Source organism: Rhizobacter sp. P5_C2 (genome assembly GCF_054049715.1).
Window position 1 is genome coordinate 1 of sequence record NZ_JBFULV010000053.1, and the last position, 47,575, is coordinate 47,575.

General features: G+C 69.4%; 42 protein-coding genes and 1 pseudogene. 22 read left to right on the forward strand and 21 right to left on the reverse strand.

The window, feature by feature from the left end; all coding sequences use genetic code 11:
* The 3 genes and pseudogenes from ACXJLU_RS19540 to ACXJLU_RS19550 form a co-directional block, all read right to left on the reverse strand.
* Positions 1–273 (reverse strand): annotated as a pseudogene (locus ACXJLU_RS19540) (efflux transporter outer membrane subunit); the annotation flags it as partial.
* Positions 270–1,502: an efflux RND transporter periplasmic adaptor subunit gene (locus ACXJLU_RS19545; RefSeq protein WP_457333791.1), complete on the reverse strand. Its 1,233-nt coding sequence runs from the start codon at positions 1,500–1,502 to the stop codon at positions 270–272. The pseudogene ACXJLU_RS19540 and the gene ACXJLU_RS19545, both read right to left, overlap by 4 nt.
* Positions 1,503–1,505: 3 nt before the next feature.
* Entirely contained in the window at positions 1,506–4,769 is a 3,264-nt protein-coding gene (locus ACXJLU_RS19550; protein ID WP_457333793.1) for an efflux RND transporter permease subunit, read from the reverse strand.
* A 188-nt stretch (positions 4,770–4,957) separates the two neighbouring features.
* Between ACXJLU_RS19550 and ACXJLU_RS19555 the strand changes: the two genes are divergently transcribed.
* The gene (locus ACXJLU_RS19555; RefSeq protein WP_457333795.1) at positions 4,958–5,392 is read left to right on the forward strand and encodes a hypothetical protein; all 435 of its coding nucleotides are present in this window, start codon (positions 4,958–4,960) and stop codon (positions 5,390–5,392) included.
* Here ACXJLU_RS19555 and ACXJLU_RS19560 read toward each other — a convergent pair whose 3' ends face one another.
* The 3 genes from ACXJLU_RS19560 to ACXJLU_RS19570 all read right to left on the reverse strand — a co-directional run bounded on the left by ACXJLU_RS19560 (position 5,393) and on the right by ACXJLU_RS19570 (position 6,987).
* Positions 5,393–5,767: a translation initiation factor Sui1 gene (locus tag ACXJLU_RS19560; RefSeq protein ID WP_457333797.1), complete on the reverse strand. Its 375-nt coding sequence runs from the start codon at positions 5,765–5,767 to the stop codon at positions 5,393–5,395.
* Positions 5,767–5,940 (reverse strand): hypothetical protein, encoded by a 174-nt coding sequence (locus ACXJLU_RS19565; protein ID WP_457333798.1) that lies wholly within the window; start codon positions 5,938–5,940, stop codon positions 5,767–5,769. Before ACXJLU_RS19565 ends, ACXJLU_RS19560 begins: the two co-directional genes overlap by 1 nt.
* 114 nt (positions 5,941–6,054) lie before the next feature.
* Positions 6,055–6,987, reverse strand: a complete 933-nt coding sequence (locus ACXJLU_RS19570) for a hypothetical protein (RefSeq protein ID WP_457333800.1) — start codon at positions 6,985–6,987, stop codon at positions 6,055–6,057.
* A gap of 200 nt (positions 6,988–7,187) precedes the next feature.
* Here ACXJLU_RS19570 and ACXJLU_RS19575 point away from each other — a divergent pair, with 200 nt between their 5' ends.
* A complete protein-coding gene (locus ACXJLU_RS19575; RefSeq protein ID WP_457333802.1) occupies positions 7,188–7,781 on the forward strand; it encodes a peroxidase-related enzyme in 594 nt (197 codons plus the stop codon).
* Here ACXJLU_RS19575 and ACXJLU_RS19580 read toward each other — a convergent pair.
* The 4 genes from ACXJLU_RS19580 to ACXJLU_RS19595 all read right to left on the reverse strand — a co-directional run bounded on the left by ACXJLU_RS19580 (position 7,778) and on the right by ACXJLU_RS19595 (position 11,007).
* Entirely contained in the window at positions 7,778–8,560 is a 783-nt protein-coding gene (locus tag ACXJLU_RS19580) for an HvfC/BufC family peptide modification chaperone (protein WP_457333804.1), read from the reverse strand. The genes ACXJLU_RS19575 and ACXJLU_RS19580 overlap by 4 nt on opposite strands.
* The gene (gene bufB, locus ACXJLU_RS19585; RefSeq protein ID WP_457333806.1) at positions 8,557–9,405 is read right to left on the reverse strand and encodes an MNIO family bufferin maturase; all 849 of its coding nucleotides are present in this window, start codon (positions 9,403–9,405) and stop codon (positions 8,557–8,559) included. Before bufB ends, ACXJLU_RS19580 begins: the two co-directional genes overlap by 4 nt.
* A gap of 26 nt (positions 9,406–9,431) precedes the next feature.
* On the reverse strand, positions 9,432–9,689 hold the full coding sequence (gene bufA2 / locus ACXJLU_RS19590; protein ID WP_073462774.1) for a BufA2 family periplasmic bufferin-type metallophore: 258 nt from the start codon (positions 9,687–9,689) through the stop codon (positions 9,432–9,434).
* 124 nt (positions 9,690–9,813) lie between these two features.
* On the reverse strand, positions 9,814–11,007 hold the full coding sequence (locus tag ACXJLU_RS19595; protein WP_457333808.1) for an amino acid aminotransferase: 1,194 nt from the start codon (positions 11,005–11,007) through the stop codon (positions 9,814–9,816).
* Positions 11,008–11,172: 165 nt separating this feature from the next.
* Here ACXJLU_RS19595 and ACXJLU_RS19600 point away from each other — a divergent pair, with 165 nt between their 5' ends.
* Positions 11,173–13,311 carry a sensor domain-containing diguanylate cyclase gene (locus tag ACXJLU_RS19600; RefSeq protein WP_457333810.1) on the forward strand — a complete coding sequence of 713 codons (2,139 nt, stop codon included), beginning with the start codon at positions 11,173–11,175 and terminating at the stop codon, positions 13,309–13,311.
* Here ACXJLU_RS19600 and ACXJLU_RS19605 read toward each other — a convergent pair.
* From ACXJLU_RS19605 to ACXJLU_RS19615, 3 genes are all read right to left on the reverse strand, one after another.
* Positions 13,248–13,733, reverse strand: a complete 486-nt coding sequence (locus ACXJLU_RS19605; protein ID WP_457333812.1) for a glutathione peroxidase — start codon at positions 13,731–13,733, stop codon at positions 13,248–13,250. The two genes, ACXJLU_RS19600 and ACXJLU_RS19605, sit on opposite strands and share 64 nt — an antisense overlap.
* An 11-nt stretch (positions 13,734–13,744) precedes the next feature.
* On the reverse strand, positions 13,745–14,932 hold the full coding sequence (locus ACXJLU_RS19610; protein WP_073462549.1) for an acyl-CoA dehydrogenase: 1,188 nt from the start codon (positions 14,930–14,932) through the stop codon (positions 13,745–13,747).
* A gap of 61 nt (positions 14,933–14,993) precedes the next feature.
* Positions 14,994–16,559 (reverse strand): 3-hydroxyacyl-CoA dehydrogenase, encoded by a 1,566-nt coding sequence (locus tag ACXJLU_RS19615; RefSeq protein WP_457333814.1) that lies wholly within the window; start codon positions 16,557–16,559, stop codon positions 14,994–14,996.
* A gap of 87 nt (positions 16,560–16,646) precedes the next feature.
* Between ACXJLU_RS19615 and ACXJLU_RS19620 the strand changes: the two genes are divergently transcribed.
* The 6 genes from ACXJLU_RS19620 to ACXJLU_RS19645 all read left to right on the forward strand — a co-directional run bounded on the left by ACXJLU_RS19620 (position 16,647) and on the right by ACXJLU_RS19645 (position 23,473).
* Positions 16,647–17,450 (forward strand): IclR family transcriptional regulator, encoded by an 804-nt coding sequence (locus tag ACXJLU_RS19620; RefSeq protein WP_457333816.1) that lies wholly within the window; start codon positions 16,647–16,649, stop codon positions 17,448–17,450.
* A gap of 120 nt (positions 17,451–17,570) precedes the next feature.
* The gene (locus ACXJLU_RS19625) at positions 17,571–19,280 is read left to right on the forward strand and encodes a long-chain fatty acid--CoA ligase (protein WP_457333818.1); all 1,710 of its coding nucleotides are present in this window, start codon (positions 17,571–17,573) and stop codon (positions 19,278–19,280) included.
* Positions 19,277–20,263: a tripartite tricarboxylate transporter substrate binding protein gene (locus ACXJLU_RS19630; RefSeq protein ID WP_457333820.1), complete on the forward strand. Its 987-nt coding sequence runs from the start codon at positions 19,277–19,279 to the stop codon at positions 20,261–20,263. Before ACXJLU_RS19625 ends, ACXJLU_RS19630 begins: the two co-directional genes overlap by 4 nt.
* 25 nt (positions 20,264–20,288) lie before the next feature.
* Positions 20,289–21,215: a 2-hydroxyacid dehydrogenase gene (locus ACXJLU_RS19635; protein WP_457333822.1), complete on the forward strand. Its 927-nt coding sequence runs from the start codon at positions 20,289–20,291 to the stop codon at positions 21,213–21,215.
* Positions 21,216–21,217: 2 nt separating this feature from the next.
* Positions 21,218–22,723 (forward strand): class I adenylate-forming enzyme family protein, encoded by a 1,506-nt coding sequence (locus tag ACXJLU_RS19640; protein WP_457333824.1) that lies wholly within the window; start codon positions 21,218–21,220, stop codon positions 22,721–22,723.
* A 183-nt stretch (positions 22,724–22,906) separates the two neighbouring features.
* Complete coding sequence (locus ACXJLU_RS19645) at positions 22,907–23,473, forward strand: porin family protein (protein WP_457333826.1); 567 nt, start codon at positions 22,907–22,909, stop codon at positions 23,471–23,473.
* Positions 23,474–23,524: 51 nt separating this feature from the next.
* On the opposite strand, the gene ACXJLU_RS19650 is transcribed toward ACXJLU_RS19645, so the two are convergent.
* Positions 23,525–23,875, reverse strand: coding sequence for a hypothetical protein (locus ACXJLU_RS19650; protein ID WP_457333828.1), 351 nt, complete (start codon positions 23,873–23,875; stop codon positions 23,525–23,527).
* Between the two features lie 264 nt (positions 23,876–24,139).
* Here ACXJLU_RS19650 and ACXJLU_RS19655 point away from each other — a divergent pair, with 264 nt between their 5' ends.
* The 7 genes from ACXJLU_RS19655 (at position 24,140) to ACXJLU_RS19685 (ending at position 32,701) form a co-directional block, all read left to right on the forward strand.
* On the forward strand, positions 24,140–25,666 hold the full coding sequence (locus ACXJLU_RS19655) for a DUF4331 domain-containing protein (RefSeq protein WP_457333830.1): 1,527 nt from the start codon (positions 24,140–24,142) through the stop codon (positions 25,664–25,666).
* Between the two features lie 10 nt (positions 25,667–25,676).
* On the forward strand, positions 25,677–25,940 hold the full coding sequence (locus ACXJLU_RS19660) for a hypothetical protein (protein ID WP_457333832.1): 264 nt from the start codon (positions 25,677–25,679) through the stop codon (positions 25,938–25,940).
* Positions 25,941–26,000: 60 nt separating this feature from the next.
* The gene (locus ACXJLU_RS19665; RefSeq protein WP_457333834.1) at positions 26,001–27,200 is read left to right on the forward strand and encodes a hypothetical protein; all 1,200 of its coding nucleotides are present in this window, start codon (positions 26,001–26,003) and stop codon (positions 27,198–27,200) included.
* Positions 27,197–28,369 (forward strand): HupE/UreJ family protein, encoded by a 1,173-nt coding sequence (locus ACXJLU_RS19670; RefSeq protein ID WP_457333836.1) that lies wholly within the window; start codon positions 27,197–27,199, stop codon positions 28,367–28,369. Before ACXJLU_RS19665 ends, ACXJLU_RS19670 begins: the two co-directional genes overlap by 4 nt.
* Positions 28,366–29,187 (forward strand): transporter, encoded by an 822-nt coding sequence (locus ACXJLU_RS19675; protein WP_457333838.1) that lies wholly within the window; start codon positions 28,366–28,368, stop codon positions 29,185–29,187. The genes ACXJLU_RS19670 and ACXJLU_RS19675 overlap by 4 nt, the downstream gene beginning before the upstream one ends.
* Before the next feature lie 311 nt (positions 29,188–29,498).
* A complete protein-coding gene (locus ACXJLU_RS19680; RefSeq protein WP_457333840.1) occupies positions 29,499–30,146 on the forward strand; it encodes a hypothetical protein in 648 nt (215 codons plus the stop codon).
* A 122-nt stretch (positions 30,147–30,268) separates the two neighbouring features.
* Positions 30,269–32,701, forward strand: coding sequence for a DUF3772 domain-containing protein (locus ACXJLU_RS19685; RefSeq protein ID WP_457333842.1), 2,433 nt, complete (start codon positions 30,269–30,271; stop codon positions 32,699–32,701).
* An 84-nt stretch (positions 32,702–32,785) separates the two neighbouring features.
* Here the strand turns inward: ACXJLU_RS19685 and ACXJLU_RS19690 are convergent, their stop codons facing one another.
* Genes ACXJLU_RS19690 through mdeB form a run of 3 tightly spaced genes read right to left on the reverse strand, consistent with a single transcriptional unit; the run spans position 32,786 to position 37,738 of the window.
* Positions 32,786–33,658 (reverse strand): HNH endonuclease family protein, encoded by an 873-nt coding sequence (locus tag ACXJLU_RS19690; protein ID WP_457333844.1) that lies wholly within the window; start codon positions 33,656–33,658, stop codon positions 32,786–32,788.
* Between the two features lie 8 nt (positions 33,659–33,666).
* Positions 33,667–35,010 carry an AAA family ATPase gene (locus ACXJLU_RS19695; RefSeq protein ID WP_457333845.1) on the reverse strand — a complete coding sequence of 448 codons (1,344 nt, stop codon included), beginning with the start codon at positions 35,008–35,010 and terminating at the stop codon, positions 33,667–33,669.
* Positions 35,011–35,044: 34 nt separating this feature from the next.
* Positions 35,045–37,738, reverse strand: coding sequence for an alpha-ketoglutarate dehydrogenase (gene mdeB, locus ACXJLU_RS19700; protein ID WP_457333847.1), 2,694 nt, complete (start codon positions 37,736–37,738; stop codon positions 35,045–35,047).
* A gap of 145 nt (positions 37,739–37,883) precedes the next feature.
* On the opposite strand from mdeB, the gene ACXJLU_RS19705 reads away from it, so the two are divergent.
* The 4 genes from ACXJLU_RS19705 (at position 37,884) to ACXJLU_RS19720 (ending at position 43,093) form a co-directional block, all read left to right on the forward strand.
* On the forward strand, positions 37,884–40,346 hold the full coding sequence (locus ACXJLU_RS19705) for a penicillin-binding protein 1A (protein ID WP_457333849.1): 2,463 nt from the start codon (positions 37,884–37,886) through the stop codon (positions 40,344–40,346).
* Between the two features lie 34 nt (positions 40,347–40,380).
* Positions 40,381–42,222, forward strand: coding sequence for a DUF885 domain-containing protein (locus ACXJLU_RS19710; protein ID WP_457333851.1), 1,842 nt, complete (start codon positions 40,381–40,383; stop codon positions 42,220–42,222).
* A 21-nt stretch (positions 42,223–42,243) separates the two neighbouring features.
* Positions 42,244–42,834, forward strand: a complete 591-nt coding sequence (locus ACXJLU_RS19715; protein WP_457333853.1) for a hypothetical protein — start codon at positions 42,244–42,246, stop codon at positions 42,832–42,834.
* Positions 42,835–42,913: 79 nt separating this feature from the next.
* Entirely contained in the window at positions 42,914–43,093 is a 180-nt protein-coding gene (locus tag ACXJLU_RS19720; RefSeq protein ID WP_457333855.1) for a hypothetical protein, read from the forward strand.
* Between the two features lie 40 nt (positions 43,094–43,133).
* Here the strand turns inward: ACXJLU_RS19720 and infA are convergent, their stop codons facing one another.
* Positions 43,134–43,376 carry a translation initiation factor IF-1 gene (gene infA, locus ACXJLU_RS19725; RefSeq protein WP_047501667.1) on the reverse strand — a complete coding sequence of 81 codons (243 nt, stop codon included), beginning with the start codon at positions 43,374–43,376 and terminating at the stop codon, positions 43,134–43,136.
* A 582-nt stretch (positions 43,377–43,958) separates the two neighbouring features.
* Between infA and ACXJLU_RS19730 the strand changes: the two genes are divergently transcribed.
* Positions 43,959–44,270, forward strand: coding sequence for a type II toxin-antitoxin system RelE/ParE family toxin (locus ACXJLU_RS19730; RefSeq protein WP_457333857.1), 312 nt, complete (start codon positions 43,959–43,961; stop codon positions 44,268–44,270).
* A 6-nt stretch (positions 44,271–44,276) separates the two neighbouring features.
* Positions 44,277–44,594: an addiction module antidote protein gene (locus ACXJLU_RS19735; RefSeq protein WP_457333859.1), complete on the forward strand. Its 318-nt coding sequence runs from the start codon at positions 44,277–44,279 to the stop codon at positions 44,592–44,594.
* 2 nt (positions 44,595–44,596) lie between these two features.
* Here ACXJLU_RS19735 and ACXJLU_RS19740 read toward each other — a convergent pair whose 3' ends face one another.
* The 3 genes from ACXJLU_RS19740 to ACXJLU_RS19750 form a co-directional block, all read right to left on the reverse strand.
* Complete coding sequence (locus ACXJLU_RS19740; RefSeq protein ID WP_457333861.1) at positions 44,597–45,610, reverse strand: LacI family DNA-binding transcriptional regulator; 1,014 nt, start codon at positions 45,608–45,610, stop codon at positions 44,597–44,599.
* A 111-nt stretch (positions 45,611–45,721) separates the two neighbouring features.
* Positions 45,722–46,954 (reverse strand): alginate lyase family protein, encoded by a 1,233-nt coding sequence (locus tag ACXJLU_RS19745; RefSeq protein ID WP_457333863.1) that lies wholly within the window; start codon positions 46,952–46,954, stop codon positions 45,722–45,724.
* Positions 46,955–46,968: 14 nt separating this feature from the next.
* A partial coding sequence (locus ACXJLU_RS19750) for a chitosanase (RefSeq protein ID WP_457333865.1) occupies positions 46,969–47,575 on the reverse strand: 607 nt, incomplete at its 5' end.

Sequence of the window (47,575 nt, forward strand, 5' to 3'; positions counted from 1 at the left end):
GGCTTGCGCGAGCCGCGCCGCGGCGGCGGCGAGCGTCGGGCTGCCGGCCAGCGCCTGCTGCGCCAGCGCGTCGAGCTGCGGGTCGCCGAAACGCTGCCACCATGGGCCCTTCAACGCCGCATCGCCCGGCGTCGCCTCGCGCCACGGCGCGTCGAGCTGCCAGCTGACCGGCAGGTCGAGCGCCGGCTTCTGGTAGTCCGGGCCCGCAGCGCACGCCGCCAGGCCCAGCACCCACACCAGTGCCAGCGCGCGCGGCACCCGGCGCAGCGTCACAGCGCCCCCTTCGGTGCCGATGCCGCCGCGGCCACCGCCACCTGGTCGCCATCGGCCAGCGAATCGGACGGATTCAGCACCAGCCGCTGGTCGGCGCCAAGGCCGTCGAGCACCTCGACCGTCTCGCCGTAGTTGCGGCCCAGCGTCACCGCCTTCAGCGTGACGCGCCCGTTGCCGTCGACCACCGCGACGCGCGCGCCCTCGGCGCGGAACAGCAGCGCATTGGTCGGCACCAGCATCGCCTGGCTGGCCGACAGCGGCAGCGCCACCTGCACGTAGGCGCCCGGCAGCAGCGTGCCGTCCGGGTTCGGCAGCGCGATCTCGACCTGCATCGTGCGCGTGCCGGTGTCGATCGACGCCGCGGTGCGCGCCACCGTGCCCTTGAAGCTCCGGCCGCGCAGCTCGCCCTGAGTGACGACCACCGGCTGCCCGGCCTTCACCAGCTGCGCATACGACTGCGGCACGTTCACGTAGACGCGCAGCGGATCGGTCTGCGACAGCGTGAAGAGCGGCTTGCCGCTGGTGTCGATCAGGTCGCCGACATCGACGTTGCGCCGCGTGATCACGCCGGCAAACGGCGCCACCACCCGCTTGAAGCCTTCGAGCTGGCGCAGCCGCTGCACGTTGGCATCGGCCGCGGCCAGGTTGGCGCGCGCCTGCGCGGCGCTGCTGCGGCGTTCGTCCAGGTCCTGCTGCGAGACCACGTCTTTCTTGCGCAGGCTCTCCCAGCGCTCGACGGTGCTGGTCGCGAGCTGCAGGCCGGACGCCGCCTGCTCGCGCGCCGCCACCGCCTGCGACAGCTGCTGGTCGAGTTCGGGCGATTCGATCTCGGCCAGCACCTCGCCCTTCTCGACGCGCGCACCGATGTCCTTGGTCCAGCGCCGCAGGTAGCCGGCCGCGCGCGCCGCGATCGGCGACTGCACGAAGCCCTGCAGCGTGCCCGGCAGCGCGAGCGTCTGGCCGGCCTCGGCGGTCTTCGGCAGCGTGGTCTTCACGTACTGCTTCGCGCGTTCGGTGGTGCCGGCCTCCAGCGCCTTGGCATTGCCCATGCGGCTGATCACGGTGCGGCCGGCACCGAGTGCCAGCAGCACCAGCACGGCGATCGTCAGCAGCCGGACGCGGCGGGCGACCAGCTTGCGCTGCAGCGGATCGGCCAGGTGGATGGCGTCGGGCGATTCGTTCGGGTCGGCGGCGTGGATGCCCAGGGCCGCGTGGCGCTGCTCGGTCATGGCTCAGGTCTCCTGAAGGTTGGCAGCGGGCGGCAGGGCGGCATCACGGGTGTGGGCATGGGCCTCGCGGCGCTGCGCCAGCCGGCGGTGCACGCCGGCGTAGACCACCGGCACGAAGAAGAGGGTGGACACGGTGGCGAACAGCAGCCCACCGATCACCGCGCGGCCGAGCGGCGCGTTCTGCTCGGCGCCTTCGCCGAGGCCGAGCGCCATCGGGATCATGCCGATGACCATCGCCAGCGCCGTCATCAGCACCGGCCGGATCCGCGTCGCGCCGGCTTCGAGCGCGGCCGACAGCGCCGGCACGCCCTCTTGCAGGCGCTGCCGCGCGAACGACACCAGCAGGATGCTGTTGGCGGTGGCCACGCCCATCGTCATGATGGCGCCGGTGAGCGCCGGCACGCTCAGCGTGGTGCCGGTGATGAACAGCATCCACGCGATGCCGGCCAGTGCTGCCGGCAACGCGGCAATGATGATCAGCGCATCGATCCAGCTCTGGAAGTTGACGACGATCAGCAGGTAGACCAGCACGATCGCCATCGCGAGGCCGACGCCCAGCCCGATGAACGAGGCCTGCATGGTCTGCACCTGGCCGCGCAGCACCACCTGGCTGCCGCGCGGCAGCTTGGGCTGGACCTCGTCGACCAGCTTCTGCACCTGGCCGGCCACGTTCGCGAGGTCGGTGCCCTGCACGCTGACGTAGACGTCGATCGCCGGCAGGATGTTGTAGCGCGACGCGATCGCCAGCTGCCGCCCCGGCGCCGCCTCGACCAGGTTGCCGAGCAGCTGGGTGCTGCCGGCCGCGCCGGCGTTGGAGGCACCACCCGCACCCCCCGCGCCGACCGCACCCACCGGCATGTTCAGCAGCGCGTCCAGCGAATCGATCTTGTACTGCGGCGTCTGCACCGCGATGCTGTAGACCACGCCGTTCTGCGGGTTCAGCCAGAAGGCCGGCGCCGTCTGCGAGCTGCCCGACAGCGAGATCAGCACGTTCTGCCCGACGTTCGACGCAGTCAGCCCGAGCTGCTGCAGCCGCGAGCGGTCCATGTTCAGGTTGAGCGCCGGCAGGTCGTTGCGCTGGTGCACGTGGGCATCGACCGCGCCGGGAATCTGCCGGATCTTGCGCGTCAGCTCGGCGGCCAGCGCCGCGTTGGCCGCCAGGTTCTGGCCGGTGAACTGCACGTCGATCGCCGCCGGCAGGCCGAAGTTCAGGATCTGCGTGACGATGTCGGCCGGCTGGAAGAAGAACTCGGTGCCGGGGAAGCGCTTCGGCAGCTCGGCGCGCAGCAGGCTGACGAACTCGTCGGTCGGGCGGTGGCCTTCCTTCAGCGACAGCTGCAGCTCGCCGTCGAGCGTGCCGATGGTGCCGGCATTGCTGTACGACAGGTTGATGCCGCTGTTGGGCACGCCCAGGTTGTCGAGGATGGTCTCCAGCTGGTCGGCCGGGATCATCTCGCGGATGGCGGCCTCGACCTCGTCGGCCAGGCGCGCGGTCTCTTCGATGCGGGTGCCGGTGGGCGCGCGCAGGTGCAGCCGGATCTGGCCGGAATCGACGCTCGGGAAGAAGTCGCGGCCGAGGAACGGGATCAATGCGCACGACAGCAGGCAGAAGCCGGAGAACAGCAGCGCGAAGCGCTTGCGCTGCGCCAGCAGGCCCGACAGCGCCAGCGTGTAGACGCGGCGCACGCGCTCGAACTGGCGGTCGAAGGCGCGGTACAGGCGCTGCAGCGCGTTCGCCTTGGTCGTGCCGGCCGACGCGCCGGACGGCGCCGCATGCGACTTCGCCATCAGCAGCATCACCAGCGTCGGCACCAGCGTGCGCGACAGCAGGTACGACGCGATCATCGCGAACACCACCGCCTCGGCCATCGGCACGAACAGGAAGCGCGCGACGCCCGACAGGAAGAACATCGGCACGAACACGATGCAGATGCACAGCGTGGAGACGAAGGCCGGCACGCCGATCTCGCCGGCGCCGACCTCGATCGCCTCGAGCAGCGGCGTGCCCAGGTGCAGGTGGCGCTCGATGTTCTCGATCGTCACGATCGCCTGGTCGACCAGGATGCCCACCGAGAGTGCCAGCCCGCCGAGCGTCATCAGGTTCAGCGTCTCGCCGAGCATCTGCAGCACCAGGATGGACGCGAGGATCGACAGCGGGATCGTCGCCGCGATGATCAGCGTGCTGCGCCAGTTGCCGAGGAACAGCAGCACCATCGCGGCCGTCAGCAGCGCGGCGATCACCGCCTCGGCGATCACGCCCTTGACTGCTGCCTTGACGAACACCGACTGGTCGAACAGCGGCGTCACCTTGACGTCGGCCGGCAGCGTATGCGACGCGCGCGGCAGCAGCGCGCGCAGGTTGTCGACGATGTCGAGCGTCGACGCACCGCCGTTCTTCAGCACCGACAGCAGCACGCCGCGCGCGCCGTCCTGGCGCACGATGTTGGTCTGCGGCGAGAAGCCGTCGCGCACCGAGGCGACGTCGCGCAGGTAGGTGGTGGCACTGGTGTTGCCACTGAGACTGGTGCGCACCGGCAGGTCGCCCAGCCCGGCGATCGCGTCGGGCGAGCCGTTCATCTTGACGGTGTATTCGGTCGCGCCGAACTTGGCGGTGCCCGACGGCAGGATCAGGTTCTGCAGGTTCACCGCATTGACCACGTCGGCCGGCGACAGCCCGCGCGCCTGCAGCGCCGCGGTGTCGAGGTCGACCGAGATCAGCCGGTTCTTGCCGCCGTACGGGAACGGCACGGCCACGCCGGGGATCGTGATCAGCTGCGGGCGCAGCTGGTTGACGGCGGCGTCGAACACCGCCTGCTCCGGCAGCGTCGGGCTCGACAGCGCGAGCTGGATCACCGGGATGCTGGAGGCCGAGTACTTGATCACCAACGGCGGCGTGATGCCCGGCGGCAGCTGGCGCACCTGGGTCTGCATCGACGCGACCACCTGGGCGATCGCGGTCTGGATGTTGGCGGTCGGCTGGAAGAAGACCTTGATGACCGCGATGCCGGCCAGCGATTGCGACTCGATGTGCTCGATGTCGCTGACGGTGGTGGTGAGCCCGCGCTCGCTCTGGGCCGAGATGCGCTGGCCCATCTCTTGAGCCGACAGGCCGCCGTAGTTCCAGATGATGCTGATCACCGGAATGTTGATTTCCGGGAAAATGTCGGTCGCCATGTTGCGCAGCGCGAACGGCGTGGCCAGCACGATCAGCAAGGCCATCACGATGAACGTGTAGGGGCGACGCAGCGCCAGCTGGACCATGGACATCGACAGCAACTCCTGCGTGCGCCCCATTGCGCAACCCACGATGATATTCAGATCACGTTGCCGGCGTGTTGCTGATTCGGCGGATCGATCCTCGTTTCCGGTGCGGTTTCCGGTGCATCAACACCCTGCGCGCGGCGTGGCGGTCAGCGCGGCGTAAGCTGCCGGCCGCGACGGCACAAGGAGTGGCAATGGTGCGCGGGGCAGGCGGCAGCGGGCGAGCGATCACGGCACTGGCATGGGGCGCGTGCGCGATGGCGGTGCAGGCCGCCGAGGCGCCATTGCCCGCACCGGGCAACGTGGCCGGATTGCCGAGCTGCGTGAGCGCCGACTGGATCCAGTTCGGGCGCGACGAGCAGAGCGCGCTGCTCGACGACGGCGACCGCCGCGCGGTGGTGGCCGAGATGCACCGCCTCTACCCGGTGATCGAGCACGACGGGCTGCCGGTGTCGCGCATCGTGCTGTGGCGGCGCAGCGGTGGCGAGCTGGTGTTCGTCGCGGCGATGGACAACCCGCGCCAGGCCGGCGAGGCCTGCTTCATCGCGACGGTGTCGGCCGCCCGCTTCAGCATGGCGCTGCCGCTGCTGCGCAAGTACCTGCCGCCGCAGGCAGCGGCCGCGCCGTGATCAGCCGCCGGCGCGCTTGGCGGCGTGGCCGGCTTTCTTCAGTCGCTCGACCACCACGTCGATGTGGTCGCCCTGCAGTTCGATCACGCCGTCTTTCACGGTGCCGCCGACACCGCAGGCGGCCTTCAGTTCGCGTGCCAGCTGGGTCAGCGCGTCGTCGTCGAGCAGCAGGCCCTTGACCAGCGTGACGCCCTTGCCTTTGCGGCCCTTGGTCTCGCGCGAGACGCGCACCACGCCGTCACCCTGCGGAAGCGCCTTCTGCGCCTTGCACACGCATTGCGCCTGCGGCTGGCGGCAATCCGGGCAGATGCGGCCGGCATCGGTGGAATAGACCAGCGACGACAGCCCTGCGAGGCCGGACACGCTCTTCTTCATCACGTGGACGCGGCGGCGGCGCTGGTGATTTGCGTGCTGCCGGCAGCAGCGGGCTCGACGACCGCCCCCCGGATGACGGTGGCGAGTGCCACGTCGCGCCGGACCCGCCCGGGGTCGTCATTGCCAATGCCGAATGCGCTCTGCGCGCAGTGCTCGTGGAGGTGTTTCGGCATGGTGATCCTTTTGGGCGCCGATGATAACGGCGCGCAAAAGGCCGGCGGCGGCGCGGCTCGAGCGCACATGCCCAGCCTCGCGATTGCCAGACTGGCCGCAGCGGCTCAGCTGCGTCAACTGAAGTCAAGCGACCCCCCTGAGCTGGAATCGTCCTCGGTCGAACTATTCGATTCAGATCCACTTTTCTGTTTGGCAGTATTCTTTTCGGCAGTTTCCAGTTCGGCAATAAACTGGCTGAGGCGGCCTTCCAATTCGTCCATCGACAGAGCCCCAAACTCTGTTGATGCGCGAAGTTTAAAACCGACAATTAGAGATCGGACGTACTCGGTCTGCCCTTTGTCATGGCTCTTGCAAATCCGATTGACTTGTGTCTGCAGGGCCGGGGCGTCCCCCTTCTGGTATTCGTCCAATTTTTTATGGAAGTCGGTCAGATCCGCAATGAACGCCTGGATTTTGCTCAATTCCCGAAGCGGTGGCATAGAGGTAATGACGGTCTGCGAATTACTCGATTCACTTTCGAACCTGGGTAGAGATTTCCGGCCCTTGGCTGAACTCAATTTCGGCGGCGTATCCACATCGAGCACTATGATCATGAACCGCTTCAAATAATTCTCAAGGTGCTCGAGCTCGACGCTTGCGCGCTTAACGTCGCGTAACGACAAGTGAGCGTCCGCGGAGCGAACCCTATCAAGACAAGGCCCTTTGTGCTTTACAGTCCACTGTTCGAAGACGTCCGCCAACGACAGAAGAGCTTCTTTGGCATCGTCGAATTGACCGGAACTCAAGAGATTCTGCGCATCGACAATCGCGTGCAAAAGCGGCCAACCGGTCTCCGGCTGTGCGTCAATCGCACGCGGCGCAAGGAGAACAACATTGTCAGGCTGCGCGGCTTGGCGTTGCGCCCAGAACTCTCTCGCTCCCGCGATGACGCCATTGACATTCTCAGTGAGAATTCTTGCCGCGGAACTCCCACCCGACTGCACGCCGTCTTTGACTCGCCTCGCCACTCTCACCACTCGTCTCGAAGCCTGGTACACGTTGTTCATGATGCTGCCGGATGATTTGATTGCTCGCCAATCGCAAGTGCACATGAGTGGTGGCGCGACGCCGTTGGTTCCCGGCGAGGCCGAAGAGCGTTGAACCTGTTCGTTCTGCCTGAATCAAATCGTGCCGCGCGGCTGGCGTCTACGACGCGACGCGCTGAACCGCGACGTATCCTGGCGCGATCACAAGACAGGAGACGCCCATGAGCCGCCCACCCATCAGCCGCTACCCGGTGCCCGACCTCGCCGGACTGCCCGACGACATCCGCGCGCGCATCCTCGAGGTGCAGCAGAAGGCGGGCTTCGTGCCGAACGTGTTCCTCGGCTTCGCGCACCGGCCCGACGAAGCGCGGGCCTTCTTCGCGTACCACGACGCGCTGCTGCTGAAGGAAGGCGGCCACCTGACGAAGGGCGAGCGCGAGATGATCATCGTGGCGACCTCGGGCGCGAACAACTGCCTGTACTGCGTGGTCGCGCACGGCGCGATCCTGCGGGTCTACGAGAAGCAGCCGCAACTCGCCGACCAGGTCGCGACCAACTACCTGAAGGCCGACATCACGCCGCGCCAGAAGGCGATGCTCGGCTTCGCGATGAAGGTCTGCAACGATGCGGCGAACATCGTCGAGACGGATTTCGAGGCGCTGCGTGCGCACGGCTTCGACGACGAGGACATCTGGGACGTCGGCGCGATCACCGCGCTGTTCGGGTTGAGCAACCGGATGGCGAACCTGATGAGCCTGCGGCCGAACGACGAGTTCTACCTGATGGGGCGGGTGCCGCGGGAGAAGAAGGCCTAGCGGACCAGCAAGCCCTCGGCCGTCCAGCGCTGGATCACACCGACGACGCCGGGCACCGCTGGCGCGTCACCCAGTGCGTCGGCGGCAATCGCACACAGCGCGCTGAAATCATCCCCCTGCATCGCGGCGGCCAGCAGCTGCGCCTCGACCGCGTCGGCGGCCGAGCGCCAGCGCGTCTCCAGCGCCGGCCGCCAGACGATCAGTTGATGCTCGCCGGCTTCGGGTTCGGCCAGCTCGGGCTCCTCCTCGCCTTGCAGCGCGCGCCATGCGGGCTCGACATGCCAGTCCAGGCTCAGCACCTGCACGCTCGGGTGAAAGCGCAGCACGCGCTGTGGCCAACCGTCAGCCGGCAGCGCCGCCAGCTCGGCGGGCGTCATCGGCGTCGCGTCCGCCGCATCGAAGGCCTCGCGCAGCGCCCACTCCATGCGCGCCAGGTCGACGAAGGCCGGATGCGGCACCAAGCCTGGATTTGCCGCCATGAACTCCGCGAGCCGGTGCCCGAACCAGCGGATCGACGGATGCCGCGACGGATGCGCCTGCAGGTAGGCCTCGGCCAGCGCGTCGAAGGCCTCGTCGCCCATCGCGCGCGGCAGCACGCCGTGGTTGTCGCGCAGCGCCGCGACCAGCCGCGCGCGGTAGGCGTTCTGGTAGATGCGCAGCAGCGGCTCGTGCTGCGTAGATTCGCGCAGCAGGCCGGGCCCGGCCGGTGCGCCGAGCATCGCGGCGTGCAATCCGCGCTGCTGATCCGCCAGCGGGCTCGGGCTCGCGCCGGCGCTCATGCCGCAACCGCCTCGTTCAACGCCGCGGCCTCGACCGCGCGCGCCTGGTCCAGCTCGGCCACCAGTTCCGCCAGCGGCGGGATGTGGTCGTCGCGCTCGATCATCGCGGGCACGTGGCCCAGGCGCTGCACCGTGTAGCCATAGAGGTCCCACACCGCCGCGCACACCGGGTGGTCGTGCGTGTCGATCAGGTAGCTGCCATGGTCCTCGTGGCCGGCCAGGTGGATCTGCCGCACGCGCTCGCGCGGCATCGCGTCGATGAAGCGCCGCGCGTCGAAGCCATGGTTCACGCTGCTGACGTGCACGTTGTTGACGTCCAGCAGCAGCTCGCAATCGGCACGCTGCAGCAACTCGCCGATGAACTCCCATTCGCTCATCTCGTCGGCCGCGAAACCCACGTAGCTCGATACGTTCTCCAGCACCAGTCGTCGGCCCAGCAGGTCCTGCACCTGGCGCACGCGCGGCACCAGGTGGCGCAGCGCGGCCTCGGTGTAGGGCATCGGCATCAGGTCGTGCAGGTTGTGGTGGTCGACGCCGGTCCAGCACAGGTGGTCGGAGATCCACGCCGGCTCGATGCGCTGCGCCAGCGCCTTCAGGTCGCGCAGGTAGCCGGCGTTCAGCGGGTCGGTGCTGCCGATCGACATCGACACGCCGTGCATCGCCATCGGGTGGTCGCGGCGGATGCGGTCGAGGTGGTGCAGCGGCTTGCCGCCGGGCACCATGTAGTTCTCGGAAATGACTTCGAGCCAGTCGACGCGCCGCGCAAGCGCGCGGTCGTCGCTGCAGAAGTCGCGGTAGTGCTCGGTGCGCAGACCGAGCCCGAAGCCGTGCAGCGCAGTGTTCATGGGCAGTGCCGGCTTCGGGCCTGGGTTTACTTCAGCACCGTGCCGCCGGCGCTGGCGCATTCGGCGGCCGTCTTCTTGCCGACCCAGCCCTGGCCCTTGCAGCCGTTCTGGCCCTTGCATTCGCTCTTCGCGGTCTTGCAGTCTGAGGTGCCCTTGCAGCTGTTGACGCCGGCGCACTTGACGCTGCCTTCATCGGCAGCCTGCACGCTGGTGGCGACGGTGCCCAGCGAGAACAGGGCGGCAGCGGTGGTGGCCAGGGCGAGGCCGGACTTCAGGTTCAGCATGATCATTCCTTCAGGTTGGTGTTGGGGACGTGCAGCCGAGGATGAATCCCTCGCGCCAGCCCCACTCTGTCGGTTCCCGCCACGCGCCCTTACACCGACCCACCTGAAAGAACTTGCAACCCGGTTACTTCAGCACCTCGGCCATCGCGACGGCCGTCGCTTCGACATTGCCCGAGTTCAGGCCGGCCACGCACATGCGGCCGGAGCGCACCAGGTACACCGCGTGCGCCTCGCGCAGTTCGTCGCACTGCTCGGGGCTCAGCCCGGTGTAGCTGAACATCCCGCGCTGGCTCAGGAAGTAGCCGAAGTCACGGCCCGGCAGCTTCGCGCTCAGCACCGCATGCAGCTTCTCGCGCATCGCCTTGATGCGCACGCGCATCGCGTCGAGCTCGGCTGCCCATTGCTCGTACAGCGCCGGCGTCTGCAGCACGCGCGCCACGATCTGCCCACCGTGCGTCGGCGGGCTGCTGTAGTTCTTGCGGATCGTCGCCTTCATCTGGCCGAGCACCAGCGCCGCCTCGGCCGCGTTCGGGCACACCACGCTCAGGCCGCCGCAGCGCTCGCCGTACAGCGAGAAGCTCTTCGAGAACGAACTCGCGACGAAGAAGCTCAGCCCCGCATCGGCCAGCGCGCGGATCGCGAACGCATCCTGCGAGATGCCGTCGCCGAAGCCCTGGTACGCGATGTCGACGTACGGGATCAGCTTGCGCTGCGCCAGCACCGGGATCAGCTCGGCCCACTGCGCCGCGCTCAGGTCGACGCCGGTCGGGTTGTGGCAGCAGGCGTGCAGCAGCACGATGCTCTTCTCCGGCAGCACCGACAGCGCCGCCAGCATCTCGGGAAAGCGCACGCCGCCGGTGGCCGCGTCGTAGTACGGGTAGGTGCTGACGCTGAAGCCCGCGCCCTCGAACATCGCGCGGTGGTTGTCCCAGGTCGGGTCGCTGACCCACACGTTGGAGTTCGGGAAGTAGCGCTTCAGGAAATCGCCGCCCACCTTCAGCCCGCCGGAGCCGCCCAGCGTCTGGATGGTCGCGACGCGCCCGCTGGTCACCGCCTCGTGCGTCGCGCCGAACAGCAGGTGCTGCACCGCCTGGCGGTAGTTGGCCGCGCCTTCCATCGGCTGGTACGGGCGCGCGCCGATCGTCTGCAGCATCGCCGATTCGGCCTCGCGCACCGCGCGCATCACCGGCAGCCGGCCATCGTCGTCGAAGTAGATGCCGATGCTGAGGTTGATCTTGTGCGGCCGCGGATCGCGGCCGAAGGCCTCGTTGAGGGTCAGGATGGGGTCGCCTGCGTAGGCGTCGACGTGCTCGAACATGGTGCTGCCTTGGGTGGGGAAGTGGTCGGTGTCGGACGCAAATTATCGGCGACGCCCTTCAGCCCCTGCCCGGCGTGGCCGATATCCCTCGGGCGAGGTGCCGCCGATGTCCGGCCGGCGCCCGCGCCGCCCCGGCGCAGGGCAAGAGACAAGCGAGTTCCCCGAGTGACTGTCAGATCGATCCGCAACAAGGCGCACTGGGCCGCTTACGCCACCGTGGTGACGTTGGCGGTGGGCGTCTTCGTGGCCGCGTGGTCGGCCCGCCAGGACCGGCTGTGGGGCGACATGCAGGAGGCCGCGCACGAGGCGGCGCGCGAGGTCGGGCTGTCGACCCGCTCGGCCCGCAACAGCGTCTTCATGCTGCAGGGCGTCGCGAACGGCCTGTTCCAGCAGCAGGGCCTCGCGCTGTCGAAGGAACACCAGGCGGCGCTCGCCGAGCGGCTCGACCTCCCCGGCACCACCGTGCTGCTGCCGATCACGCGCGCCGCGCACCGCACCGCACGCGCGTCGGTCAACAACCATTCCGATTCGCCGGCCTTCAGCATGGCCGGTGTCAAGCCGGCTCCGGACAGCGAGGCCGGCCTCGACAAGGGCCGCGAGATCGAGATCGCGCTGTCCCTCGGCCCGGCGCTGATCCAGGCCAAGGCCACGCAATCGGCGGCCGCCGCCGTCTACTACCTGTCGGGCCAGGGCTTCCACCTGATCTACCCGCCGGCCTCCGACGACCTGCAGCTGTTCACGCCCGACATGCTGGCCCGCGATCCCTACCGCGACGGCCTCGTCGAGCGCAACCCCGGCCGCACGCCGGTCTGGTCGGCCTCGTACGACGACCCCAAGGGCAACGGGCTGATCAGCACGCTGGCGATCCCGATCGACGATGCCGAGGGCCGTTACCGGGCCATCGCGGCGATGGATTTCCAGCTCGACAGCCTGTCGCAGTACGTGCGCCGGCCGGCGCTCGGCATCGCGACCGCCTTCATCCTCGACGACCGCGACCGCGTGATTGCGCACCCGACGATGGTCGGCGGCGCCTCCGACAAGGCGCCGACGCTGCAGCAGGTCGCGCAGCGTGCCGGTGCGGCCGGCGACTGGGGCGCGCTGCGCACCGCGCCGGCCAACAACCGGCAGGAGCTGGCGGCCGATTGGGCGCTGGTCTACGACATCGAATCCACGCCGTGGCGCTACGCGATCGTGGTCGACCGCGCGCAGCTGCGCTGGGCCGCGCTGCGCACCATGCCGCTGGAGGCCGGCGCGCTCGCCGCGCTGCTGCTGCTGCTGGGCTATGCCGAGAAACGCCGCCGCGAGGCGCTGGTATCGCTGCGCCGCAAGGCCGCCGAAGACGTGCTGCAGGCGGCGCCGGCGCCGGTCGCGGTGCTGCGCCAGGCCGACCTGTCGATCATGATGGCCAACGCGGCGCTGCTGCGGCTGTTCGGCGACGACGGCACCACCGACGCGGCCAGCGCCCGCCGCAGCGCGCACGAGCAACTGCACGACCTGATCAAGAGCCTGTCGTCGCAGGAGCAGATCGAGGCCGGCCGCGTCAGCGAGATGTGCCTGCACCGCGGCGACAGCACGCCGTTCTGGGTGCTGGTGCGCTGCGTGCCGCTGGTGCATGAAGACGAGCCCGGCTGGCTGTGCAGCCTGACCGAGGTGACCGCGCTGAAGCAGGCGCAGGACCAGCTGGAGACGCTGGCCACCACCGATCCGCTGACCGGCGCGCTGAACCGGCGCGCCATCGCCGCGCGCGGCGGCGTCGAGCTGAAGCGCGTCGGCCGCACCGCGGCGAGCTTCTCGGTCCTGCTGCTCGACATCGACCTGTTCAAGCGCGTCAACGACGAGCACGGCCACCCGGCCGGCGACCGCGTGCTGCAGGCGGTGTCACGGGCCTGCCAGGGCGCCTTGCGCGAGCTCGACGTGTTCGGCCGCTGGGGCGGCGAGGAGTTCGTCGCGCTGCTGCCGGACACCGACCACGACGGCGCGGTGGCGGCGGCCGAGCGCTTGCGCGTGGCGATCGAGGCCTTGAGCGTCGAGGATGATGTGGGCCGGCCCATCCGCCCGACGGTCAGCGTCGGCGTGGCGGTCGTGCTGCCGGCCGGCGATTCACTCGAGGCGCTGCTGTCGCGCGCCGACACCGCGCTGTACGTCGCCAAGGCGGCCGGCCGCAACCGCGTGTGCGTGGCACCGGCGGGCAACGCGCCGGCCGAACTCGTTCAGGCGCCAGCCGCTCAGGCCGCAGTCATTCAGGCTGACAGCGCGGCCTCGATGTCGGCCGACAAGGATTCGGGCGTGTCGGTCGGCGCGTAGCGCTTGAGCACCTGGCCGTCCTTGCCGACCAGGAACTTCGTGAAATTCCACTTGATCGCCTTGGTGCCGAGGATGCCCGGGGCTTCGGCGGTCAGCCACTTGTAGAGCGGGTGCGCGTCGCCGCCGTTCACGTCGGTCTTGGCCATCATCGGGAAGCTGACGCCGTAGTTCAGCTGGCAGAACGACGAGATCTCGTCGTTGCTTCCCGGGTCCTGGTGGCCGAACTGGTTGCTCGGGAAGCCGACCACCACCAGGCCCTTGTCGGCGTACTTCTTCCACAGCGCCTCCAGCCCGGCGAACTGCGGCGTGAAGCCGCAGGCGCTCGCGGTGTTGACGATCAGCAGCACCTTGCCGCGCTGCGCGGCGAGCGGCGCCGGCTTGCCGTCGATGGTGGCGGCTTCGAAGTCATAAGCGGTGGTCATGTTGTTTCCCTTCAATTCGAAAAGGCGGCGATGCCCGTCTGGGCGCGGCCGAGGATCAGCGCGTGCACATCATGCGTGCCTTCGTAGGTGTTGACCACCTCCAGGTTCACCAGGTGCCGCGCGACGCCGAACTCGTCGCTGATGCCGTTGCCGCCCATCATGTCGCGCGCCAGGCGGGCGATGTCCAGGCTCTTGCCACACGAGTTGCGCTTCATGATCGACGTGATCTCGACCGCGGCCGTGCCTTCGTCCTTCATGCGGCCGAGGCGCAGGCAGCCCTGCAGGCCGAGCGTGATCTCGGTCTGCATGTCGGCCAGCTTCTTCTGCACCAGCTGGTTGGCCGCAAGCGGGCGGCCGAACTGCTTGCGGTCGAGCACGTACTGGCGCGCGCGGTGCCAGCAGTCCTCGGCCGCGCCGAGCGCGCCCCACGCGATGCCGTAGCGCGCGCTGTTCAGGCAGGTGAACGGGCCCTTCAGGCCGCGCACCTCGGGGAAGGCGTTCTCCTCGGGGCAGAACACGTTGTCCATCACGATCTCGCCGGTGATGCTGGCGCGCAAGCCGACCTTGCCGTGCACCGCCGGCGCGCTCAGGCCCTTCCAGCCCTTCTCGAGCACGAAGCCGCGGATCGCGCCGCTGTCGTCCTTGGCCCAGACCACGAACACATCGGCGATCGGGCTGTTGGTGATCCACATCTTCGCGCCCGACAGGCTGTAGCCGCCGTCGACCTTGCGCGCCCGCGTGACCATGCTGCCGGGGTCGGAGCCATGGTCGGGTTCGGTCAGGCCGAAGCAGCCGATCCATTCGCCGCGCGCGAGCTTGGGCAGGTACTTCTGCTTCGTGGCCTCGTTGCCGAACTCGTGGATCGGCACCATCACCAGCGACGACTGCACGCTCATCATCGAGCGGTAGCCGGAGTCGACGCGCTCGACCTCGCGCGCCACCAGCCCGTAGCAGACGTAGTTCAGCGCGGCACCGCCGTAGGCCTCGGGGATCGTCGGGCCGAGCAGGCCCAGCTCGCCCATCTCGCGGAAGATCGCGACATCGGTCTTCTCATGGCGGAAGGCCTCGAGCACGCGCGGTGCGAGCCGGCCCTGCGCGTAGTCGCGGGCGGCGTCGCGCACCTGGCGCTCGTCGCTGTCGAGCTGCTGGTCGAGCAGCAGCGGGTCGTCCCACTGGAAGGCGGCTTTGGGCGTGGACATGACGGAATCTCCGGGAGAGGGTTCGGGGTTCGATGGCGCAGGGTAACGCTTGTCGGCGGCCTCAGGCTTCATCCGCCAGCAGCGACATGCCGAGCAGCGCGCGCCGCTTCAGCCACGGGCTCGGGCGGTAGCGCGGGTCGCCGTAGAAGGCGTGCATGCGTTCGAGGATCGCGAGCACCGTGCGCGCGCCGAGCCGGTCGCCCCATGCGAGCGGCGGCAGCGGGTAGTTGAGGCCGAGCTTGACGGCGAGGTCGATGTCGGCCGGCGTCGCGATGCGCTGCTGGGCGATGTCGCAGGCGATGTTGACGATGGTCGCGACGGCGCGCTGCGCGACCAGGCCCGCGCTGTCGCGGATCACGGTGACCGGCACGCCGTCGGCCGCGAACAGGCCGTGCGCGGCGTCGCGCCATGCGGCGGTGGTGGCCGGCGTGGTCATCACGACGCGGCGGCGCGACAGGTCGAACAGCGTCTCGACCGCGACGCTGCGCTGCGCATCGAGCCCGAGCCGCTGCACGCAGGTGGTGGCGTCGTCGCCGACCGGTGCGACCACGCACAGGCTGTCGGCACGCGGCGTGCTGCCGTCGTCGATCGGCACGCCCAGCGTGGCCACGAGCGAGCGCAGCGCAGCAGGCGCATCCGGTGCCAGCCAGACGGCCGCCGGACGGGCATCCGGCGCAGGCGCTTCGGCGATGGCCTGCTTCTGCCCGCCGTCGTAGCGGTAGAAGCCGCGCCCGGCCTTGCGCCCGACCAGCCCGGCCGCGAGCATCTGGCGCGTCAGCGGTTGCGGGCGGTAGCGCGGCTCGTCGTAGTACTGGCGGTAGATCGATTCCATCACCGGGTGCGACACGTCGAGCGCGGTGATGTCCATCAGCTCGAACGGGCCGACGATGAAGCCGGCCACGTCGCGCAGCACGCGGTCGACGTCGTGGAATTCGGCGATGCCTTCCGACAGGATGCGCAGCCCTTCGGTGCCGAAGCCGCGCCCGGCGTGGTTGACGATGAAGCCCGGCGTGTCCTTCGCGCGCACCGCGGTGTGGCCCAGGCGGCGGCCGAGCGCCAGCAGGTTCTGCGTGACGGCCGGGTCGGTCAGCAGTCCGTCGACCGCCTCGACCACCTTCATCACCGGCACCGGGTTGAAGAAATGGAAGCCGGCCACGCGCGACGGCAGCCGCAGCGAAGCCGCGATCGCGGTGACCGACAACGACGAGGTGTTGCTCGCGAGCACGCAGTCGTCGCGCACCAGCGCCTCGAGCTCGGCGAACAGCGCCTGCTTGGCGCCGAGGTCTTCGACGATGGCCTCGATGACGACATCGCAGCCGCGCAGCGCCTCGATCGCGACCACCGGCGCGAAGCGCGCGGTGGCCGCGGCCGCCTGCGCGGCGCTCAGCTTGCCGCGTTCGTGCAGCGTGCGCAGCGTGACGGCCAGCTTCTCGCACCCGGCCGCCGCGCCGCCGGCGCGCGCATCGAAGACCCGCACCTCCAGCCCGGCCTGCGCCGCGATCTGCACGATGCCCATGCCCATCACGCCGGCACCGACCACGCCGAGCGTCAGCGCGTCGGTCGCGAAGTCGCGCGGAGTCCCTTCTGGAGGATGGCCGGGGCTTTCACCCTTGTGATCGGTCTGCATTGCGGAATACCATTCTGCGAGCTCACGCCAGCCGCCGATTGTTCCCGGTGCCGTCTTCGACTGTCAATCAACGTTGTCCACACGCCCATGGAATCGTCCGCCGCAGGCACCCCCACGCCGCCGCGCCCGAAGGAAGACCGCCACTTCGTCACCGCGCTCGCGCGCGGGCTGGAGGTGCTGGCCTGCTACCGCAGCGGCGACAAGGCGCTGGGCAACCAGGAGATCGCGCAGCGCTGCCGGCTGCCCAAGTCCACCGTCTCGCGGCTGACCGCCACGCTCACGCGCCTCGGCTACCTGATCCAGGTCGAGGACAGCGGCAAGTACCGGCTCGGCACCGCGACGCTGTCGCTTGGCAGCGCGATGCTGGCGCGGCTCGACGTGCGCCAGCTCGCGCGGCCGGCGATGCAGGAGCTGGCGGATTTCTCGCGCGCGATGGTGTCGCTCGGCACGCGCGACCGGCTGTCGATGATCTACGTCGAGAACTGCCGCAGCAGCGCGGCGCTGACGCTGAGCCTGGACGTCGGCTCGCGCATCCCGGTGGCCACCTCGGCGATCGGCCGCGCCTGGCTCGCGCTGGCCGGCGAGCGCGAGCGCCAGGATGTGCTCGAGCGCGTGCAGGAGGTCGACGAAGTGGCGTGGCCCGAGCTGCAGCGCGCCATCACGCGGGCGGTGGACGACCACCACACGCTGGGCGTCGCGACCTCGTTCGGCGAATGGCAGAAAGACGTGAACGCCATCGCCCGCGCGTTCCGCCCCGGCGGCGGGCTGCCGCCGATGGCCATCAACTGCGGCGGGCCGTCGTTCAAGCTGTCGAAGGAGTTCCTGCTGGGCGAGGTGCGCCCGCGGCTGATCGAGATGGTGGACCGGCTGGAGGCGTCGTTGCTGAGGTGATCGCCTGACACCTTCGCGACAGCGGGATTCACCGTGTTTACAAGCCCCCGTCCGGCTCCTAGCATGGTCCGATCCCCAGCACCGTGTTCCGCACCGCGGAACAGCGCCGCCGCACCGTCCATGCAGCAAGCCCCACCTCCCGCCCAAGCGCATTTCGCCCACTGGCCCCCCGGCTTGCCGCACCACCTGACGCTGCCGCAGACCAACCTCTTCCACAACCTGGAGGTGTCGGCGCGGCGCTATCCGGACAAGGCGGCGGTCATCTTCTACGACAGCGTGATGACCTATGCGCAGCTGCTGGCCGGCAGCGAACGCATCGCCGGCTGGCTTCAGCACGTCGGCGTGCAGGCCGGCGACCGCGTGCTGCTCTACCTGCAGAACAGCCCGCAGTGGGTGATGGCGTTCTACGGCATCCTGCGCGCCAACGCGGTGGTGGTGCCGGTCAACCCGATGAACCGCAGCGAGGAGTTGCGCCACTACGTGCACGACAGCGGCGCGCGCGTGGCGGTCGTGCCGCAGGACCTGCTGGCGCAGATGCAGCCGCTGCTCGAGGAATCCGTTGAACCCGATGCGGCCGCCCTGCGGCAGCTGCTCGTCGTCACCTACGCCGATGCGCTGACCACGCCGACCGACCTGCCGGTGCCCGAGATCGTCTCGGCCGCCCCGCTCGCCTTCGACGCGCCGAAGCTCACCGCCTGGCGCGACGCCCTCGCGCACGACAAGCGCCCCGGCCCGCTGACCGCCGGCCCGCACGACCTTTGCGTGATGCCCTACACCTCCGGCACCACCGGCCAGCCGAAGGGCTGCATGCACACCCACCGCAGCGTGATGAGCACGCTGGTCGGCGGCGTGCAGTGGTTCGGCCGCACGCAGGATGCCGTCTACCTGTCGGTGCTGCCGTTCTTCCACGTCACCGGCATGGCCGGCAGCCTGAACGGCCCGTTGTACCTCGGCGCGACGACGGTGGTGCTGGCACGCTGGGACCGCGATGCCGCCGCGCAGTGCATCCAGCGCCACCGCGCCACGGTGCTGCAGGCGATCTCGACGATGGTGGTCGACTTCCTGTCGAACCCGCGCCTGGCGGACTACGACCTGTCCAGCCTGCAGGGCATCCGCGGCGGCGGCGCGGCGATGCCGGCCGCCGTGGCCGCGCGGCTGCGCGAACTGACGGGCCTCGATTACGTCGAGGGCTACGGCATGACCGAGGCGATGGCCGCGACGCACATCAACCCGCCGCACCGGCCCAAGCCGCAGTGCCTCGGCATCCCGGTGTTCGACGTCGATGCGCGGGTGGTCGACCCGGCCACGCTGCTCGAGCTGCCGCGCGGCGAGACCGGCGAGGTGGTGGTGCACGGCCCGCAGGTGATGCGCGGCTACTGGAACGACGAGGCCGCCACCCGCGACGCCTTCATCGAGATCGACGGCCGCGCCTTCCTGCGCACCGGCGACCTCGCGCAGGTCGATGCCGACGGCTACTTCTTCATGGTCGACCGGCTCAAGCGGATGATCAACGCGTCGGGCTTCAAGGTGTGGCCGGCCGAGGTCGAATCGCTGATGTACCGCCACCCGGCCGTGCTCGAGGCCTGCGTGATCGCCGCGCGCGACGAGCGCCGCGGCGAGACGGTGAAGGCGCTGGTCGTGCGGCGCGCGGGGCACGAGTCGGTGACCGCGCAGGAGCTGATCGCCTGGAGCCACGAGCACATGGCCGCCTACAAGAGCCCGCGCATCGTCGAGTTCGTCGCCGCGTTGCCCAAGTCCGGCACCGGCAAGGTGATGTGGCGCGAGCTGCAGGAGCGCGAACTGAACACACCCCGAGGAGACACCCCATGACCGACATCCCCCTGTTGCGCCGCCGCTCGCTGATCGTCGCCGCCGGCGGCGCGGCCCTCGCGGCACCGCTGCGCGTGCTGCGCGCCGAGAGCTTCCCGAGCAAGCCCATCACGCTGATCGTGCCGTGGCCGGCCGGCGGCTCGACCGACCGCCACCTGCGCACGCTGGCCGACATCGCCGGCAAGCTGCTCGGCCAGAACGTCATCGTGCAGAACCAGCCCGGTGCCGGCGGCACGCTCGGCCCGGGGATGATGGCCGGCACCGCGAAGCCCGACGGCTACACCATCGCGCAGTACCCGATGGGCATGCTGCGGCTGCCGCACATGCAGAAGGTGGCGTGGAACCCGATCAGCGATTTCACCTTCATCATGGGCATCTCGGGCTACACCTTCGGCTTCACGGTGCGCGCCGACTCGCCGTTCAAGACCTTCAACGACTACATCGAGGCGGCGCGCCGCGAACCCGGCAAGGTCGACTACGGCTCCACCGGCATCGGCACCTCGCCGCACCTGCTGATGGAAGAGCTGGCCGACAACGCGAAGGTCACGCTGAACCACATCCCGTTCAAGGGCAATGCCGACCTGCAGCAGGCGCTGCTCGGCGGGCATGTGATGGCGCAGAGCGACGCGACCGGCTGGGACAAGTTCGTCGACAACGGCCAGATGCGGCTGCTCGTCACCTTCGGCGAGCGGCGCACGAAGCGCTGGCCGAACGTGCCGACCGCGAAGGACCTGGGCTACGGCGTGGTGTCGAGCTCGCCGTACGGGCTGGTCGGCCCGAAGGGCATGGACCCGGCGGTCGTGAAGACGCTGCACGATGCGTTCAAGAAGGCGATGGACGACCCGCGCCACGTCGAACTGCTCGACCAGCTGAACCAGGAGGCCTGGTACCGCAGCGGCGACGACTACGCGAAGTGGGCGCGCGAGACCTTCGTGAAGGACAAGGCGCTGATCGAGCGGCTGGGCCTGGCCGCCAAGGCATGACGAGGCCTCTTGCACAAGAACCGACATGAGCCTGCTCGCCCTGCTGTCCCCACTCCCCGTCGAACCCTATGCGCAAGCGTTGCGCCGCGCCCAACCCGACCTGGCGCTGTGGACCACCGAGGCCGACGCGCCGCCGGACCGCGTCGAAGCGATCCTCGCCTGGCGCCTGCAACCGGGCCAGGCCGCCCGCTACCCGAATCTGCGCATGGTGTGCAGCATCGGGGCCGGCGTCGACAAGCTGATGCCGCCCGACCTGCCCGAGTCGGTCGCGCTGACCCGTGTCGTCGATCCCGGCCAAGGCCGCGAGATCGCCCAGTACGTGCTCGCCTGCACGCTCGGCTTCACAAGGGACCTCGGTCTCTATGCACGGCAGCAGGCGCAAGCCGAATGGCGCCGGCACCCGGTGCGGCCGGCATCGCAATGCCGTGTCGGCGTGCTGGGACTGGGTGAGGTCGGCCAGGCGGTGGCACGCGCCTTCACGCCGCTCGGGTATCCCGTGGCAGGCTGGAGCCGCCGCGGCGCGCCGGTGCCCGGTGTCGAGGTGTTCACCGGCGACGCCGGGCTCGCGTCGCTGCTCGCGCGCAGCGACGTGCTGGTCTGCACGCTGCCGTTGACGCCGGCCACGCGCGGGCTGTTGAACCGGGCGACGCTGTCGCAGTTGCCGCGCGGCGCCTTCGTCGTCAGCGTCGGCCGCGGCGAGCACCTGGTGGAAGCCGACCTGCGCGCGCTGCTCGACGAAGGCCACCTGGCCGGCGCCGCGCTCGACGTGTTCGAGCGCGAGCCGCCGGATCCGTCGAACTGGGTCTGGCAGCACCCGAAGCTGGTCGCGACGCCGCACATCGCCGCGCAAGCCTCGTTCGACACCGTCGCGGCGCAATGCCTCGATGCGCTGCGCCGTGCCCGCGACGGGTTGCCACTGCCGCACGGCGTCGACCGTTCGGCCGGGTACTGACGATGGACGAAGCCTTCGAGACCCTTCCCGCGCGGATCCGCGCCCATGCGCGGGCGCGGCCTGCGCAGGCGGCGCTGCTGCAAGGCAACGAGTTGCTGACCTACGGCGCGCTCGACGCGCTGATGGACCGTATCGCGGCCGCGCTGCAGCGCGATGGCGCACAGCCGGGCGATGCGGTCGCGGTGTGCGCCGGCACGTCGACGCGCTACGCGGCGGTGTTCCTCGGTGCGCTGCGGGCCGGCGTGGTCGTCGCGCCGCTCGCGCCGTCGTCGACGGCCGACAGCGTGGCGGCGATGCTGGCCGATGCGCAGCCGCGAGCACTGTTCGTCGACGCGGCGGCGTCGGCGTTGATCGCGCCGTCGGCGCTGCCCCGCATCGCGCTCGACGACGATGCGGCCTTCGAGCGCTGGCTCGCGCCGGCCGGTTCGCCGCTGGCCGAGCTGCCGCTGCCGCCCGAGGCGCCGTTCAACATCATCTATTCGTCCGGCACCACCGGCGTGCCGAAAGGCATCGTGCAGTCGCACGGCATGCGCTGGGCGCACGTGCAACGCAGCCGGCAGTTCGGCTACACGCCCGACGGCATCACGCTGCTCGCGACGCCGCTGTACTCGAACACGACGCTGGTGGTGTTCTTCCCGACGCTGGCCAGCGGTGGCTGCGTCGTGCTGATGCCGAAGTTCGACGCCGCCGGCTACCTCGCGCTGGCCGCGCAGCACCGCGCGACCCACACGATGCTGGTGCCGGTACAGTACCAGCGGCTGATGGCGCTGCCCGGCTTCGAGCGGCACGACCTGTCGTCCTTCATCAACAAGTTCTGCACCAGCGCGCCGTTCGGCGCCGCGCTGAAGGCCGATGTGCTGGCGCGCTGGCCGGGCGGGCTGGTCGAGTTCTACGGCATGACCGAGGGCGGCGGCACCTGCATCCTCGCGGCGCACGAGCGCCCGGACAAGCTGCACACGGTGGGGTGTCCCGCCGAAGGGCACGACATCCGGCTGATCGACGACGACGGCGGCGAGCTGCCGGCCGGCGCCACCGGCGAGGTGGTCGGCCATTCGCCCGGGATGATGCTGGGCTACCACCGGCAGCCGCAGAAGACGCGCGAGGCCGAGTGGTTCGACGCGGCGGGAAAGCGCTTCATCCGCACCGGCGACGTCGGGCGCTTCGATGCGGACGGCTTCCTGGTGCTGCTCGATCGCAAGAAGGACGTGGTGATCAGCGGCGGTTTCAACATCTACCCGAGCGACCTGGAGGCGGTGCTGCGCGGGCACCCGGCGGTGGCCGATGCGGCGGTGGTGGGCGTGCCGTCGGCCGAATGGGGCGAGACGCCGGTGGCGTTCGTCGTGGTGCGCGAAGGCGCGCAGGACGCAGCGGCCGAGGACCTGAAGCAGTGGCTGAACGCCCGCGTCGGCAAGACGCAGCGGGTGGCCGATGTGCGCCTCGTCGACGAGCTGCCGCGCAGTGCGATCGGCAAGGTGCTCAAGCGCGAGTTGCGCGAGCGCTGGCGCTGAGCACAAGCGCCCGCGGTTTCTTGCAGGCGCGTGAAAGGCGGGTGACTTCGTCGGGTATCTGACGCCTCCTGGTAAGGCATCGTGTTTACCCGTAGCATCCCGCGCGCCGCAGGTCCGCACCCGCGGCGCCGGCAGCAGTCATCGGCCGGCTCCACCTCCACGAGACAACACAGGGTTCCCCCCATGAAAAAGATCCTCTTCACCGCCCTCATCGCGATGGCCGGCAGCGTCGGCGCGCACGCCGAAGGCATTTATGTCGGCGTGGCCGCCGGTGGTACGAACGTCGACGTCCCTTGCAACGGCATCAACGACTGCGACAAGAGTGACACCGGCTTCAAGCTGTTCGGCGGCTACAAGCTGACCGAGAACGTGGCCGTCGAGGCGCACTACGCCGACTACGGCAAGGCCAAGGTCAGCGGCTTCGGGGGAGGAAACCCCCAAGCCAGCGGCGACGCGGCGCTGACGGGCTTCGGCTTCGGCGTGGCGCTGTTGGGCGACTTCGCAACCGACTGGAATGGCGTGGTCCGCGCCGGCATCGCCCGCAACAAGGTGAAGGTGAGCGTCACGTCGCCGGGTTCTTCCTTCTCCGACTCGGAGAGCAAGACCAAAGGCTACGTTGGCGCCGGCGTCGGCTACAAGCTGACCAAGGAAGTCTCGCTGACCGCCGCCATCGACTACACCGAAGGCGAGCACAACGGCGACAAGGCCAAGGCCACGCTGTACACGATTGGCGTCAACTACAGCTTCTGATGTGGTGATCCGCTGACACGAAGCAGCCGATCTCGCTCGACGCGGGGTCGGCTATTTTTTTGCGCGTTGCGCTTCGCCCCACAGGCCCTGGCACTGCTGCGCCAGCGGACCCGAGGCGGCCGACGCCGGCGCCACCGGCGTCTTCTTCAGGCGCTTCTGCTCGGCGACATAGACACTGCTCTTGCGCAGCGCGGCCAGCTTGCCCAGCATCTTCTCGTCTTCGGGCGCGTGGTACAGCCGCAGGTAGGCCACGTCGCGCTGACCCTTCATCGCGGGGTACATCGCCTCGCAGCGCTGGTAGCTGGCGTCGTAGCGGGCGAGCTTCTTCGCATCGAGCGTCAGCGCCTGGGCGGAGCCGGCGAACAGCGTGAGGGCAGTCAGGGCGGTCGGGAGGAGGCGCATGGGACAACGGGTCAGCGGCGAAGTTGGCAAGCATAGGCCACCGCACGCACTGTCGCGCATCCAGTTGCAACGACCGCAGCGAGGGGTCGCGCTGCCTCCGGCGGGCAGTCCGGGCAGCCGTTACGCCGCTGCTTGCCCCTTGGATGCAAGCCCGATACCGGCAGAGGGTCGAGGCAGTGCCGCTGCGTCCACCACGCCGCTCCTGGCGTAACGCAAGGCAGCCGGCACACCGCCGGCTGCCATGCCAACACACCAGGAGAAGCCATGACACCCACCCGTTTGCGCAGCGCGCCGCTCGCGCTCGCCGCGACCCTCGCGCTGTGCGCCGCCGCCCATGCCTCCAGCCACCGCGAGGCGCCGTTCATCACCACGCAACCCAAGGTCGACGCCACCGATTTCTACATGTTCCGCAGCTACGAGGCCGACCGCACCGACTACGTCACGCTGATCGCCAACTACCTGCCGCTGCAGGACGCCTACGGCGGCCCGAACTACTTCTCGATGGATCCGAACGCGCTGTACGAGATCCACATCGACAACAACGGCGACGCGAAGGAAGACCTGAGCTTCCAGTTCCGCTTCAAGAACACGCTGAACAACGTCAAGCTGCCGATCGGCGACAAGAACGTCGCGATCCCGCTGATCCAGGCCGGGCCGGTCACCGACGTTCGTTCAGCCTCGCTGAACCTCACCGAGACCTACACCGTCGACGTGGTGCGCGGCGACCGCCGCAGCGGCAAGCGCAGCGCGATCACCAACGCGGCCGGCGGCAGTGCCACCTTCGACAAGCCGGTCGACAACATCGGCGTGAAGACCCTGCCCGACTACGCCGCCTATGCGGCCAAGCACATCTACAACGTCAACATCCCGGGCTGCGCGATGCCGGGCAAGGTGTTCGCCGGCCAGCGCAAGGACCCGTTCGCGGTCAACCTCGGCACCATCTTCGACCTGGTCAACGCGCCGGTGGCCGTGATCACCGACCCGGCGCTGATCAATGCGGCACCGAACACCATCGACGACAAGAACGTCACGACGCTCGCGCTCGAGGTGCACAAGAGCTGCCTGACCGCCGGCACCGACCCGGTGATCGGCGGCTGGACCAGCGCCAGCCTGCGCCAGGTGCGCCTGCTCGACCCGACGCCGAAGGCCGGCCACCAGACCACCGAGAAGGCCGGCGGCGCCTGGACCCAGGTCTCGCGCCTGGGCATGCCGCTGGTCAACGAGGTGGTGATCGGCCTGCCCGACAAGGACCGCTTCAACGGCTCGAAGCCAAAGGACGACGCGCAGTTCGCCGCCTACGTCACGAACCCCACGCTGCCCGCGCTGCTGGAGATCGCGCTGAAGCTGCCCGGCACCGCACCGAAGAACCTGCCGCGCACCGACCTCGTGACGGCCTTCCTGACCGGCATCAAGGGCGTGAACCAGCCGGCGAACGTGACGCCCTCCGAAATGCTGCGGCTGAACACCGCGATCGCCCCGGTGGCCTTCGCCGACCAGAACCGGCTCGGCATCGTCGGCAACATCCTCGCGGGCGGCAGCGACAACGCCGGCTTCCCGAACGGGCGCCGGCCGAAGGACGACGTGGTCGACGTCTCGCTGGTCGCGGTGATGGGCGGGCTGTGCATGGCCAATGGCGACACCGACAAGTTCGGCTTCGGCGCGGCCTGCAAGCCGGCCAACGTGCCGCTGGGGGCCACCTCGCTGAAGCTGCATGACGCGGTCGACCAGGCCGTGGTGCCGCTGCTGCCGGGCTTCCCGTACCTGACCACGCCCATCGGCGGCACGCATTGAGGAGCGCAGCATGAACAACCAGCTTCTTCAAGCGCTCGGCACCAGCCTGGTGGGTGCCGCGTTGCTGGCAGCGTGCGGTGGCGGAGGGTCCGGCGGCGACGCGCCGGCCCCGGATGAAACCGCGGTGCCGGTCAGTGCGGCGGCCACGCCGGCGGCGTACACCGAGTACGCCGCGGCGCGGGTGAACCTGGCGTCCGACAGCGGCGAGCCGCTGAGCCTGGACGCCATCACGAGCGTGCCGACCAGCGAGACCGACGAACCGGCCACGCTGTGATCTGAACCCGTGGCCCGGAGGCCCCTCCGGGTCACGGCCCCTCTTCCACGCGAGGTGACGATGCTTCACTCGATCTTCCGGTGCTGGCCGGTTGCGCTGCTGCATGCCGCGCTGTGCCACGCCGTCCCCTTCGTTCCGGCCGGTGACGACACCCTCGTCGAACGCCTGCCGGCCCGCATCGGCAACCATGCCGAGCGCCAACAGCAACGCACGCTGCGCGAGCAACTGCGCCAGCACCCGGCCGAACTGCAGCTCGCGACGCGGCTGGCGCGCGACGCCATCGACCGCGCCCGCCGCGACGGCGACCCGCGCGAACTCGGCCAGGCCCAGGCGGCCCTGGCACCGTGGTGGACCCTGCCTCACCCGCCGGCGCCGGTGCGCCTGCTGCGCGCGATCGTGCGACAGAGCCAGCACGACTTCGCACCGGCCCTGCAGGACCTCGATGCGCTGTTGCAGCCCGGCCCGCAACCGGTGCCGCTGGCCCTCCAGGCCCAGGCCGAGCTGACGCGCGCCTCGGTGCTGCAGGTGCAAGGCCGCTGGCGCGAGGCCGACGCCGGGTGCGAACGCCTGCTGGGGGCGCACTACGCGGCACTCGGCGGCGCGGTGCGGCTGCCGGCGCAGGTCTGCCGCGCCGAGTTGATGAGCCTGCAAGGCCAGGCCGCATCCGCAGCGACCAGCCTGGCAGCACTGGCTCGCGAGCCAGAAGCCGACATCGGCTGGCTGGCGCTCGTGCAGGCCGAACTGGCCGAGCGCCGCGGCGATGCATCTGCCGAGGCGCTGTACCGGCGCGCGATGGCAGCGTCATCGCCGCCCGACGTCTACACGCTGGCCGCCTGCGCCGACTGGCTGCTGGCGCAGCACCGCGAGCGCGATGTCGCCACGCTGCTGGCCGGCCGCGAGGATGCCGACGCCTTGCTGCTGCGCCTGGCGATCGCCTGGAAGCGCAGCGCCGACCCGCGCGCACCGCAAGCCATCGCGACCCTGGCCGCGCGCTTCGACGCGGCCCGCCTGCGCGGCGACCGCAGCCACGGGCGCGAGCAAGCGCGCTACGAACTCGATCTGCTGGGCGATGCGCCAGCCGCGCTGTCGAGCGCGCAGGCGAACTGGGTCGTCCAGAAGGAACCGGCCGACGCGCTGCTGCTGGCACGCGCCGCGCTGGCGGCGGCGCAACCCGAGGCGGCGCAGCCGGTGTGGCAACGGGTCCGCGACACCGGCTGGCAGGATGCGCGCCTGCAGGCACTGGCCGGGAATGGCTCATGAACGCGCGCCACCTGCTGATCGCCTGCCTCGGCGTGCTGCCGCTCATCGCGCAGGCCCACAAGCCGAGCGATGCCTACATCCAGCTGAAGGTCGAGGCTGCCATCGTGGAACAGCGCTTCGACATCGCGCTGCGCGACCTGGAACGCGAGCTCGCGCTCGATGCCGACGATGACGGGCAACTCACCTGGGGCGAGGTGCGGACCCGCTGGGCCGACATCGACCGGCTGTCGCTGCAAGGCCTGTCGGTGCAGGCCGACGGCGCGCCGTGCACGCCCGGCGCCATCGGCGCGCAGCAGCTCGACGAGCACAGCGATGGCCGCTATGCGGTGTTGACGCGACGCTGGACCTGCCCCGCGCCGGTTCGAAGCTTGACGCCCGTCTACCAGCTGTTCGCGCAGAGCGACCCGACGCACCGTGGCATCGTCCGCGTGCAACAGCAGGGGCGCGACGAGACCGCCGTGCTGGTACCCGGTGCCGCGCCGCACAGTTTCGGCGTTGCCGCCGAGTCCGCTGTCTCCGGCTTCTTCGGTTTCGTCACCGAAGGCATCCACCACATCCTGATCGGCAGCGATCACATCCTGTTCCTGCTCGCGCTGCTGTTGCCGGCCGTGCTGGCATCGCCGCGGCTGAAGCCGGTGCTGGCCGAGGTGCTGCGCGTCGTCACCGCCTTCACCGTGGCGCACTCGATCACGCTCGCGTTGGCCGCCTTCGATCTGGTGAACCCGCCGTCGCGCTGGGTCGAATCGGTCATCGCGGCCAGCGTGGTGTTCGCGGCGCTGAACAACCTGGTGCCGATGGTGCGCGAGGGCCGCTGGAAGCTGACCTTCGCGTTCGGGCTGGTGCATGGCTTCGGGTTCGCAGGTGCGCTGAAGGACGCCGGGCTCGCGCAAGGCGCCCTCGCGCTGCCGCTGCTCGGCTTCAACCTCGGTGTCGAGCTCGGTCAACTCGCGATCGTCGCCCTCTTCGTGACGACCGTCTGGGCGCTGCGCGCGACACGCTTCTACCGACACGTGCTGCTGCGCGGCGGCTCGGCGCTGATCGTGCTGGTCGCGGTGCTGTGGTTGACCGAACGCGCCTTCGACATCAAGCTGGGCGTGGCCAGCGCCCAGGTGGCAAGCGCCCAGATACCATGGGCGGTGCGGGACCCTCTCGCCGGGGAGACGAGATGAAAGCAGCCATCCTTTCGCCAACGCGGGCAGCGACCATCGCCACCGCCGTGCTGGTCGGCGCCCTGGCCGTACCGCATGCACGCGCGGCCGACGCCCTCACCACCGACCGCCCCGACTTCGTCGAATCCAGCGATGTCGTCGGCCGCGGCCGTGTGCAGATCGAGACCGGCCTCGGCTTCGAGCGCAACGAGGCCGACGGCCTGAAGACCCGCACGCGCAGCACGCCGACGCTGCTGCGCCTGGGCTTTCGCGACGACATGGAGTTCCGCGTCGAGACCGACGGCCTGCTGCGCACCCGCACGCAAGACCTGTCGAGCGGCCTCACGCAGACCGAGCGCGGCGCGGCCGATACCTCGATCGGCATCAAGTGGCGCACGCAGGAAGGCGACGAAACCCGCGGCACGCCGGGCATGGCCTGGCTGGCGCACGTCGACCTCGACACCGGCTCCAGGGCGTTCCGCGGCCAGGGCCTGCGCCCGTCGCTGCGCTTCGTCGCCGAATGGGATCTGCCGAACGACATGTCGATCGGCGTGATGCCCGGCGTGGTCGCCGACAAGGCCGACGACGGGTCGCGCTTCGCGTCCGGCATCTTCGCGGTGACGCTCAGCAAGGGCTGGTCGCCGGCTTGGCACACCTTCGTCGAGATCGCCGGCCAGCAACTGGCGAGCAGGGCGCACGGCGGCAACGTCGTCAGCTTCGACTTCGGCGCGTCGTACCTGGTGAACGATTCGCTGCAGCTCGACCTCTCGGCCTCGCGCGGGTTGACCCGCGACACGCCCGATCTGCAATGGGGCGTCGGCGTCTCGTACCGCTTCTAGGACCGCCATGGCATGGACGACGTGCTGGTGAAACCGTTTCGCTTCGGCGAAGTGGAGGGCGTGCTGCAGCGGTGGATACGCGTACGCGGCTGAATCGATGCGGGCCGATGGGACGAATTGCCGGCATCCACCACTCATGCGGACAACCACTCCCGTGTTTCCCCATGCGCACCCCGACTTCGCCTCCGCTGACACCCAAGCCCCCTGCCCAACAGCCGCCCATCCCCGAGGTTCCTGCACGGGTCAGGCCGCTCCGCGGAATCTTGCGGGCCCGCGGCCTCGCCACGCAGGACGCTCCCTCCATCGAATCGATGAAGGCAGGCGTCGACAAGCTGCTGGCGAACGCCGAAAGAGAGGTCAACGATGCCCTGGAAAAAGAATCGTTGACGACGCTCCTCGACCATCACGAGGTCGGGATCTCCGAGACGCTGGGCAGCATCTTGCCTGTCACCTGTTCCGGTCGCCCCGACGTCGATGCGACCCAGGACGACTTCACCGTGCACGGGGTGCTGGAAGGCTTCACCTCGAAGCATCTGGAGCAGCTGCGGGCCGCCGCGGACAAGTGCGATGTCCGCGCCTTCGAGGAACTGCTCGAGAAAGCCTCGGTCGACCTCGGCGGCGGCCCGAGAGAGAGGCCGCTGGAGGCCTCCCTGCGAGCCATGCTGCCGCAAGTGACCTCCTGCATCACCGAACTCGAATCGGCCCTGAAGCCCCTGCTGTCAGCTCATCTGGAGAGGTTTCAAGAACAACGGCCGCCACGGCAACCAAGCCCCTGCCCAGCGCCCCGCGCCTTCTCGGATCAAGCCGTGTCCACGTGCCTGGCGACGCTCCAGCGCGCCGCCGACAGGGGCCATGCCCGCGCCTACCTGGCCGCCCTCGCCGAGCTTCGCAGCCATCCCCTCGGGGTCGTCACCTTCCCTGACGAGATCAGCGACTCGACGATGCAGGCGCAGGTGTAGCCGGGTCGTTCGGCCTTCCATGCGCCGATCACGCAGCCGCTGCAGGCCCCCCGTTTGCCATGCCCTGCAGCACGGTGGCAGGATGCACGGTTCCCGCCGCCCTTTCGAATGGAGCCGACCGCATGCCAGGCCGACCACAGGCTGTTCCCTTTCTGACACGCATCACGCGCTCATTGCTGTTCACGCTGCTGTTGACGCTGGGCGCCGCCACCGCGACGGCCCAACCCGCCGATGATGCCGACGCGGTGCTCGAATCCGCCCGCCAGCGCGTCGATTCGATCGAGAAGCGCCTGCAGGCCGACAGCCCCGATGCCGAGCTGGTCGCGATGCGCGACGTGCTGCTCGAGATCCAGCAGCATGCCGAGCAGATCGCGCAGACCCAGGCGCCCGAGCTTGCGCGGGCGCAGGCGCGGCTGACCGAGCTCGGTGCCGCCCCCGACGGCACGCGCGAGGACAGCGACGTCGCGACCCAGCGCGACAGCCTGCAGAAGACCACCGAGTCGCTGAACGCGCGCATCAAGCTCGCACGGCTGCTGTCGGTCGAGAGCCTGCAGCTCGCCGACCAGGCCGCGCGGCAGCGCCGCTCGCGCTTCCAGGCGCACCTGTTCGAGCGCACCGATGCGCTGCTGAGCACCTCGTTCTGGCACGACCTGCGCGATCTCTTCTCGCCGGGCGAGGCCACGCCCTCGCCGTGGCAGAACCAGCTCGGCGCGGCATTCGCCCGCATGTCGGCCGCCGCGTGGCTGGCGTGGCTCGGCGTTGCGCTGATCGGCATCGCGCTGCGCATCGCGCTCGGCCGCGTCGTCACCCGGCTGGCCGCCACGCATTCGCCGGCCGCGCGCGTGCGCCGCACGCTGTACGCGCTGGCGCAGACGCTGCTGCGGATGCTCGTGCCCGGCGCCCTCGCGTGGGGCCTGGTGCTCGGCCTGAACTGGCAGCGCCCGACGCCCGAGCCGCTGCACGGCCTTCTCGCGAGCTTCGTCGGCGCGGTGGTGTTCTCGGCCTACCTCGCCGGGCTCGGGCGCGCGCTGCTGGCGGCCGACCAGCCGGCCTGGCGGCTCGTGCCGATGSCCGACGCGCTGGCGCAGGCGCTGCGCCGGCAACCGGCGGTGATCGCCATCGTGACGCTCGCCGGCTGGCTGATCCAGCGGCTGGCCGTGCTGGCGCAGGCCGATCTCGCGGCCGAGGTCGCGATCAACTGCGTCTACGCGCTGGTGCTGGCACTCGTCGTCGGCCGCAACCTGCGCCATGGCGAGCGGCTGCGCCGCGCCGCGCTGGCCGCGGCGTCGGCCGAACCTCAACCGGACCCGACATCCCCGCTCGACGCGCTGCCGCGACCGCTGTGGGTCTCGCTGATGCTGGGCGGCGTGTGGCTCGCGCTGGTGGCGAGCGTCGTCTGCATCGTGATCGGCTATGTGGCGCTCGGCGGCTTTGTCGCGCGCCAGGTGGTCTGGGTGTTCGTCGTCTCGCTGACGGCCTACCTGCTGACCTTGCTGGTGGGCGATGTCTTCGACACCTGGGTGCGCTCGCCGCCGCTCACCGATCCGGACGCCGAGGCACCCGATGGCGCGATCGAGGCGCACTCGGACGCCGCGGTGTCGCCGTCGCACCTGCGCAACCAGGTCGCCGTGATCGGCGCCGGCGGCCTGCAGCTCGCGGTGCTGCTGGTGGCGCTGGTGCTGATCCTCGCGCCCTTCGGCGAAGGCCCGGGCGACCTGTGGCAACGCCTCGGCCAGCTCGATGTGGGCGTTGCGGTCGGCGAGCTGCAGGTGCGGCCGATCGCGGTGCTGCGCGCGCTGCTGGTGTTCGGTCTCAGCATGCTGGCGGTGCGCGCGCTCAAGCGCTGGCTGACGCGCAGCTTCCTGCCGACCACGCGGCTCGACGCCGGCATGCGCAGCTCGACCACCACGCTGTTCGGCTTCGTCGGCACGGTGCTCGCGATCGCGTTCGGGCTGTCGGCCATCGGGCTGGCGCTCGACAAGATCGCGTGGATCGCGAGCGCGCTGTCGGTGGGCATCGGCTTCGGGCTGCAGGCGGTGGTGTCGAACTTCGTGTCGGGGCTGATCCTGCTGGCCGAGCGGCCGGTGAAGGTGGGCGACTGGGTCACGCTGGGCGGCATCGAGGGCGACATCCGCCGCATCAACGTGCGCGCGACCGAGATCCAGATGGGCGACCGCTCGACGGTGATCGTGCCGAACTCGGAGTTCATCACGAAGACGGTGCGCAACGTCACGCACGCGAGCCCGCTGGGGCTGGTGCAGATCAAGCTGCCGATGCCGCTGGACACCGACACCGAGCGGGTGCGCGACCTGCTGCTGCAGGCCTTCGTCGAGCACGACGACGTGCTGGAGACGCCGGCGCCGAAGGTCTACCTCGACGGCTTCGACAACGGCAACCTGGTGTTCAACGCCACCGGCTACGTGTTGTCGCCGCGGCAGTCGTATGCGGTGAAGAGCGCGTTGCTGTTCACCGTGCTGGGCGGGCTGCGCGAGGCGGGGGTGCCGATGTCGAAGCCGGCGGCGATGGTGCTGCGCGATGCACCGCCGCTGCCGTGAGCGCCGGCGGGTGACGGTCCCGTCGACCGTCAGCGCGACCGCCGACGACTAGGCGGAGGGGTGTTCATGGGCTGGCGTCGCGATTCAAATGGTTTGACCTTCCAGCGCTTTCTCACCCTTCAGCTTTGCCTTCGAGAGGTCGCTCGCATACAGGGCGCGAAATGCCTTCATGCACGAACTGAACTGCCCCTGCGGGCTGCACGTGACATCGATCAGCGCGTTCAATCGCCGCTGCAATCCGAGGGCCGGACTCGAGGCAAGGAATTCCAGGTTCAACCACAACTGGCCCAGCATCTCGGCGCGTCGGCTTGTCAGGTCTTCGTGATTGAGCTGGAAGAACGAAATGGTGGTCACCGCCCGCTCGAACGCTGGCCCGGTCTTGTGCTTCGGAATAGCCAGCACACCATCGAAGGTGATGAGTTCCTGCGGATCCTCGTCGATGTCGGACACCGGATAGACCAGAAGCGCCCGTTCGCCTGCCATCTGCGACGGATCATCGGCCGCCAGATCGCGTGGGCCACGCACCGGAAAGTAGTTCGATTTCAGCGTCGAGTTGCAGCGCGTGCAAGCGATGGCGTAGTTGAAGGGGTGGTATGCGAGTTGGTAGTAGCCCTGGGTGCTGCCCGTTCCCATGGCGCAGGGCGGCTGGAAGTTCGCCAGGTACGTCAGGCTGGTGCCGGGCCAGGTCTTCACGCTCTGCTTGGGCCGGAAATGCTCGACCTCATGCACTTTGCTGGCGTAGCTCGCGCCTTGCAGCTTCGTTTCGCAATAGGCGCACTTCTCGTGCTGCAGGCGAATGTAGACGTCTTTGATCTCACCCCAGAATTCCGAACCACCGGTGTAATCGCGCGCCTGTGCATAGGCTTGCGTGCGCACTCGGGCACGACCGATCCAGTTCGGCTTCTCAACAGTGATCAGATCGATCAGCTGCTGCGGATCGACAGGGTAGCGAACCATGCCGATGTCTACTTCGATGCGACAGGGGCCTTGCGCCGCGCAGCGGCCCGCTTGGGCTGCTGAACGGCCAAGGCCTGCACTTCGGCCTTCGGCAAGCCCTTGGAGAGCAGCTCCAGGTACTTCATCGAGGCGGTCGGGTCGCCACCGACCGCCTTGCTGGCCAGCTGAGACAAGGCCTGCGACACCTCCATGGCGCGCGTGCTGTCCAGGCCGAAGTACGGCGACAGCAGGATCTGCTCGGCACTGCGTCCGTGCACCCGCTCCGGCAGGCGTTTGATCACCGTGCTGCCGTCTTCCTCCGCCAGCAGGAACAGATTGCCGGCCTCCAGCGACCCGACCACCAGCGGGCTGTGCGTGGTCACGATGAACTGCATCTTCGGCAGCGCACGCGCCAGCGTCGGCACGACCACGCGCTGCCACTCGGGGTGCAGGTGCAGGTCGATCTCGTCGAGCAGCAGCACGCCGCTGACGTCGCGCAGCTTGACGCCACTGCCCGCGCCCATGCAGACGTGGAACAGCATGTCGCCGATCCAGCCGATGTAGGCGCGGTAGCCGTCGGACAGCGCGCGAAACGGCAGCGACACCCCGTTCATCGTGAACAGGTGTTCGGTGCCGCTCTCGGTCTTGGCCGCCGTCTTCTGCATGCGGCAGGCGTCGGGCAGCAGCTCGTTCATCAGGGCGACGACCTGCGCGTAGCGGCCCTTGTTGCTGACGGCGTAGGCCGGCAACCAGTACGACAGCGGAATCAGCCCGAGGTGATCCTCGAACAGGCTGGACACGCGCTCGTAGGGGCGCAGCCGCGACTTGGTGCGGGCGCTCTCGTCGACCCGGGTCGAGGCCTCCACGCGACGCGTCGCACCATAGCCGACGACGAAGAACGCCGAGGCGCGGTCGTCGAACTGCAGCCGCTCGATCGTGCCCTGCACGCCCGGCGGCGTGCTGCTCCATTGCAGCCGCTCGGTGGTGCCGATGCGCGTCACCGTCGTCACCATCTGCAGTTGCTTCTCTTTGGCCAGCGCACGTGCGTAGCTCGGCAACTCGCCCGACGCCAGCGCGACATCGGCCGTGATGCGCGCCGGCGGCAGCTTGTCGAGTGCCGCCGCCTTGACCGGCTTCGCACCGGGCGGGCGGCGGATCAGCGACTCGGGCACGAAGCCGGACGACGAACTCATCAACGGTCCCAGTGCAGCCAGTGCCGCGGCACGCAGCACACTGGTCTTGCCGAGCCCGTTGCCCCCCAGCATCACGTTGACGTTCGGCAGGCTCAACTGCGGCGTGCCCGGCGCGTTCAGCGCCAGCGTCACCGACTCGAGCGAGCGCAGGTTCTCGATCTTCAGCTGCTTGATGTACATGCGAGGTCTCCGACGGGCGCAGTCTAGGGCCTGTTCAGACCGCCCACGGCGCGGGTGCCGCCGCATCCACCCCGTACTTCGCGACCGCCTGCGCCAGCACCCCGCGCTCCAGCGTGCCTTCGCGCACCAGCGCCTGCAGCGCCGCCAGCACCACCTGGTGCCGGTCGACCTCGAAGAAGCGGCGCAGCTGCTGGCGCGTGTCGCTGCGGCCGAAGCCGTCGGTGCCGAGCGTCGCGTAGCGCGCCGGCACGAACTCGGCGATCAGCTGCGGCCACGCGCGCACGTAGTCGGTCGCGGCGATCACCGGGTCATTGCCGGCCAGCAGCGTCGCCACGTGCGACACCGCCGGCGCACCGCCCAGCCGCTCAGCGCGGTCGCATTCGCGGGCCTCGCGCGCCAGCTCGCTGAAGCTCGTCACGCTGAACACCTCGCTCGCCACCTTCCAGTCGGTGGCCAGCAGCTCGGCCGCGGCGATCACCTCGCGCAGGATCGCGCCGCTGCCGAGCAGCCGCACGCTGCCAACCTTCTTTCTCACCGCCTGCGCCTGCAGCCGGTACATGCCGCGCAGCAGGTCGGCCTGCGCCGCGTCCGGCAGCGACGGCTGCGCGTAGTTCTCGTTCATCAGCGTGATGTAGTGGAACTCGTCGCACTGCTGCTCCAACATGCGGCGTGCCGCGTGGTCCATGATCACCGCGACCTCGCCGGCGAAGGCCGGGTCCCACGCGCGGCAGTTCGGCACCATCGCGGCCATCACCAGGCTGCTGCCGTCCTGGTGCTGCAGGCCCTCGCCGCCGAGCGTCGTGCGGCCCGCGGTGGCGCCGAACAGGAAGCCGCGCACGCGCTGGTCGGCGGCCGCCCAGATCAGGTCGCCGACGCGCTGGAAGCCGAACATCGAGTAGTAGATGTACATCGGCAGCATCGGCAGCCCGTGCACGCTGTACGAGGTGCCGGCCGCGATCCACGACGCGAGCGCGCCGGCCTCGGTGATGCCCTCTTCCAGCAGTTGCCCGTCCTTCGCCTCGCGGTACGACAGCATCGAGCCTGCGTCCTCCGGCTCGTACAACTGCCCGTGCGGCGAGTAGATGCCGATCTGCCGGAACAGGCTCGCCATGCCGAAGGTGCGCGCCTCGTCGGCGACGATCGGCACGATGCGCGGCCCGAGCGCCTCGTCCTTCAGCAGCCCGGCGAACATGCGCACCGCGGCCATCGTGGTTGACATCTCCTTGCCGTCGGCCTGCAGCGCGAAGCCGCCCCAGCCGGCCAGCGGCGGCACCGGCAGCACCGGCGCCTGCGGCTTGCGCGCCGGCAGCGCCCCGCCGAGCGCGCGGCGGCGCTCGTGCAGGTAGACCATCTCGGGGCTGTCGTCGGCCGGCTTGTAGAAGCGCAGCGCGGCCACGTCATCGTCCGACAGCGGCAGCGCGAAGCGGTCGCGGAAGGCCTTCAGAGCACTCACGTCGAGCTTCTTCGCCTGGTGCGAGGTCATGCGCGATTCGCCGACCCCGCCCATGCCGAAGCCCTTCTTGGTCTTCGCGAGGATCACCGTCGGACGGCCCTTGTGCGCCCGCGCCGCGGCGAAGGCCGCATGCAGCTTGCGGAAGTCGTGCCCGCCGCGCTTCAGCGCATCGATCTCGTCGACGCCCATGTGCGCGACCAGCGCCTGCACCTGCGGGTCCTGCCGGAAGAAATGCTCGACGTTGTAGGCGCCGTCGTTCGCGCCCAGCGTCTGGTACTGGCCGTCGACGGTGGCAGCCAGCCGCTGCAGCAGCACGTGCTGGGTGTCGCGCGCGAACAGGGCATCCCAGTCGGAGCCCCACAGCACCTTGACGACGTTCCAGCCGGCGCCGGTGAACAGCGATTCGAGTTCCTGGATGATCTGGCCGTTGCCGCGCACCGGGCCGTCCAGCCGCTGCAGGTTGCAGTTGACGATGAAGGTCAGGTTGTCGAGCTGCTCGCGCGCGGCGAGCGTCAGGCCGGCGATCGATTCCGGCTCGTCCATCTCGCCGTCGCCGAACACGCCCCACACATGGCGCTGCGCGGTGTCGGCCAGGCCGCGGTGCGCCAGGTAGCGCATGAAGCGCGCCTGGTACACCGCGCTCAGCGGGCCCAGGCCCATCGAGCCGGTCGGGAACTGCCAGAACTCCGGCATCAGCCACGGGTGCGGGTACGAGCACAGGCCGCGGCCGCCGACCTCCTGGCGGTAGTTCGCGAGCTGCTCCTCGCTGAGCCGGCCTTCGAGGAAGGCGCGCGAATAGACGCCCGGCGCCGAATGCGGCTGGAAGTACACCAGGTCGGCATCGCGCCCGCCGGGCGTGCGGCTGTCGTCGCCGCGGAAGAAGTGGTTGAAGCCCAGCTCGAAGATCTCGGCCGCCGACGCATAGCTCGCGATGTGGCCGCCGAGTTCGCCGTAGGCCTGGTTCGCGCGCACGACCATCGCGAGCGCGTTCCAGCGCGTGATCGCGGTCAGGCGTTCCTCGATCGCGAGGTCGCCCGGGTAGTGGCCCTGCCGCTCCAGCGGGATCGTGTTGCGGTAGGCCGAGTACGGCTGCACGTGCGGCACGATGCCCAGCTGCTGCGCCTGCTCCTCCAGCAGCTCCAGCAGGTACAGGCCGCGCTCGCTACCGCTCTCGGCGACGGTGGCGCGCAGCGCGTCGAGCCACTCCTTCGTCTCCAGCGGGTCGGTGTCGTTCGCGGCCTGGGCGAGCAGGTGGCGGGGGGTCTGGCCGTTCATGGGGCGGTCCTGCAGCGGGGGAGCCAAGACTATAGAAGAACATGTTGAAACCGCGTGCGGAACCGCCCCCGGCGGGACATTGCATAGACTCGCCCACCCGGCCCGCCGTTTGCCCGCTGTCCGGCAGTTGTCTTGAAGGATCCCGATGTCGCCATTCCACCCCGACCCATTGCCCACCGTGCCCGGCTTCGAGCCCGCGCCCGTGTGGCGCGAGCGCCTGCTGCGCATCGCGCTGTGGTCGGGGCTCGCTGCCGCGGTGCTGGCCGTCGCGCTCGGCATCTACATCGTGGTGCTGCTGCGCATCACGCCCAGCATCGACGACCTGAAGCAGGTGCAGGCGCAGCAGCCGAGCGTGCTGCTGTCGGCCGACGGCCAGCAGATCGCGAGCTTCCGGCGCGCGCAGCAGGAGCGGCTGACGCTCGACAAGGTCTCGCCCTTCGTCGTGAAGGCGCTGGTCGCCACCGAGGACAAGCGTTTCTACGATCACCACGGCATCGATTTCATCCGCTCGTTCGGCGCGGTGCTGCACAGCGCCACCGGCGACATGCAGGGCGGCTCGACCATCACGCAGCAGCTGGCGCGCAACCTGTTTCGCGACGAGGTCGGGCGCGCCCGCACCCTGCACCGCAAGGGCAAGGAATGGGTCACCGCGATGCGCATCGAACGCGTCTACGACAAGACCCAGATCCTCGAGGCCTACCTGAACACCGTGCCGTTCCTGTACAACGCGGTCGGCATCGAGATGGCGGCGCGCACCTACTTCGACACCTCGGCCGCCGAGCTCGACGTGCTGCAGAGTGCCACGCTGGTCGGCATGCTGAAGGGCACCCAGTACTACAACCCGGTGCAGCACCCCGAGAGGGCGCTCGCGCGGCGCAACGTGGTGCTGTCGCAGATGGCGAAGGCGCAGGCGATCACCGACGAGCAGCTGCGCACGCTGAGCGCGCAGCCGCTGCAGCTGCACTGGAGCCGCCAGCCCGATTTCCCGGCCACCGCGCCGCACTTCGCGGCCTATGCGCGCAAGTGGCTGCTCGACTGGGCCGATGAGCATGATCAAGACCTGTACGCCGACGGCCTGGTGATCGAGACCACGCTCGACAGCCGGATGCAGGATGAAGCCGTGCGGGCAGTGCAGGCACAGACCGACCTGCTGCAGCAGGTGGCCGACGCCGAATGGAGCCGCCCCACGCTGCCGCCGGTGTCGAACGCGCCCGAGGCCTACGCGAAGCTGCTGGGCAAGGCCGAGCCGTTCGGCTTCTTGTGGACCGGGCGGCGCGACCTCGTCACCGCGTTCCTGCGCGAGTCGCCGGAGTTCAAGCAAGCGGTCGAAGGCGGCGCGGGCCCGGGCGAAGCGCTCGAGAAGCTGCGCGCCGATGCGCCGTTCATCGCGAAGCTGAAGGCGCAGAAGACTCGGCTGGAGGCCGGCTTCGTCGCGATGGACCCGCGCAACGGCGAGATCCGCGCCTGGGTCGGCAGCCGCGATTTCGCGCAGGAGCAGTACGACCACGTCGCGCAGGCCGAGCGCCAGCCCGGTTCGACCTTCAAGCCCTTCGTCTACGGCGCCGCGCTGGAGGCAGGCTTGACGCCCGACCGCACCTTCGTCGACGGGCCGGTCGAGGTCACGATGGGCGGCACCGTCTGGCGCCCGACCGACATGTCGGGCTCGACCGGGCAGCCGATGACGATCCGCGACGGCCTCGCGCTGTCGAAGAACACCATCACCGCACAGGTCATGCAGGAGGTGGGCATCCCGCGCGTGGTGGCGCTCGCGAAATCGCTCGGCGTCGACCAGAGCCCGCTCGAGCCGGTGCCGTCGCTCGCGCTCGGCACCAGCCCCGTGACGCTGCTGGAGATGGTGAACGCCTATGCGTCGATCGCGCAGGTGGGCAGCGTGCACAAGCCGCTGTTCGTCAAGCGCATCAAGGACCGCAGTGGCCGGGTGATCGCCGAGTTCGGTGAATCGCCGCGTCGCGGCATGTCGCCCGAGGCCGCCACCGACCTGATCGACATGATGCGCGGCGTGATCGCACGCGGCACCGGCACGCAGGTGCGCACGCGCTTCGGCGTGACCGGCGACCTGGCCGGCAAGACCGGCACCACGCAGAAGAACACCGACGGCTGGTTCATCCTGATGCACCCGGAGCTGGTGGCCGGCGCGTGGGTCGGCTTCAACGATGCGCGGGTCACGCTGCGCAGCAGCTGGTGGGGCCAGGGCGGGCACAACGCGGTGCGGCTGGTCGGCGATTTCTTCCGCGATGCGCAGAAGAAGGGGCTGGTCGACCCGAAGGCGAGCTTCCCACCGCCGCGCGTGCCGCCGGTGCCGGCGGTCGAGCCGGCGGCGTCGGCGCCCGAGGGCGCGAACGAGGGCGAGGGTGGCAGCCTCGATCCGGCGAACGGCGACGACCAGCCGCCCAAGACCTCGGAGGAGCTCGGGCAGGTGCTCAGCGGCATGGGCCTGGACCCGAAGACCGGCGTGCCGAAGTCGCCGGGCGATCGGCCTGCGCCGCGGCCGCAACCGAGCCCCCCGAGCCCTCTACCGATGGTTCCATTCCATGAAGAGCCGGCGCCGCCACCCGCGGCACCGGCGGCTTCTGACACCAGCCCATGAGGCTTTCGACGACCTGACCCGGGAGAAGACCAAGATGAGCTTTCCGATGACCTGGCTGCGTGCCGCGCAGCCTGCCCTGCTTGCCCTGCTGATCGCAGCGACGGGCGCGCTCCACGCGCAGCCGGTGGCCGCGCCCGATGCGGCGGCTTCTGCTGTGACATCGGCCGAGGCCGCCGCCTTGCGCGCCCTGCTCGATGCCGACCTCGCCGAGAACTTCCGCCGCGAGCCGCTGTGGGCCACGGTGCTCGGCATCCCCGGCTACAACGCGCAGCTCGCCGACCTGTCGGACGCCGAAGAGCAGCGCCGGCAGGCCTACCAGCGCGAGACCTTGGCGCGCGTGCAGGCGATCAGCCCGACCGGCCTGCACGGGCAGGATCGGGTGTCGCGCCAGCTGCTGCTGGAGAAGATGCGCATCGGCGTCGAGTCGCAGCAGTTCGTGCATTCGAAGGAGCTGGTGCTGACCACGCTGTGGGGCATCCAGTCGATGATGCCGCTGGCCGCGCAGATGACGCCGATGCGCAGCGCCGACGACTACCGCGACTTCACCGCCCGCGTGAAGGCCGTGCCGCGCATGGCGGACCAGGTGCAGCAGCGCCTGGTGCTGGGCCTGCAGTCGGGCTGGGTGCAGCCGCGGGGCGTGGTCGATCGGGTGATCGCCGGCATCGACGCCCACCTGGTGGCCGATGCGGACGACAGCGTGCTGCTGAAGCCGTTCAAGGGCTTCGTACCGGCGGTGGCGGAGGGCCAGCGCGACGAACTGCTGCAGGCCGCGCGCATCGCGGTGCGCGACGACTACCAGCCGGCGCTGCGCCGCCTGCGCGAGTTTCTCGCGACCACCTACCGGCCAAAGGCGCCGGTCGACGTCGGCCTGGCGGCGCTGCCGGGCGGCGCGGCGTACTACGACTTCCTGATCCGCACCGGTATCGTGCCGGACCAGGACGCCGGCAAGATCCACGCACTCGGCCTGCGCGAGGTGGCGCGGCTGCGGCGCGAGATCGCGCAGGTGGCGCGGCAGACCGGCTTCAAGGGCAGCACGCAGGCGTTCATGCACTACGTGAGCCACGACAAGCGCTTCTTCTTCACCTCCGAAGAGGCAGTGCTGGCGAGCTTCCGCGCGATGTCGGCGCGCATCGACCCGCAGTTGCCGACGCTGTTCCACAGCGTGCCGCGCATGGCTTACGAGGTGCGTGGCATGACGGCGTCGGAGTCGGCCAGCAGCACGGCGGCCAACTACACGCCGGGCTCGCTGGAGCTCGGGACGCCCGGCTATTTCACGGTGAACGCGCGCGGCTTTGCCGGCGAGCCGACCTGGGAGGTGGAGACGCTGTTCATGCACGAGGCGGTGCCGGGGCACCACCTGCAGGGCGCGCGCTCGGCCGAGATCGAGGGCCTGCACGACTGGCGCCGCCGTGGCGGCTGGAACGTGGCCTATGGCGAAGGCTGGGCGCTGTACGCCGAATCGCTGGGCTTCCAGCTCGGCATGTACCGCGACCCGTACCAGCACTACGGCCACCTGCAGGCGCAGCTGTTCCGTGCGGCGCGGCTGGTGGTCGACACCGGCATCCACGCGTACCGCTGGCCGCGCGCGAAGGCGGTCGACTACATGATCCGGCAGGCCGGGCTCGAGCCGGCGAACGCCGCCAGCGAGGTCGACCGCTACTTCTCGAACCCGAGCCAGGCGCTCGGCTACCTGCTGGGCAAGCGCAAGCTGCTGGAGCTGCGCGAGCGGGCGCAGAAGGCGCTGGGCACCCGCTTCGACCTGCGCGACTTCCACGCGGTGGTGATCGACAGCGGCACGATGCCGTTGTCGGTGCTGGAGCAGCGGGTGGATGCCTGGATCGCGCGCGGTGGCGGGCGGCCGGATGCGGAGGGCTGATCGAGCTGGGAGAATGCGCGGATGACGACGACCGAAGCACCGCTGATCCAGATCGCCCGCCGCTACTCGCACATCGGCATGCAGGTGGCGAAGGCCTACCACCAGCGGCAGGTCGAGCTGCAACTCGACAAGGTGCTGATGCCCGACCGCCTGTCGACGCCCGCTGGCACCCAGGCCTCGATCGCGACGCTCGGCGAGCTGCGCGAGCTGACCGCGACCCACCGGCAGGCATATCAGAAGCTGATGGTGGGATTCGCCGGCGAGATGGCCAAGGCTTTGGAGGATTTGCCCGAGGCGGTGCGCGATGCCGAACGGGATCGCATCGTGCCGATGCTCGAATGGCAGTTCAACGCGCAGCGCGAGTTCTACGAGAACCGCGACCGCTGGATCGCCGCGGCGGAGCAGGTCTGCGAGCTGATCGAAGAACGGCGCGCGAAGCTGACCTTCACCGACGACGGCGTGCTGTTCGAGGCCGACGAGGACCTCGACCGCTTCCAGTCGCTGATGAGTTCTCTCGACGAGATGCAGCAGCGCGAGACCGAGCAACTGGCGCAGCGCATTGAGCGGATGAAGCGCTCGGCCGCGGCGCTCGGGATGAACTTCAGCGACTAGGCGCTGCTCGCTTTGCAAGGCCATTGCGTCCGGACGGTCGCATGACGGCTACGATGGGCCTCAACTTGTCGAGACCCTCATGAACCAACTCCTGCTGCAACCCGCCGCCACGATCACGGCCGCACTGATCACCAACCCGGCACCGGGGGTGACACGCACGAAGATCGAGGACGTGGGCGCGCTGTTCACCATGGTCTACAACGAACTGGCCAAAGCGGCTGCCGCCGACACCGAAAAGGCGAAGACGGCGACCTCCTGAGGCCGGGCAGAACCTCGGCGGTTCTGCTCAGCTGCTCTGCTCAGCGGTTCTGCTGCGGCGGACGCCCGAGGTGGCGGAACGTGATCCGCCCCTTGCTCAGGTCGTACGGCGACATTTCCAGCGACACGTTGTCGCCGGCCAGGATGCGGATGTGGTGCTTGCGCATGCGTCCCGACGTGTAGGCCACCAGCTTGTGGCCGTTTTCCAGCGTCACGCGGAAACGCGAGTCCGGCAGGATTTCGTTGACGACGCCGCTCATTTCGATCAGTTCTTCCTTGGCCATGAGGACACTCCTTAGGGGTTGGACGGGGATGGCACGGCCGCGCTGCGGCCCGCGACCCAGGCGAGGCCCTGGTCGGTGGCGTAGCGCAATGCGGCGCGTGCGGTCTGGAAGAGCGGCGAGAAGCGCATCACCCGGTCGTGGGTGGCGCTGCCGCGGCCGCTGCGGATGGAGACGGCGGCCTCGTGGCGGCCGTCGCTGCGGGAATGGCTGAGTGGCGAGACGAGGTATCTGCCGATTTCGATCGAGGTCTTGATGCAGTTCTTTCAAGGGCGCGACCGGCTTGCGAGTGCCATCAAAAACGGCTGCTGCAGCGTCGGTCGGGAGTAGGGGCGTCGATGCCGTCAGAGGATGCAGCCCGCGGGACAGGCCGCCCGACACGCGCCAGGAGGAAGCACGGAGTCTACCACTGCGGCTTTTTCCAGGCCATGCCCGCACGGCGGTATCCCCGTGAACGACTCGGCGTTCGAGGCCGGCAGCGTGTCATGCCGATGACCCATGTGGCAGTGATACGGTGGCATGGCCGCTGACGGGCGGTAGCCTGTTTCCCTGAGCACGATCTCCGGAGCTTGACATCCGTAGCCCATGGGCTACATTCTCTCGATGCGTGTCGAGAAGACGGAGGCCTATCGAGAGTGGCTCGACGCGCTCAAGGACCGTGCCGGGAGGGCGCGGATCCTGGTGCGGGTCGAGCGCCTGATCGATGGCAATCCAGGGCAGCACAGGGAGCTGACCGAGGGCATTGCCGAGCTGAAGATCGACTTCGGACCCGGGTACCGCGTCTACTACTCTCGCAGGGGTGATCGCCTTCTTCTTCTGCTGGCCGGCGGCGACAAGTCGTCGCAGCAAAAGGACATCGCCAAGGCCATTGAACTGGCAACGCATTTTGAGGAGTAGCCTGCCATGCCCAAGACCGAGTCGAAGAAACCCGTCCGAACGAAGGTGACGCCGTACGACGTGGCAGAGCATCTGCGAACGCCGGAAGAAATGGCGGCCTACCTGGATGCCTGGCTTGAAGAAGCGCCGGATGACGCCGCGGGCATCGCGCGCGCATTGGGCGATATTGCGCGGGCCAAAGGCATGAGCCAGGTGGCCAAAGAGGCGGGCCTGAGTCGCGAAAGCTTGTACCGCGCGCTCAGTGCCGAAGGCAATCCCAGCTTCGCCACGGTGCTGAAGGTGGCCAAGGCGCTGGGCTTCAGGCTGCACGCCTCGGCCCTCTGACCTCAGCCCTTCTTCGGCCTCTCCAGCGAATCCCGCAGGATCAGCTCCGGGCTGAACTCGCGCGACACCGGGAGTGCGGTGCCGAAGCACAGGTTCGACAGCAGCCGGCAGGCGTTCAGCCCCATGTCGCCGACGACGATGCGAATCGTCGTCAGGCGCGGCGACAGCCACGCGGCGATGTCGGTGTCGTCGTAGCCCATCACCGAGACGTCGCCCGGCACCGTGAGGCCGGCGGCTTGCAGACGCGACATCGCACCCATCGCCATCTGGTCGTTGCAGCAGAACAGCGCGGTGAAGCGCGCCCTGTCGGCCAGCAGCTGCTCGGTGCCGGCCCAGCCGCTCTCGGCCGCGAAATCGCCGGTCATCGTCGGTACCGACTCGCGCGCGATCCCGGCCGCGGCCAGCGTGTCGAAGAAGCCCTGCAGGCGCAGCCGGTTGTCCGGCGCGCCCGACGGCCCCGCGATCACCGCGATGCGGCGGTGCCCATGCTCCAGCAGCGTGCGCGCCGCGAGCGCCCCACCGGCCTTGTGGTCGACCGTGAAGCAATGGCTGCGCATGCCCTTCACGTCACGGTTGACCACCGCCAGGTTCGGGAAGCGCCGCTTCAGCGCCAGGATGTCGGCATCGCGCAGCGCATAGGTGGTCAGCAGCATGCCCTCGCACTGCCGGTCCATCAGGAACTCGATGCCGTTCAGCGCCTGCTCGCGCACGTCTTCGCCACCGTGGCCGTTGGCGATCACCATGTGGCGGTCCAGCGCGCGCAGCTCCATGTCGATCGCATGCAGCATCGGGCCGTAGAACGGCCCCTTGAAATCGGGCACGTAGACGCCGATCGCGTTGGTGCTCTTCATCGACAGCGCGCGCGCGATCCGCGAGGGCCGGAAATCCAGCTGCTCGATCGCCGCCTGCACGCGCGAAGCCGAGTCGGCCGAGAACGGCCCCTTGCCCGAAATCACGCGTGATGCCGTGGCAACGCCGACACCTGCCAGTCGCGCCACATCCTTGATCGTGCCCACTGATTGCACCTGCCCCAGACTACCGAATTGGGTCGGATCATAGTCTGGAGCTTGTGCAGGGCCGATTCGAGGTGGTCGCAGACTGTGTCCGGCACCGCCCGGTTCCCGGGGTCAGTAGTCGTCGCGGCCGTGGGTGGCGGTCGTGAAGCCGAGGAACTGCATCGAGCTGCCGTCCGGGCGTCGCGCCTTCGCGAGCGCCTGGAAATTCGGGATCGCGACGCCGCGGTTCATGTAGCCGTTGACCGCGATGTCCATGTAGCCGGCCTCCAGGTGCTGGCCCTTGCAGTTGCGCACGCCGGTGCCGCTCTGCAGCGACTTCGCCATGTACTCCAGCCCCTTGGCCAGCCGCGGCGTGGTCTCGCCCGACGCCTTCCACAGCCACACCGACGTGTCGCCGGCCTGGATCACCGCGATCTCGGCCGCCTGCGCCAGGCCTTCGAGGTTGTACTGCGGATGCGTGCAGTCGCGGTCCTTCAGCTCGTTGACCTCGCCGCTCGAGAAGACCGACAGCGGGATCATCTCGGTGACGCGTTGCAGGCCCGCCGCGTAGCGCGTCGGGTTGTCCTGGTAGGCGCCGGCCGCCATCATCGCCAGGCCAGCCGACACCGCCCAGTTGTTCACCCGCGTGCGCGCCTTCGCGGCCTCGGTGTACTGGCGGTCGACGAAGCCGCTGAAGGTGGTGATGTCGGCCTGGGCCCAGCCGGCCTCGCCGTTGTTGTGGTGGCGGATGATCTCGGCCGCGCTGACCCACACCGGCAGCATCCACGCCGCCTCGAGCTGCACCTGGGCCGCGTTGGTGCCCGAGGCCACCGAGAAGCTGCGGAAGGTCTTGCCCCAGTCGTTCAGGATCGCGACCGCCTTGTCGCGGTGCCGCACGTCACCGGTCTTCACCCAGCGCAGCGCGTTCAGGTAGGCCGCCTGCGCGTCGTTCTTGAAGCGCGCCTCCTGGTCGCCGATCGCGCTGCCCACCACCTGCACGTTGGACAAGGCCTTGTGCGAGTAGGTGTAGGCGCTGCGCGAGTCGTTCATCACGACCTGGTAGCCGGTCTTCAGCACGCTCGGGTTGGCCGAGTTCTGCGCGGCCTTGAAGCTGTCGAGCCGCGCCTGCGTCAGGAAGATGCCGGGGTGGCGGAAGGTGGTCGGCGTGATGGCCTTCGCACCTTCGCGTGCCACCGACGCGTCGTCGGTCGGCGCGTCGGCCACCTGGGCACTGTCGTCGGACGCCGACGCCTGCGCGGTGTCGTCTTCGCCGGTGTTGCCACCGCCGCACGCCGCCAGCAGGGCCAGCGTGAGCGGGGCGAGGGCCCAGCGCAAGCGCCGGGTCATGGTTTGATTGCTTTTCATGCGGATCTCCTCGCTCACTTGATGCTGTAGCTGTCGCCGTAGACCTTCCAGTTCAGCGGCGTGTTCAGGTCGAAGTTGCCGGCCTTCAGCCAGACGCGCTGCGCGGTGTCGACGCGCGTCGTGTCGCTGTGGGCCTCTTCCTTGTTCATCTCGACCACGCGGGCATCCATGAAGGCGTTCAGGTAGGTGGCCTCGTCGCCGCCCTGGGCGGGGGTCTTGGCCTTGGCCATCGCCGCCTTGCGGACGCTCATCGCGCCTTCATAGCCGTGCATCACCGCCGCGTCGTAGTAGGCGAATTGGCCGAGTGCGCGCAGGCCGTCACTCTTGGCCCGGCTGACCGAGGGGTTGAAGTAGACGTTGTCGCGTTCGTAGTCCTGCGACTGCTGGAAGATCACGTCGGCGGCGGCGGTCTTCCAGTCGCCGGTGTAGTTCGGATCGAGCCCGGCGTGCGACTCGGTGTTGTTCACCTTCTTCAGCGCCGGCAGGTACTTCGACAGCACGTTGCCCGGCTTGCGGTTGGTGTACTCCTGGACGACTTCCAGCATGTCGCCGGTGCCCGAGCAGAAGCCGATGATGCCGGCGGTGTAGCCGCGGCCGTCATGGATGTCCTGGATGTAGGCG

What these genes read in the sequence shown, in the direction of transcription:
- ACXJLU_RS19545 (WP_457333791.1), bottom strand. Translation starts at nt 1,502, where the DNA reads ATGACCGAGCAGCGCCACGCGGCCCTGGGCATCCACGCCGCCGACCCG.
- ACXJLU_RS19550 (WP_457333793.1), bottom strand. Translation starts at nt 4,769, where the DNA reads ATGTCCATGGTCCAGCTGGCGCTGCGTCGCCCCTACACGTTCATCGTG.
- ACXJLU_RS19555 (WP_457333795.1), top strand. Translation starts at nt 4,958, where the DNA reads ATGGTGCGCGGGGCAGGCGGCAGCGGGCGAGCGATCACGGCACTGGCA.
- ACXJLU_RS19560 (WP_457333797.1), bottom strand. Translation starts at nt 5,767, where the DNA reads ATGAAGAAGAGCGTGTCCGGCCTCGCAGGGCTGTCGTCGCTGGTCTAT.
- ACXJLU_RS19565 (WP_457333798.1), bottom strand. Translation starts at nt 5,940, where the DNA reads ATGCCGAAACACCTCCACGAGCACTGCGCGCAGAGCGCATTCGGCATT.
- ACXJLU_RS19570 (WP_457333800.1), bottom strand. Translation starts at nt 6,987, where the DNA reads ATGAACAACGTGTACCAGGCTTCGAGACGAGTGGTGAGAGTGGCGAGG.
- ACXJLU_RS19575 (WP_457333802.1), top strand. Translation starts at nt 7,188, where the DNA reads ATGAGCCGCCCACCCATCAGCCGCTACCCGGTGCCCGACCTCGCCGGA.
- ACXJLU_RS19580 (WP_457333804.1), bottom strand. Translation starts at nt 8,560, where the DNA reads ATGAGCGCCGGCGCGAGCCCGAGCCCGCTGGCGGATCAGCAGCGCGGA.
- bufB (WP_457333806.1), bottom strand. Translation starts at nt 9,405, where the DNA reads ATGAACACTGCGCTGCACGGCTTCGGGCTCGGTCTGCGCACCGAGCAC.
- bufA2 (WP_073462774.1), bottom strand. Translation starts at nt 9,689, where the DNA reads ATGCTGAACCTGAAGTCCGGCCTCGCCCTGGCCACCACCGCTGCCGCC.
- ACXJLU_RS19595 (WP_457333808.1), bottom strand. Translation starts at nt 11,007, where the DNA reads ATGTTCGAGCACGTCGACGCCTACGCAGGCGACCCCATCCTGACCCTC.
- ACXJLU_RS19605 (WP_457333812.1), bottom strand. Translation starts at nt 13,733, where the DNA reads ATGACCACCGCTTATGACTTCGAAGCCGCCACCATCGACGGCAAGCCG.
- ACXJLU_RS19610 (WP_073462549.1), bottom strand. Translation starts at nt 14,932, where the DNA reads ATGTCCACGCCCAAAGCCGCCTTCCAGTGGGACGACCCGCTGCTGCTC.
- ACXJLU_RS19615 (WP_457333814.1), bottom strand. Translation starts at nt 16,559, where the DNA reads ATGCAGACCGATCACAAGGGTGAAAGCCCCGGCCATCCTCCAGAAGGG.
- ACXJLU_RS19620 (WP_457333816.1), top strand. Translation starts at nt 16,647, where the DNA reads ATGGAATCGTCCGCCGCAGGCACCCCCACGCCGCCGCGCCCGAAGGAA.
- ACXJLU_RS19625 (WP_457333818.1), top strand. Translation starts at nt 17,571, where the DNA reads ATGCAGCAAGCCCCACCTCCCGCCCAAGCGCATTTCGCCCACTGGCCC.
- ACXJLU_RS19630 (WP_457333820.1), top strand. Translation starts at nt 19,277, where the DNA reads ATGACCGACATCCCCCTGTTGCGCCGCCGCTCGCTGATCGTCGCCGCC.
- ACXJLU_RS19635 (WP_457333822.1), top strand. Translation starts at nt 20,289, where the DNA reads ATGAGCCTGCTCGCCCTGCTGTCCCCACTCCCCGTCGAACCCTATGCG.
- ACXJLU_RS19640 (WP_457333824.1), top strand. Translation starts at nt 21,218, where the DNA reads ATGGACGAAGCCTTCGAGACCCTTCCCGCGCGGATCCGCGCCCATGCG.
- ACXJLU_RS19645 (WP_457333826.1), top strand. Translation starts at nt 22,907, where the DNA reads ATGAAAAAGATCCTCTTCACCGCCCTCATCGCGATGGCCGGCAGCGTC.
- ACXJLU_RS19650 (WP_457333828.1), bottom strand. Translation starts at nt 23,875, where the DNA reads ATGCGCCTCCTCCCGACCGCCCTGACTGCCCTCACGCTGTTCGCCGGC.
- ACXJLU_RS19655 (WP_457333830.1), top strand. Translation starts at nt 24,140, where the DNA reads ATGACACCCACCCGTTTGCGCAGCGCGCCGCTCGCGCTCGCCGCGACC.
- ACXJLU_RS19660 (WP_457333832.1), top strand. Translation starts at nt 25,677, where the DNA reads ATGAACAACCAGCTTCTTCAAGCGCTCGGCACCAGCCTGGTGGGTGCC.
- ACXJLU_RS19665 (WP_457333834.1), top strand. Translation starts at nt 26,001, where the DNA reads ATGCTTCACTCGATCTTCCGGTGCTGGCCGGTTGCGCTGCTGCATGCC.
- ACXJLU_RS19670 (WP_457333836.1), top strand. Translation starts at nt 27,197, where the DNA reads ATGAACGCGCGCCACCTGCTGATCGCCTGCCTCGGCGTGCTGCCGCTC.
- ACXJLU_RS19675 (WP_457333838.1), top strand. Translation starts at nt 28,366, where the DNA reads ATGAAAGCAGCCATCCTTTCGCCAACGCGGGCAGCGACCATCGCCACC.
- ACXJLU_RS19680 (WP_457333840.1), top strand. Translation starts at nt 29,499, where the DNA reads ATGAAGGCAGGCGTCGACAAGCTGCTGGCGAACGCCGAAAGAGAGGTC.
- ACXJLU_RS19690 (WP_457333844.1), bottom strand. Translation starts at nt 33,658, where the DNA reads ATGGTTCGCTACCCTGTCGATCCGCAGCAGCTGATCGATCTGATCACT.
- ACXJLU_RS19695 (WP_457333845.1), bottom strand. Translation starts at nt 35,010, where the DNA reads ATGTACATCAAGCAGCTGAAGATCGAGAACCTGCGCTCGCTCGAGTCG.
- mdeB (WP_457333847.1), bottom strand. Translation starts at nt 37,738, where the DNA reads ATGAACGGCCAGACCCCCCGCCACCTGCTCGCCCAGGCCGCGAACGAC.
- ACXJLU_RS19705 (WP_457333849.1), top strand. Translation starts at nt 37,884, where the DNA reads ATGTCGCCATTCCACCCCGACCCATTGCCCACCGTGCCCGGCTTCGAG.
- ACXJLU_RS19710 (WP_457333851.1), top strand. Translation starts at nt 40,381, where the DNA reads ATGAGCTTTCCGATGACCTGGCTGCGTGCCGCGCAGCCTGCCCTGCTT.
- ACXJLU_RS19715 (WP_457333853.1), top strand. Translation starts at nt 42,244, where the DNA reads ATGACGACGACCGAAGCACCGCTGATCCAGATCGCCCGCCGCTACTCG.
- ACXJLU_RS19720 (WP_457333855.1), top strand. Translation starts at nt 42,914, where the DNA reads ATGAACCAACTCCTGCTGCAACCCGCCGCCACGATCACGGCCGCACTG.
- infA (WP_047501667.1), bottom strand. Translation starts at nt 43,376, where the DNA reads ATGGCCAAGGAAGAACTGATCGAAATGAGCGGCGTCGTCAACGAAATC.
- ACXJLU_RS19730 (WP_457333857.1), top strand. Translation starts at nt 43,959, where the DNA reads ATGGGCTACATTCTCTCGATGCGTGTCGAGAAGACGGAGGCCTATCGA.
- ACXJLU_RS19735 (WP_457333859.1), top strand. Translation starts at nt 44,277, where the DNA reads ATGCCCAAGACCGAGTCGAAGAAACCCGTCCGAACGAAGGTGACGCCG.
- ACXJLU_RS19745 (WP_457333863.1), bottom strand. Translation starts at nt 46,954, where the DNA reads ATGAAAAGCAATCAAACCATGACCCGGCGCTTGCGCTGGGCCCTCGCC.